Annotated in this window: 52 protein-coding genes, 1 tRNA gene and 2 pseudogenes (2 of these 55 only partly in view); 42 read left to right on the top strand and 13 right to left on the bottom strand. The window is 70.2% G+C overall.

Annotated elements, in window-relative coordinates; all coding sequences use genetic code 11:
- A protein-coding gene (gene rsmA, locus HNR28_RS08860; RefSeq protein ID WP_043684623.1) for a 16S rRNA (adenine(1518)-N(6)/adenine(1519)-N(6))-dimethyltransferase RsmA crosses the window boundary here: on the top strand, positions 1-613 show its 3' portion. 239 nt of this gene lie to the left of the window's left edge; the window shows 613 of its 852 coding nt (coding positions 240-852); its start codon lies off the left edge, out of view; its stop codon occupies positions 611-613.
- An 82-nt stretch (positions 614-695) separates the two neighbouring features.
- On the opposite strand, the gene gloA is transcribed toward rsmA, so the two are convergent.
- The 6 genes from gloA to glyQ all read right to left on the bottom strand — a co-directional run bounded on the left by gloA (position 696) and on the right by glyQ (position 6,435).
- The gene (gene gloA, locus HNR28_RS08865) at positions 696-1,091 is read right to left on the bottom strand and encodes a lactoylglutathione lyase (RefSeq protein WP_043684621.1); all 396 of its coding nucleotides are present in this window, start codon (positions 1,089-1,091) and stop codon (positions 696-698) included.
- Positions 1,092-1,205: 114 nt separating this feature from the next.
- The gene (locus tag HNR28_RS08870) at positions 1,206-2,129 is read right to left on the bottom strand and encodes a M48 family metallopeptidase (RefSeq protein WP_184142788.1); all 924 of its coding nucleotides are present in this window, start codon (positions 2,127-2,129) and stop codon (positions 1,206-1,208) included.
- Positions 2,116-2,847 carry a lysophospholipid acyltransferase family protein gene (locus tag HNR28_RS08875; RefSeq protein WP_043684617.1) on the bottom strand — a complete coding sequence of 244 codons (732 nt, stop codon included), beginning with the start codon at positions 2,845-2,847 and terminating at the stop codon, positions 2,116-2,118. Before HNR28_RS08875 ends, HNR28_RS08870 begins: the two co-directional genes overlap by 14 nt.
- The gene (gene gmhB / locus HNR28_RS08880; RefSeq protein WP_151025254.1) at positions 2,844-3,398 is read right to left on the bottom strand and encodes a D-glycero-beta-D-manno-heptose 1,7-bisphosphate 7-phosphatase; all 555 of its coding nucleotides are present in this window, start codon (positions 3,396-3,398) and stop codon (positions 2,844-2,846) included. Before gmhB ends, HNR28_RS08875 begins: the two co-directional genes overlap by 4 nt.
- The gene (gene glyS / locus HNR28_RS08885; RefSeq protein ID WP_151025255.1) at positions 3,395-5,539 is read right to left on the bottom strand and encodes a glycine--tRNA ligase subunit beta; all 2,145 of its coding nucleotides are present in this window, start codon (positions 5,537-5,539) and stop codon (positions 3,395-3,397) included. Before glyS ends, gmhB begins: the two co-directional genes overlap by 4 nt.
- Before the next feature lie 2 nt (positions 5,540-5,541).
- A complete protein-coding gene (gene glyQ / locus HNR28_RS08890; RefSeq protein WP_043684612.1) occupies positions 5,542-6,435 on the bottom strand; it encodes a glycine--tRNA ligase subunit alpha in 894 nt (297 codons plus the stop codon).
- 103 nt (positions 6,436-6,538) lie between these two features.
- Between glyQ and HNR28_RS08895 the strand changes: the two genes are divergently transcribed.
- The 3 genes from HNR28_RS08895 (at position 6,539) to HNR28_RS08905 (ending at position 9,182) form a co-directional block, all read left to right on the top strand.
- A complete protein-coding gene (locus HNR28_RS08895; protein ID WP_151025256.1) occupies positions 6,539-7,306 on the top strand; it encodes a crotonase/enoyl-CoA hydratase family protein in 768 nt (255 codons plus the stop codon).
- 89 nt (positions 7,307-7,395) lie between these two features.
- Positions 7,396-8,214, top strand: a complete 819-nt coding sequence (locus HNR28_RS08900) for an HpcH/HpaI aldolase/citrate lyase family protein (protein ID WP_151025257.1) — start codon at positions 7,396-7,398, stop codon at positions 8,212-8,214.
- Complete coding sequence (locus HNR28_RS08905; RefSeq protein ID WP_043684607.1) at positions 8,211-9,182, top strand: thymidylate synthase; 972 nt, start codon at positions 8,211-8,213, stop codon at positions 9,180-9,182. Before HNR28_RS08900 ends, HNR28_RS08905 begins: the two co-directional genes overlap by 4 nt.
- A 110-nt stretch (positions 9,183-9,292) precedes the next feature.
- On the opposite strand, the gene HNR28_RS08910 is transcribed toward HNR28_RS08905, so the two are convergent.
- Positions 9,293-9,715: an OsmC family protein gene (locus HNR28_RS08910; RefSeq protein WP_151025258.1), complete on the bottom strand. Its 423-nt coding sequence runs from the start codon at positions 9,713-9,715 to the stop codon at positions 9,293-9,295.
- A 216-nt stretch (positions 9,716-9,931) separates the two neighbouring features.
- On the opposite strand from HNR28_RS08910, the gene HNR28_RS08915 reads away from it, so the two are divergent.
- The 6 genes from HNR28_RS08915 to coq7 are packed head-to-tail and all read left to right on the top strand — an operon-like array spanning position 9,932 to position 14,938.
- A complete protein-coding gene (locus HNR28_RS08915) occupies positions 9,932-11,605 on the top strand; it encodes a cbb3-type cytochrome c oxidase subunit I (protein ID WP_043684602.1) in 1,674 nt (557 codons plus the stop codon).
- Between the two features lie 2 nt (positions 11,606-11,607).
- Positions 11,608-12,237, top strand: coding sequence for a cbb3-type cytochrome c oxidase subunit II (locus HNR28_RS08920; protein WP_043684599.1), 630 nt, complete (start codon positions 11,608-11,610; stop codon positions 12,235-12,237).
- The gene (locus HNR28_RS08925) at positions 12,234-12,815 is read left to right on the top strand and encodes a c-type cytochrome (RefSeq protein WP_043684597.1); all 582 of its coding nucleotides are present in this window, start codon (positions 12,234-12,236) and stop codon (positions 12,813-12,815) included. The genes HNR28_RS08920 and HNR28_RS08925 overlap by 4 nt, the downstream gene beginning before the upstream one ends.
- A gap of 18 nt (positions 12,816-12,833) precedes the next feature.
- On the top strand, positions 12,834-13,520 hold the full coding sequence (locus HNR28_RS08930; RefSeq protein WP_151025259.1) for an SCO family protein: 687 nt from the start codon (positions 12,834-12,836) through the stop codon (positions 13,518-13,520).
- A 12-nt stretch (positions 13,521-13,532) separates the two neighbouring features.
- Positions 13,533-14,201: a hypothetical protein gene (locus HNR28_RS08935; RefSeq protein ID WP_221291648.1), complete on the top strand. Its 669-nt coding sequence runs from the start codon at positions 13,533-13,535 to the stop codon at positions 14,199-14,201.
- A 44-nt stretch (positions 14,202-14,245) separates the two neighbouring features.
- Complete coding sequence (gene coq7, locus HNR28_RS08940; RefSeq protein ID WP_151025150.1) at positions 14,246-14,938, top strand: 2-polyprenyl-3-methyl-6-methoxy-1,4-benzoquinone monooxygenase; 693 nt, start codon at positions 14,246-14,248, stop codon at positions 14,936-14,938.
- Positions 14,939-15,257: 319 nt separating this feature from the next.
- Here coq7 and HNR28_RS08945 read toward each other — a convergent pair whose 3' ends face one another.
- Together HNR28_RS08945 and HNR28_RS08950 are read right to left on the bottom strand one after the other, a co-directional pair.
- On the bottom strand, positions 15,258-15,947 hold the full coding sequence (locus HNR28_RS08945) for a MarC family NAAT transporter (protein ID WP_151025145.1): 690 nt from the start codon (positions 15,945-15,947) through the stop codon (positions 15,258-15,260).
- A 193-nt stretch (positions 15,948-16,140) separates the two neighbouring features.
- Positions 16,141-16,941 (bottom strand): IclR family transcriptional regulator, encoded by an 801-nt coding sequence (locus tag HNR28_RS08950; RefSeq protein ID WP_043684591.1) that lies wholly within the window; start codon positions 16,939-16,941, stop codon positions 16,141-16,143.
- A 197-nt stretch (positions 16,942-17,138) separates the two neighbouring features.
- On the opposite strand from HNR28_RS08950, the gene gabD reads away from it, so the two are divergent.
- The 9 genes and pseudogenes from gabD to HNR28_RS18805 all read left to right on the top strand — a co-directional run bounded on the left by gabD (position 17,139) and on the right by HNR28_RS18805 (position 28,495).
- Positions 17,139-18,593 (top strand): NADP-dependent succinate-semialdehyde dehydrogenase, encoded by a 1,455-nt coding sequence (gene gabD / locus HNR28_RS08955; RefSeq protein ID WP_043684589.1) that lies wholly within the window; start codon positions 17,139-17,141, stop codon positions 18,591-18,593.
- Positions 18,594-18,792: 199 nt separating this feature from the next.
- Positions 18,793-19,875: an MraY family glycosyltransferase gene (locus HNR28_RS08960; protein ID WP_043687778.1), complete on the top strand. Its 1,083-nt coding sequence runs from the start codon at positions 18,793-18,795 to the stop codon at positions 19,873-19,875.
- A gap of 57 nt (positions 19,876-19,932) precedes the next feature.
- Entirely contained in the window at positions 19,933-21,207 is a 1,275-nt protein-coding gene (tviB, locus tag HNR28_RS08965) for a Vi polysaccharide biosynthesis UDP-N-acetylglucosamine C-6 dehydrogenase TviB (protein ID WP_043684586.1), read from the top strand.
- A 9-nt stretch (positions 21,208-21,216) separates the two neighbouring features.
- Complete coding sequence (locus HNR28_RS08970) at positions 21,217-22,242, top strand: SDR family oxidoreductase (protein WP_043684583.1); 1,026 nt, start codon at positions 21,217-21,219, stop codon at positions 22,240-22,242.
- A 43-nt stretch (positions 22,243-22,285) separates the two neighbouring features.
- Complete coding sequence (gene murJ / locus HNR28_RS08975; RefSeq protein WP_151025151.1) at positions 22,286-23,632, top strand: murein biosynthesis integral membrane protein MurJ; 1,347 nt, start codon at positions 22,286-22,288, stop codon at positions 23,630-23,632.
- A 77-nt stretch (positions 23,633-23,709) separates the two neighbouring features.
- Positions 23,710-24,810, top strand: coding sequence for a glycosyltransferase family 4 protein (locus HNR28_RS08980; RefSeq protein ID WP_043687775.1), 1,101 nt, complete (start codon positions 23,710-23,712; stop codon positions 24,808-24,810).
- A 101-nt stretch (positions 24,811-24,911) separates the two neighbouring features.
- On the top strand, positions 24,912-26,030 hold the full coding sequence (locus tag HNR28_RS08985; RefSeq protein WP_151025153.1) for a glycosyltransferase: 1,119 nt from the start codon (positions 24,912-24,914) through the stop codon (positions 26,028-26,030).
- A gap of 140 nt (positions 26,031-26,170) precedes the next feature.
- A pseudogene (locus HNR28_RS18800) lies at positions 26,171-27,148 on the top strand (glycosyltransferase); the annotation flags it as partial.
- Between the two features lie 231 nt (positions 27,149-27,379).
- Entirely contained in the window at positions 27,380-28,495 is a 1,116-nt protein-coding gene (locus tag HNR28_RS18805) for a glycosyltransferase family 4 protein (RefSeq protein ID WP_322789934.1), read from the top strand.
- An 81-nt stretch (positions 28,496-28,576) separates the two neighbouring features.
- On the opposite strand, the gene hpaR is transcribed toward HNR28_RS18805, so the two are convergent.
- A complete protein-coding gene (gene hpaR / locus HNR28_RS08995; RefSeq protein ID WP_043684576.1) occupies positions 28,577-29,050 on the bottom strand; it encodes a homoprotocatechuate degradation operon regulator HpaR in 474 nt (157 codons plus the stop codon).
- Positions 29,051-29,206: 156 nt separating this feature from the next.
- On the opposite strand from hpaR, the gene HNR28_RS09000 reads away from it, so the two are divergent.
- The 10 genes and pseudogenes from HNR28_RS09000 to HNR28_RS09045 all read left to right on the top strand — a co-directional run bounded on the left by HNR28_RS09000 (position 29,207) and on the right by HNR28_RS09045 (position 38,178).
- Positions 29,207-30,226 (top strand): TRAP transporter substrate-binding protein, encoded by a 1,020-nt coding sequence (locus HNR28_RS09000; protein ID WP_151024220.1) that lies wholly within the window; start codon positions 29,207-29,209, stop codon positions 30,224-30,226.
- 18 nt (positions 30,227-30,244) lie between these two features.
- On the top strand, positions 30,245-30,805 hold the full coding sequence (locus HNR28_RS09005; protein WP_151024219.1) for a TRAP transporter small permease: 561 nt from the start codon (positions 30,245-30,247) through the stop codon (positions 30,803-30,805).
- Positions 30,802-32,127, top strand: coding sequence for a TRAP transporter large permease (locus HNR28_RS09010; protein WP_043684570.1), 1,326 nt, complete (start codon positions 30,802-30,804; stop codon positions 32,125-32,127). Before HNR28_RS09005 ends, HNR28_RS09010 begins: the two co-directional genes overlap by 4 nt.
- A gap of 46 nt (positions 32,128-32,173) precedes the next feature.
- On the top strand, positions 32,174-32,839 hold the full coding sequence (locus HNR28_RS09015; protein ID WP_151024218.1) for a fumarylacetoacetate hydrolase family protein: 666 nt from the start codon (positions 32,174-32,176) through the stop codon (positions 32,837-32,839).
- Positions 32,836-33,606 (top strand): fumarylacetoacetate hydrolase family protein, encoded by a 771-nt coding sequence (locus HNR28_RS09020; protein WP_043684567.1) that lies wholly within the window; start codon positions 32,836-32,838, stop codon positions 33,604-33,606. The genes HNR28_RS09015 and HNR28_RS09020 overlap by 4 nt, the downstream gene beginning before the upstream one ends.
- Before the next feature lie 13 nt (positions 33,607-33,619).
- Positions 33,620-35,074, top strand: coding sequence for a 5-carboxymethyl-2-hydroxymuconate semialdehyde dehydrogenase (hpaE, locus tag HNR28_RS09025; RefSeq protein ID WP_151024217.1), 1,455 nt, complete (start codon positions 33,620-33,622; stop codon positions 35,072-35,074).
- Between the two features lie 45 nt (positions 35,075-35,119).
- Positions 35,120-36,102: pseudogene (hpaD, locus tag HNR28_RS09030) on the top strand (3,4-dihydroxyphenylacetate 2,3-dioxygenase).
- Positions 36,083-36,469, top strand: coding sequence for a 5-carboxymethyl-2-hydroxymuconate Delta-isomerase (locus HNR28_RS09035; RefSeq protein ID WP_043684558.1), 387 nt, complete (start codon positions 36,083-36,085; stop codon positions 36,467-36,469). The pseudogene hpaD and the gene HNR28_RS09035 overlap by 20 nt, the downstream one beginning before the upstream one ends.
- Complete coding sequence (gene hpaH, locus HNR28_RS09040) at positions 36,456-37,313, top strand: 2-oxo-hept-4-ene-1,7-dioate hydratase (RefSeq protein WP_151024215.1); 858 nt, start codon at positions 36,456-36,458, stop codon at positions 37,311-37,313. Before HNR28_RS09035 ends, hpaH begins: the two co-directional genes overlap by 14 nt.
- 64 nt (positions 37,314-37,377) lie before the next feature.
- Entirely contained in the window at positions 37,378-38,178 is an 801-nt protein-coding gene (locus HNR28_RS09045; RefSeq protein WP_151024214.1) for an HpcH/HpaI aldolase family protein, read from the top strand.
- 54 nt (positions 38,179-38,232) lie between these two features.
- Here HNR28_RS09045 and HNR28_RS09050 read toward each other — a convergent pair whose 3' ends face one another.
- Positions 38,233-39,618, bottom strand: coding sequence for a phosphomannomutase/phosphoglucomutase (locus HNR28_RS09050; RefSeq protein WP_151024213.1), 1,386 nt, complete (start codon positions 39,616-39,618; stop codon positions 38,233-38,235).
- A gap of 197 nt (positions 39,619-39,815) precedes the next feature.
- Between HNR28_RS09050 and HNR28_RS09055 the strand changes: the two genes are divergently transcribed.
- Positions 39,816-41,231, top strand: a complete 1,416-nt coding sequence (locus HNR28_RS09055) for an FAD-binding oxidoreductase (protein WP_151024212.1) — start codon at positions 39,816-39,818, stop codon at positions 41,229-41,231.
- 122 nt (positions 41,232-41,353) lie between these two features.
- On the top strand, positions 41,354-41,704 hold the full coding sequence (locus HNR28_RS09060; protein ID WP_151024211.1) for a RidA family protein: 351 nt from the start codon (positions 41,354-41,356) through the stop codon (positions 41,702-41,704).
- Between the two features lie 88 nt (positions 41,705-41,792).
- Here HNR28_RS09060 and mutM read toward each other — a convergent pair whose 3' ends face one another.
- Positions 41,793-42,620, bottom strand: coding sequence for a bifunctional DNA-formamidopyrimidine glycosylase/DNA-(apurinic or apyrimidinic site) lyase (mutM, locus tag HNR28_RS09065; protein ID WP_151024210.1), 828 nt, complete (start codon positions 42,618-42,620; stop codon positions 41,793-41,795).
- A gap of 85 nt (positions 42,621-42,705) precedes the next feature.
- On the opposite strand from mutM, the gene HNR28_RS09070 reads away from it, so the two are divergent.
- The 8 genes from HNR28_RS09070 (at position 42,706) to HNR28_RS09105 (ending at position 49,449) form a co-directional block, all read left to right on the top strand.
- A complete protein-coding gene (locus tag HNR28_RS09070; RefSeq protein WP_151024209.1) occupies positions 42,706-44,481 on the top strand; it encodes a tetratricopeptide repeat protein in 1,776 nt (591 codons plus the stop codon).
- 110 nt (positions 44,482-44,591) lie between these two features.
- On the top strand, positions 44,592-45,152 hold the full coding sequence (locus HNR28_RS09075) for an outer membrane lipoprotein LolB (RefSeq protein ID WP_043687757.1): 561 nt from the start codon (positions 44,592-44,594) through the stop codon (positions 45,150-45,152).
- An 18-nt stretch (positions 45,153-45,170) separates the two neighbouring features.
- A complete protein-coding gene (gene ispE, locus HNR28_RS09080; protein ID WP_170288433.1) occupies positions 45,171-46,088 on the top strand; it encodes a 4-(cytidine 5'-diphospho)-2-C-methyl-D-erythritol kinase in 918 nt (305 codons plus the stop codon).
- A 4-nt stretch (positions 46,089-46,092) separates the two neighbouring features.
- A tRNA-Gln gene (locus HNR28_RS09085) sits at positions 46,093-46,169 on the top strand.
- A gap of 102 nt (positions 46,170-46,271) precedes the next feature.
- Complete coding sequence (locus HNR28_RS09090; protein ID WP_043684541.1) at positions 46,272-47,222, top strand: ribose-phosphate pyrophosphokinase; 951 nt, start codon at positions 46,272-46,274, stop codon at positions 47,220-47,222.
- Between the two features lie 114 nt (positions 47,223-47,336).
- Positions 47,337-47,942, top strand: coding sequence for a 50S ribosomal protein L25/general stress protein Ctc (locus HNR28_RS09095; protein ID WP_151024208.1), 606 nt, complete (start codon positions 47,337-47,339; stop codon positions 47,940-47,942).
- A gap of 108 nt (positions 47,943-48,050) precedes the next feature.
- Complete coding sequence (gene pth, locus HNR28_RS09100; protein ID WP_043684536.1) at positions 48,051-48,650, top strand: aminoacyl-tRNA hydrolase; 600 nt, start codon at positions 48,051-48,053, stop codon at positions 48,648-48,650.
- A gap of 10 nt (positions 48,651-48,660) precedes the next feature.
- Complete coding sequence (locus HNR28_RS09105) at positions 48,661-49,449, top strand: CPBP family glutamic-type intramembrane protease (protein WP_151024207.1); 789 nt, start codon at positions 48,661-48,663, stop codon at positions 49,447-49,449.
- A gap of 24 nt (positions 49,450-49,473) precedes the next feature.
- On the opposite strand, the gene HNR28_RS09110 is transcribed toward HNR28_RS09105, so the two are convergent.
- Positions 49,474-50,826: an amidase gene (locus HNR28_RS09110; protein WP_151024206.1), complete on the bottom strand. Its 1,353-nt coding sequence runs from the start codon at positions 50,824-50,826 to the stop codon at positions 49,474-49,476.
- A 192-nt stretch (positions 50,827-51,018) separates the two neighbouring features.
- On the opposite strand from HNR28_RS09110, the gene ychF reads away from it, so the two are divergent.
- From ychF to HNR28_RS09125, 3 genes are all read left to right on the top strand, one after another.
- Entirely contained in the window at positions 51,019-52,110 is a 1,092-nt protein-coding gene (ychF, locus tag HNR28_RS09115; RefSeq protein ID WP_151024205.1) for a redox-regulated ATPase YchF, read from the top strand.
- Positions 52,111-52,207: 97 nt separating this feature from the next.
- Positions 52,208-53,251: a Fic family protein gene (locus HNR28_RS09120; RefSeq protein WP_151024204.1), complete on the top strand. Its 1,044-nt coding sequence runs from the start codon at positions 52,208-52,210 to the stop codon at positions 53,249-53,251.
- Between the two features lie 150 nt (positions 53,252-53,401).
- A protein-coding gene (locus HNR28_RS09125; RefSeq protein ID WP_151024202.1) for a BPTD_3080 family restriction endonuclease crosses the window boundary here: on the top strand, positions 53,402-55,390 show its 5' portion. The gene runs 1,125 nt beyond the window's last position; 1,989 of the gene's 3,114 nt are visible here — the first part of the coding sequence; its start codon is at positions 53,402-53,404; its stop codon lies beyond the right edge, outside the window.

The raw sequence follows: 55,390 nt of genomic DNA on the forward strand, positions 1-55,390 counted from the left end.
CGAGGACCGCCTGCGGGTGGTCGAGGCCGACGCCCTGACCGTGGATTTCGGCGAGCTGGCGCGCGCGCCCGCGCCGGGACCGGGCCCGGCCGCGGCGGATGCCGCCCGGCTGCGCGTGGTGGGCAACCTGCCCTACAACATCTCCAGTCCGCTGCTCTTTCACCTGCTGCGCTGGGCGGACCAGATCCGCGACCAGCATTTCATGCTGCAGCGCGAAGTCATCGACCGCATGGTGGCCCGTGCCGGCGACAGCCAGTACGGACGCCTGTCCGTCATGCTCCAGGCGCGCTACCGGATGACGCACCTGTTCGACGTGCCGCCCGAGGCCTTCGATCCGCCGCCCCGGGTGATGTCGGCCGTGGTGCGCATGCGCCCGCTGGCGCCCGAGGCGCTGCGCCAGCCGCGCGACGCGCGGGTGTTCGAGCGGCTGGTGGCGCGGGTGTTCGAGCAGCGCCGCAAGATGATCCGGGGCAGCCTGGGCGCCTGGGCCGAATGGCTGGACTGGGACGCCCTGGGGGTGGCGCCAACCGCGCGGCCCCAGGAACTGACCGTGGCGCAGTTCATGGACATGGCCGACGCCCTGGCCGCCGCCGGCGTGACGCCCACCGCCTGAAGGTCCCTTTTTGCCGCCGGGCCGTCCCAAGGGGCAGCACGCAGCCGCATGCTGCGCAGCGTGGGGGCTCCCTTACTTAGTCTTAGTCTTCGCGGCCCGCCCGCTGGATCAGCTCGATCCGGTAGCCGTCGGGGTCCTCGACGAAGGCGATCACGGTGGTGCCGTGCTTCATCGGGCCGGCCTCGCGCACGACCAGGCCGCCGCGCGACTTGATGGTGGCACAGGTGTCGTAGGCGTCCTCGACCTCGATGGCGATGTGGCCGTAGCCGGTGCCGAGCTCGTAGTGGTCGGTGTCCCAGTTGTGGGTGAGCTCGATGACGGCGCCGTCGGCCTCGTCCTGGTAGCCGACGAAGGCCAGGGTGAAGCGGCCTTCCGGATAGTCCTTGCGGCGCAGCAGCCGCATGCCCAGGGTCTCCGTGTAGAACATCAGGGAACGGTCCAGGTTGCCGACGCGCAGCATGGTGTGCAGCAGGCGCATGATGAGATTCTCCGGTGGTGCGATTCACTCCATCATACGCATTTTTCATCGCGGGGATCGTCCGCGCGTGCCAGGATCGTCAGCACGTGTCGGGATCGTCCACGCGTGCCGGGATCAGATCAGCGGCAGGGTGTCGGGAGGCTGGCGGCGCAGCGTGTCGCGCGCCGCCCGGAAATCCGGGCACAGGCGCTCGACCTCGCGCCAGAAGGCCGGCCCGTGGTTCATTTCCTTCAGGTGGGCGATTTCGTGGGCCACCACGTACTCGATCAGGGCCGGGGCGAAATGGATCAGGCGCCAGTTCAGGCGGATGCGCCTCTGGCTGGTGCACGAGCCCCAGCGGCCCTGGGCGGACGAAAGCCCCCAGCCGGCGATGGATTGCCCCGCGCGGTCCAGGCAGCGCCGCAGGCGCGCGTCGAAATCGATCCGCGCACGCGCCTGCAGCCAGGCCTGGGCGCGTTCCTGGATGCGGCCGGCGTCGGCCGCGTCGGGCAGGGGCAGATACAGGCGGTCGCCCTCGGCCGGGGCGTCCGGGTCGCCTTCGTAGCGGGCCGGACGGGCGCCGTCCAGCCGCAGCTCGATGGCGACGCCCAGGTAGGGGATGCGGCCGCCCGGCCGCCATTGGCCGGCCTGCAGGGCGAGCTGCTCCAGCCGCCGGTCGCGGTCATCGAGCTTGTCGCGGATCCAGGCCGCCTTGTGGCGGATGGCATCCTCGATCTGCGCGCGCGTGGCCCAGGCAGGGGCCTGGATCGCCAGGCCGGCGTCGCGCACGTGCAGGCCGATGGTCTTGCGGCGCGCCCGGCGCAGCGCGTAGCCCAGCGTCCAGCCGTCCAGTTGCAGGGTCAGCCAGCGGGCGCCCGGGGGCAGGGCGGGCGGCGGCGGCTCCGGCGCGGCGGGCGGGCGCAGGCCGGGGAGGACGGGGATGGCGGACGGCGGGATGGACGGACGGGGCGTCCGGCCGCCGGGCGCGGCCGCGGGAGCGCCGGCCGGCCCGTCGCCGGCGCCGAACAGGTCGAGCTGGCGGCTGTCAGCGGCCCGCATAGCGCTCGGGATTGAGACGCCGCATCTCGGCCTCGATCCATTCGCGCACGGCGTTGTTCAGGGAAGCCGGCGAATGTCCGGCCGGATCGATGGCCGGGCCGAAGGACACGGTCACCAGCCCCGGGGTCTTCAGGAAGGCGTTGCGCGGCCAGCATTCCCCGGCGTTGTGGGCGACCGGGATCACCGGCACCCCGGTGCGGCAGGCCAGCAGCGCGCCGCCTTGCTTGTAGCGGCCGGTCTGGCCGGGCGCCACGCGGGTGCCTTCGGGGAACAGCACCGGCCAGCGGCCTTCCTGGAGGCGCCGGGTGCCGATCTTCACCACCTGGTCGAAGGATTCCTTGCCCTTGGTGCGATCGATGGGAATCATGCTGAGCAGCGCCAGGCTCCAGCCGAAGAAGGGCACGTGGTGCAGTTCCTTCTTGTAGACGAAGACCACGTCGCGCGGCAGCTTGACCGCGAAATACAGGGTCTCCCAGGCGGACTGGTGCTTGGACAGGATGATGGCCGGACCCTTGGCGGGCAGGTGTTCCCAGCCCTGCGCCTGGTAGCGCATGCCGAGGATCCAGCGCGCGCCCCACAGCGCCATGCGCGGCCAGCCCAGGGTCAGGCGGTAGCGCCAGGACAGCGGCAGGGGCGCCCACAGCACGCAGCACAGGGCGTAGGGGATCACCGTCACGACCAGGAAGGCCATGTAGAGCGCGGAGCGCAGGTAGGTCATGGCGCGGCCTTCAATAAAGTATCCGCCACGGCGGCCAGGTCGTCGCGGACCTGGGTGCCGGCGGGGAGTTCGCCGCTGGTGCCGGAGGTCTCCCAGGTCTTGCGGCCCTTGCCGGTCAGGACCAGCCAGGGGGCGCAGCGCGCGGCGGCCGCGGCGCGCAGGTCGCGCAGGCTGTCGCCCACCAGCGGGACGCCGTCCAGGCGCACGTCCAGGCGCTGGGCGATGTCGTGCAGCATGCCGGGCAGGGGCTTGCGGCAGGCGCAGCCGTCTTCCGGGCCGTGCGGACAGCAGAAGATGGCGTCGATGCGTCCGCCCGCTTCGGCCACCACCTGGCGCATGCGGGCGTGGATCGCGCCCAGGGTCTCCATGGTGAACAGGCCGCGGGCGATGCCGGACTGGTTGGTGGCCACCACCACGCGCCAGCCGGCCTGGCTGAAGCGGCCGATGGCTTCCGGGCTGCCGGGGATCGGCAGCCATTCTTCCGGCGACTTGATGTACGCGTCGCTGTCATGGTTGATGACCCCGTCGCGGTCCAGGATGATGAGCTTCACCGGGCGAGCCTCGACAGGTCGGCCACCTGGTTCATCAGCCCGTGCAGCGAGCGCAGCAGGGCCAGGCGGTTGGCCCGCACGCGCGGGTCCTCGGCCATGACCATGACGTCGGTGAAGAACGCGTCCACGGCGGCGCGCGCCTGGGCCAGGGTGGCCAGGCTGGCGGCGAAGTCGCCCGCCCGCAGCTGGGCCGTGGCCTGGGGCTCCAGGCGGGCGATCGTGTCGGCCAGCTGGCGCTCGGCCGGTTCGGCCAGCAGCGCCGGATCGAAGCCGGGCTGCGTGTCGTCGGCCTTCTTCAGCAGATTGCTGACGCGCTTGTTGGCGGCGGCCAGGGATTCGGCCTCGGGCAGCGTGGCGAACCGTTCGCAGGCCTGGACGCGTGCCGCGACCTGGTGCAGCGGCGGGCGCAGGGCCAGCACCGCGTCGATGGCCGAGCGGTCGCAGGCGGCCGCCAGCTGGTTGCGGTAGCGCTCGTAGACGAAGTCCAGCACGGCCTCGGCCGTGCCCTCGGCGAGCTGCCCGGGGGCGAAGCCGGCCGCCGCCTGTTCCAGCAGGGCGGCGAGCCGCGCGGGGCTGTCCTGGCTGGCCTGCAGGCGGCCGCCGGCGGTGAGCTGCTCGTAGGCGCTGATCAGGCCCAGGGCTGCGCGGCGCAGGCCGTAGGGGTCGCGCTCGCCGGTGGGCGCCAGGCCGATGCCCCAGATGCCGACCAGGGTCTCGGCGCGTTCCGCCATGAACAGGACGGCGGCGGTGAGCGTGTCGTCGGTGACGGGCTCGTCCAGGCGGATGCGGTACTGGTCGCGCAGGGCGCGCACCACGTCGGCGGACTCGCCGTCGTGCGCCGCGTAGTAGGCCCCCATGATGCCTTGCAGCTCGGGGAATTCGCCCACCATCTGGGTGCCGAGGTCGGCGTGGGCCAGCAGGGCCGCGCGGTCGGCCGATTCCGCCCGCCCGCCCAGCAGCGGCGCCAGCCAGCGGGCCAGGGCCCGCACGCGCTCGGTGCGCTGCAGCTGGCTGCCGAGCTTGTTGTGGTAGACGCTGTCGGCCAGGCCGGCCACGCGCTCGGCCAGCGGGGTCTTCAGGTCGGTCTGGTAGAAGAACTGCGCGTCGGCCAGGCGCGGGCGCACCACGCGCTGGTTGCCCTGGATGATGTGGGCCGGATCGGCGGGCCGCATGTTGCTGACGATGAGGAAGCGGTGGGTCAGCGCGCCCGTGGCCGGATCGAACAGGGGGAAGTATTTCTGGTTCAGCCGCATCGTCAGGATCAGGCATTCCGGCGGCACGGCCAGGAAGGCTTCCTCGAAGGCGCCGACGTAGACCGTCGGGTATTCGACCAGGGCGGTGACTTCGTCGAGCAGGGCTTCGACCTCGGCGCCCTGGCCGATGGTCGCGCCCACCGCGGCGGAGGACTCGGCCAGCTGGCGGGCGATGAGCGCGCGCCGCTCGGCGAAGGACGGCACCACGCGGCCGTCGGCCGCCAGGCGATCGGCCCAGGCCTCGGCCGATTCGATGGTCAGCGGGCCGCTTTCCAGGAAGCGGTGGCCCAGGGTGGTCCGATCGGCTTCCAGGCCCAGCGTGCGCACGGGCACGATGTCCGCGCCCCACAGGGCCAGCAGGCGCTGGGCCGGGCGTACGAATTTCACGCTGGTGCGGCCGTCGGCCAGCTGGTATTGCATGACCTTGGGGATGGGCAGGTGGGTCACGGCGTGATCCAGGGCCTGCTGCAGGCCGTCGGCCAGCCGCGCGCCGGGGGCGGTGCCTTCGGCGTAGAGCACGTCCTGCTTGCCGTCGTGCCTGCGGACGAGGCCGTCCGCGCCCAGGTGCCCCAGGCCCTTGGCCTGGAGCTTTTTCAGCAGCGCGGGCGTGGGCGCGCCGGCGGCGTCCAGGCCGATGGCCGCGGGCATGAGTTTTTCGGCGTAGGCCTGGTCGGGCGCCTGGTCCAGGACGGCGTCCAGCCGCACGGCCAGGCGCCGGGGCGTGGCGTAGGCGGTGCAGGCGCGGGGCTCGGCCAGCAGGCCGAGCCCATCGAGCGTCTTGCGGATGCCTTCGGCGAAGGCCCGGCCCAGGGCGTCCAGCGCCTTGGGCGGGAGTTCTTCCGTGACCAGCTCGACGAGCAGCGCGCGCGCGTTCGGATTCGTGCTCATGATCACGCGACCTCCCGCAGCATGGGAAAGCCCAGGCGTTCGCGCGCGTCGTAGTAGGCCTGCGCCACCGAGCGGGACAGGGCGCGGATGCGGCCGATGTAGGTGGCGCGCTCGGTGACGCTGATGGCGCCGCGCGCGTCGAGCAGGTTGAAGGTGTGGGCGGCCTTGAGGGTGGCCTCGTAGGCGGGCAGGGCGAGCGGGACTTCGATCAGGCGCCTGGCCTCGGCCTCGTAGTCGTTGAAGTGGGCGAACAGCATGGCGGTGGAGGCGATCTCGAAGTTGTAGGTGGACTGCTCGACCTCGTTCTGGTGGAACACGTCGCGGTAGTACACGGGCGTGCCGTCCGGGCCCTGGGTCCAGACCAGGTCGTAGACCGATTCCACGCCCTGCAGGTACATGGCCAGGCGCTCCAGGCCGTAGGTGATTTCGCCCATGGTGGGGTTGCAGTCCAGGCCGCCGACCTGCTGGAAGTAGGTGAACTGGGTGACTTCCATGCCGTTGAGCCAGACTTCCCAGCCCAGGCCCCAGGCGCCCAGCGTGGGATTTTCCCAGTCGTCCTCGACGAAGCGGATGTCGTGCTGCTGCGGATCGATGCCCAGCGCGCGCAGGGAGCCGATGTACAGATCCAGGATGTCGAGCGGCGCGGGCTTGAGCACGACCTGGAACTGGTAATAATGCTGCAGGCGGTTGGGGTTTTCGCCGTAGCGCCCGTCCTTGGGGCGGCGCGAGGGCTGCACGTAGGCCGCGCGCCAGGGTTCCGGGCCGATGGCGCGCAGGAACGTGGCGGTGTGCGAGGTGCCGGCCCCGACTTCCATGTCGTAGGGCTGCAGCAGGGCGCACCCCTGGCGATCCCAATATTGCTGGAGCGATAAAATCAGTTGTTGGAATGTGAGCATGGCGTGGCGGGCCAGGCCCGCGATGGTTGTGTCGTCCGATGAACGCGGCCTGGGCCGCGTCCGGAACGGCCATTTTATCCACTTCTCTTTTTTCGGAGAAAACATGAGCGATTGCCTCGACGTGCAGCGCCTGGACGGCGTGCTGATCATGCAGCTCAACCGGCCCCAGGCGCGCAACGCGATCAACCTGGAGACCGCCCAGGCCCTGGCGGCGGCCCTGGACACCCTGGACAGCGATCCGGACCTGCGCCTGGGCGTGCTGACCGGCTCCGGGGGAAACTTCTGCTCCGGCATGGACCTGAAGGCCTTCGCCGCGACCGGCCAGCGCCCCTACGTGGGCAAGCGCGGCTTCGCCGGCCTGTGCGAACAGCCGCCCGCCAAGCCGCTGATCGCCGCCGTCGAAGGCTATGCGCTGGCCGGCGGCTGCGAGCTGGTGCTCGCCTGCGACCTGGTCGTGGCGGCGCGCGACGCGCGCTTCGGCCTGCCCGAGGTCCGGCGCGGCCTGGTGCCGGGGTCGGGCGGCATGCTGCGCCTGCCCTCGCGCATTCCCTACCACGTCGCCATGGAGGCCGTGCTCACGGGCGAGCCCTTCGGCGCCGAGCGCCTGCACCAGCTGGGCCTGGTCAACCGCCTGGCCGAGCCCGGCGCGGCGCTGGACGAGGCCCTGGCCCTGGCGCGCGCCATCGCCGCCAACGGTCCGCTGGCGGTGCGCACGGCCAAGTCCATCATCGCGCAGTCGCGCAACTGGCGCCCCGACGAAATGTTCGAGCGCCAGCGCCCGCTGATCGCCCACATCTTCACCTCCGAGGACGCCCGCGAGGGCGCGACCGCCTTCGCCGAGAAGCGCGCGCCGGCCTGGAAGGGACGCTGAGGGCCGGGACAGCCGGGCGCGCGGCGCCCGGGGCCGTTTGCCGATATGATGAAACGATGAACGACGGAGTTGCACGAAGGGGGTTTTCCATGCATGACACATCGATGCGTTCGGCGCTGTTCGTGCCGGCCAGCCGGCCGGAGCGCATACCCAAGGCGGTCGCCAGCAGCGCGGACGCCGTGATCGTCGACCTGGAGGATTCCGTCGCGCCCGAGGCCAAGGCCGGCGCGCGCGACGCGCTGGCGCGCCACGCCCAGGCGCATCCCGGCGACCGCCTGTGGGTGCGCATCAACGACGGCACCACGCCCTGGTTCGAGGACGACCTGGCCCTGTGCCGCTCGCTGCCCTCGGTCGCCGGCATCGTCCTGCCCAAGGCCGAGGCGCCCGAGCACGTCTACAGCGTGTCCGGCGCGGGCAAGCCGCTGATCCCGGTGATCGAATCCGCCGCCGGGCTGCAGGCGCTGGACCGCATCGCCGAGGCCCACGGCGTGGCGCGGCTGTCCTTCGGCATCCTGGACCTGATGGTGGAATTCGGCACCCGGCCGGGCACCGACGCGGCCCGCTTCGTGCTGGACCAGATCCGTTTCCGGATCCTCGCGGCCAGCCGCATGCACGGGCTGGGGGCGCCGCTGGACTGCGTGCACCCCGACTTCACCGACCTGGACGCCCTGGAGCGGTCGGCCGTGTTCGCACGCGACATGGGCTTCGGCGGGATGCTGTGCATCCATCCGGCGCAGGTGCCCGTGGCGCATCGCATCTATCGGCCGCTGCCCGAGGAGATCGACTGGGCGCGCCGGGTGGTGGACCATGCCGACTCGACCGGCGAATACGCCTTCCGCCTGGACGGCCGCATGGTGGACCTGCCGCTGATCGAACGCGCCCGGCGCATCCTGGAACGCTCCGCATGAAGGCCTACCTGGACCTGGTCCGCTCGATCTTCGAGCAGGGCGCCTGGCAGGAGAACCGCACCGGCGTGCGCACCCTGAGCCTGCCGGGCGCCTGCCTGCGCTTCGACCTGCGCCAGGGCTTTCCCGCCGTCACCACCAAGCGCCTGGCCTTCAAGTCGGCCATGGGCGAGCTGGTGGGTTTCCTGCGGGCGGCCGACAGCGCGGCGGACTTCCGCGCGCTGGGCTGCCGCGTCTGGGACCAGAACGCCAACGAGAACCGCGCCTGGCTGGACAGCCCCTGGCGCGACGGCCCCGACGACCTGGGGCCGGTCTACGGCGTGCAGTGGCGCCAGTGGCCGGCCTACAAGCTGCTGCCGGCCGACGCCGCCGCGCGCATCGAGGCCGCGCGGGCGCAGGGCTACCGCCTGATCGGCCCGGTGCAGGACCAGGGCCGGCCGCACGTGCTGCTCTACAAGGCCGTGGACCAGCTGCGCGCCTGCCTGGACGCGCTGATCCGCGACCCGGGCAGCCGGCGCATCCTGTTCCATGGCTGGAACTGGGCCCAGCTCGATGAAATGGCCCTGCCGCCCTGCCACCTGCTGTACCAGTTCCTGGCCAATCCGGCCACGCGCGAACTGTCGCTGTGCCTGTACATCCGCAGCAACGACGTGGGCCTGGGCACGCCGTTCAACCTGGCCGAGGGCGCGGCCCTGACGCACCTGGTGGCGCGCCTGACGGGCTACGAGCCGCGCTGGTTCACGTATTTCATCGGCGACGCGCACATCTACGAGACCCACGTGGAGATGCTGCGCGAGCAGCTGCGCCGCGACCCGCTGCCGGCGCCGCGGCTGCGCCTGTCGGACCGCATCCCGGCGTACGCCGACACCGGCCGCTACGAGCCCGAATGGCTGGAGCGCCTGGAGCCGGGGGATTTCGCGCTCGAAGACTACCGCCACCATCCGCCGCTGACAGCGCCGATGGCGGTATAGGAGGGGCTTGCCTGCGGCGATCCCGGCCAACGGGCCCCCCCGCCGGAACAGGCTGCGAACAGCCCAGCCGGGGGGTATCCACCGTCCTGACGAAAAGGGCCTGAACCGTCTCAGGCGGCGACGATCTCGATCGAGTGCGTGATCTCGGCCGTCTTTTCCAGCATGGCGATGGCCGAGCAGTATTTCGTGTGCGACAGCTCCACCGCCCGTTCCACCGCGGCGGCGGGCAGGTCGCGGCCCGTGATCCGGAAGGCGTAGTGGATCTTGGTGAAGACCTTGGGTTCGGTGTCGGCGCGCTCGGCCGTCAGGGCGACCTGGCAGCCCGTCACGGCATGGCGGCCGCGCTTCAGGATCAGCACCACGTCGTAGGCGGCGCAGCCGCCGGCGCCGGAGAGCACGGTTTCCATCGGCCGGGGGGCCAGGTTGCGGCCGCCGCCGTCAGGGGCGCCGTCCATGGCCAGGACGTGGCCGCTGCCGGTGCGGGAGATGAACAGCATGCCCTCGGGGCCCTGCCAGTCGATGGTGCATTCCATGATGAGTCTTTTTCCTGTGGATGGCCTGGCGGACCGGCACCGCGGGACGGCGCGCCGGCGCCGCGGCCGGGCGTGATGTCCGTACCACGATTAGGGTAATTCAGGCTTGATATTCTCGCGTAGATTTATCATAGATCAAATCTATGCCTACAATAGCGGGTTGCCGGGGCCGGTTTTCGGCCCTTGCGCGTCTTTTTGTCCTTCATCGGAAGCGCCGTGGATACCGTCACCGTTTTACTCCTGACCTTCATATTATCCGTCACCGGCCTGGGTGTCTTCATCTGGTCCCTCAGGCGGAACATGTTCGACAACAATCCCGAGGCCGCCGGGGTGATCTTTTCCACCGGCGAGATCGGCCACGTCGAGGATCCCTCCGCCACGCCGGAGCAGCGGGCCGGCCTGCAGAAGGTCGTCACCGACGGCGGCAAGGCCGTCGTCGATCCGTCCCTGGCCGACAAGCTGAAGAAAGAACTCGTCGACCGCCTGGAGGCCGACCAGTCGACCGCCTACGTCACCTTCACCTTCCTGTGCTGTGCCATCGTCTGGCTGGTGCTGGCCTCGACCTTCGGCCTGATCAGCTCGATCAAGCTGCACAATCCCGAATTCCTGACGCAATACGCCTGGCTCACCTTCGGCCGCACGCGCACGCTGCACCTGAACATGGTGGCCTACGGCTGGTGTCCGATGGCGGCCTTCGGCGTGGCGATCTGGATGCTGCCGCGCCTGCTGAAGACGCGCCTGTACGGCGGACGCTTCGCGCTGCTGGGCTGCATGCTCTGGAACGCCGGCCTGATCGCCGGCCTGGGCAGCATCGCCGTGGGCATCAACGACGGCCTGGAGTGGCTGGAAATCCCCTGGCAGATCAGCATCCTGCTGGTGCTGGGCGGCGCCCTGATCGCGCTGCCGCTGGTGTTCACCCTGCGCAACCGCAAGGTCGAGCACCTGTACGTGTCGATCTGGTACATGGGCGCGGCGCTGTTCTGGTTCCCGGTGCTGTACCTGGTGGGCAAGGTGCCCGGCGTGCACTTCGGCGTGGAGCAGGCCACCATGAACTGGTGGTTCGGCCACAACGTGCTGGGCCTGTACTACACGCCGATCGCCCTGGCCTCGGTGTACTACTTCCTGCCGAAGATCATCGGCCGTCCGATCCAGTCCTACAACCTGTCGCTGATCGGCTTCTGGGCGCTGGCCTTCTTCTACGGCCAGGTCGGCGGCCACCACCTGGTCGGCGGCCCGGTGCCGCACTGGCTGATCACGCTGTCGATCGTGCAGTCCATGATGATGATCATCCCGGTTCTGGCCTTCTCGGTGAACCAGCACCTGACGATGCGCGGCCACTTCAAGACCATGTACTACTCGCCCACGCTGCGCTTCATCGTGCTGGGCGCCATGATGTACACCCTCAGCTCCTTCGAGGGCTCCTTCGAGGCGCTGCGCAGCGTCAGCACGGTGGCGCACTTCACCCACTTCACCGTGGCGCACGCGCACCTGGGCCTGTACGCCTTCTTCTCCATCGTGATGTTCGGCGCCATCTACTTCGTGATGCCGCGCGTCATGTCCTGGGAATGGCCGCATCCCAAGCTCATCATCGTGCACTTCTGGCTGGTGGCCCTGGGCATCGGCATCTATTTCGTCAGCCTGTCCATCGGCGGCTGGCTGCAGGGCCTGGCGATGCTGGACGCGACCAAGCCATTCATGGACTCCGTGCGGGTCACGATGCCCTACCTCGAAGGCCGCACGGTGGGCGGCGCCATGATGACCCTGGGCCATCTGGTGTTCGCCGTCCACTTCGTGCAGATGGCCCTGCGCTACGGCACGCGCCGCGTGGGTCCCGCCCTGTTGCACAACCGCAAATCCTCGCCTGAGCCTCAGGCATTCGCAGGTGCCTGATCATGGAAAGCGAATACAAACTCCTCAGCGGCGCGATGGTGACCCTCGCGCTGGCCACCGCCACCCTGGTCGTGCTGCCCTACATGCAGCTGTCCGACGTGCCGCCCTCCGAAGGCCTGAAGCCCTATACGGAGCAGCAGCTGCGCGGGCGCCAGGTCTACATCGAGATGGGCTGCGTCTATTGCCACTCGCAGCAGCCGCGCAGCCAGTCCCAGGCGCCGGACTTCCAGCGCGGCTGGGGCCGCGCGCCGGTCGCGGGCGATTACTACTACGACCGTCCGCACCTGCTGGGCACCATGCGCACCGGGCCGGACCTGTTCAACATCGGCGCGCGCCAGCCCAGCGTGGACTGGAACCTGGGCCACCTGTACGAGCCGCGCGCCTACACGCCGGGCAGCAACATGCCGTCCTTCCCCTTCCTGTTCAAGCTCAAGGACAAGGCCGAGCCGGGCGACAAGGTCGTCAACCTGCCGCCCAGCTTCGCGCCGGTCGGCAAGGTCGTGGTGGCCACGCCCGAGGCCCTGGATCTGGTGGATTACCTGATCGGCCTGGATCACACCTATCCGGTCAACCCCGGCTCGCAGTTGCCGGAACTGCCCAAGCAGGCCGGCGGTGAAGGAGCGAAGCAATGAGCGAGTCCCGATTCAACCAGCAGCGCCGCGAGCAGCCCGAGCCGCACGAGGGCAGCCGCCCGGTTCCCAAGATCGTCCTGACGGTCATCGGCCTGCTGCTGCTGTGGGCGGTGGTTCACCTGTATACCAGCTTCAATCCGATGCCCGCGTCCGTGGGCGACGATCGCGTCGCGGCCGACTTCGCCGTGCCGGCGACGGCCGACGGCGGCCAGCTCTACACGGCCAACTGCGTGGCCTGTCACCAGGCCAGCGGCGCCGGCGTGCCGGGCGTGTTCCCGCCGCTGTCCAAGTCCGAATGGGTGGACGCGGGCGATCCGGGCATCATGATCCGCATCCTGCTGCACGGCATCCACGGCCCGCTGACGGTCGAGGGCGCCCAGTACAACGGGGAAATGCCGAACTTCGCCAAGTTCTCCGACGAGGAGATCGCCGCCCTCGTGACCCACGTGCGCTCCAGCTTCGGCAACGCCGCCTCGGCCGCCGACGCCAAGACGGTCGCCCAGGTGCGCGAGGAAACCAAGGGTCAGCAAGGCCCCTGGAAGGGCGACGAGGACCTGCGGCCCCTGCTGGGCAAGTAGCCCGGGCGGAGAGCCGGTGTGCGCTGGATCCTCGCGCTGGCGCTGGCCCTGGCGGCCGGCCTGGGGGCGCTGTACGGCCTGACCGGCGGCTTCACCGTCCTGACGGCCGAGGCCGCGCGCCGCCAGGACGTGGCCCGGCATCCCCGGGCGATTCCGGCCGCCGAGGTGCTGACCGGGGACGGCCGGGTCCTGGACCTGGACCGGGAGCTGCGCCGCGACGGGCGCGTCGCCCTCGTCAATTTCTTCTACACCCGCTGCCTGGCCCTGTGCCTGGCGCAGGGTTCCCTGACCGAGCGCCTGCAGCAGGCCATCGAGGCGCGCGGACTGCAGGACCGCATCCGGCTGATCAGCATCAGCTTCGATCCGCGCGACCGGGCGCCGGACCTGGCGCGCTACGCGGCGCGCATGGGCGCCGATCCGGCCGTCTGGCAATTCCTGTCCTTCGCCCGCCCCGCGCAGCGCGATGCCGTGCTGGCGCTGTTCGGCATCACGGTCGTGCCGGCGCCCCTGGGCGAGTTCGAGCACAATGCCGCCTTCCACGTCGTGACGCCCGACGGCCGCCTGGCGCGCATCCTGGACCTGGACGATCCCGGCCTGGCCCTGCGCGCGGCAGAGGATGAGGCCGGACGCAGGCCGGCCCCCGCGGACCGGCCTGCGCCCGGCGAACCGGGGCGGCCCGCGGGCCGCGACGCGGGCGGCGTGTAGCGAGGACGCATCATGAATACGCCTTCCCCGACGCCCATCGGCCCGGCCGGCCCGCCGGGCGCCGCCACGCCGCCCGGGGGCGGCCGGCGCCCGCCCGGGCCGCTGGCCTGGGGAATCGCCGCCCTGGCCTGCCTGGGCCTGGCCGTGGGGCTGCGCGCGCCGCTGACGGCGCTGATGAGCCTGCACATGCTGGTCCAGATCCCCCTGCTGGCGCTGGCGGGCCTGTTCGCCGAGCAGGCGTGGCGCGCCGGCCGTCCGCCGCCGGCCGGCGGCGCGGGCGCGCGTCCGGCCTGGTCCTATAATGAATACGGCATGCCCGGCCTGCTGCTGGTCAGCCTGGTCGGGGCGGGCTGGATGATCCCCAAGGCGCTGGACGACGCCCTGACGGACTGGCGCGTGGCGGCGTTCAAGTACCTGGGCCTGCCGCTCTGCGGCTGGGTGCTGCGGGCCTCGCTGCGGCGCGCCAACGTGGTCATCAAGCTCTTTTTCCTGGGCAATTTCTGCTGGATGAGCGCGATCGTGGGCATGGTCTACCTGGACCAGCCCATCCGCCTGTGCAACGCCTACCTCCAGGACGACCAGGACTGGTCGGGCCGGGGGCTGATCGCCCTGGCCATCGTCCTGCCGTCGTGCTGGCTGCTGGCCGAGCTCAAGCCGGTCTGGCGCTTCCTCAACCGTTGAAAAAAGGATTTCTCATGGAACAGGCGACATACGGGGCAGAGGGCATGGAGCCCGCCGCCGGCGCGGACGGCGGCCGTGGCGCGGCGCCGGGCTGGCGCCGCCGGATGGGCCGGCTGGACGCGGTCCTGGCCGAAGCCGGCCGCGCGCTGCGGGTGCTGGACGGTTCCGTCTCCCACGAGCGGGCCAATCCCGCGGGGCCGCCCGCGGCCGACGATCCCGCGCTGTCGGACGCGGAATCGCGCCACACCGCCGGCCTGATGCGGGTCAACCACGTGGGCGAGATCTGCGCCCAGGCCCTCTACCGCGGCCAGGCGCTGCTGTGCCGCGACGAAGGCATCCGCCGGGTGCTGCTGCGGGCGGCCGAAGAGGAAGTCGATCACCTGGCCTGGTGCCGGCAGCGGCTGGACGAACTCCACAGCCGCCCCAGCCTGCTCAATCCCCTGTGGTATGCCGGGTCCTTCGGCCTCGGGCTGCTGGCCAGCCGCGCCGGGATTCCCTACAACCTCGGCTTCATGGCCGAGACCGAGCGCCAGGTCGAGGAGCACCTGGACGGCCACCTGAGCGCCCTGCCGGACCGGGACCGGCGTTCGCGGCGGATCGTCACGCAGATGCGCGACGACGAGATCGGCCACCGCAACACCGCCGAGGACCACGGCGCGGTGCCCCTGCCCGCGCCGGTGCGGGGCGCCATGCGGCTGATGTCCAAGGTCATGACCACCACGGCCTACCGGATCTAGCCAGGAAACCGGCGGATCCGGCTAGGGACTTACCCTTGTTTGTGATCGAAAAACGACAAAACACTGGGTATTGTCTATTGACAACAAATTGATCTTGCAACGCAGCAAGTTTTTTCTATATAATTTGCTTATCGGATGTCGAAACGTGATTGCAGCGGGAAAACCCCTAATCACGGCGGCTCGGAACCCAGGTTCCTCGCAGCCCGACATGCCCCGGTTGTCTCCTCCACCCTCCTCCTTTGGTGGATTTAGCCCAGGATCTTCGGATCTTGGGCTTTTTTTTTACCCGGATGTCCGATCCCGCCGGCGCCTGGGGCGCCTAGGCCACGCCGTATTGCTGGATGATCTCCAGGACGCCGTTGATGACGAACTGGACCGCCATGCAGACCAGCAGGAAGCCCATGACGCGCGAGATGGCCTCGACGCCGCCCTGGCCGATCACGGCCACGATGCGTCCGGCCGAGCGCAGGCAGACCCAGAACAGCAGGCCCAGCAGGGCGAACACGAGGACCGGCGTGGCGGCCAGCACCCACGGCGCGAACCCCTGCCTCGCCGCCGCATCGACCGACGTCGCGCCGCTGATGATCATGGCGATGGTGCCCGGCCCGGCGGTGCCGGGCATGGCCAGCGGCACGAAGGCGATGTTGGGCACCTGCCGGCCGCCCTGCGCGCCGGCGGCGTCGGCGTCGGCCGCCGAGGGGCTGGTGCCGGTCGACGGGAGCACCATGCTGAAGCCGATGCTGGCCACGATCAGCCCGCCCGCGATGCGCAGCCCGGGAATCGAGATGCCGAAGGTATGCATGATCCAGGCGCCGGCGTAATAGGTCACCATCATGATGCCGACCACGTAGAACGCCGCCTGGGTGACCTGCCGCCTGCGTTCCTGATAGGGGATGTGCTGGCCCAGGGACAGCAGCAGCGTCATGGAGGTCAGCGGATTGGCCAGGGGGAGCATCAGGGCGAGACCCAGGCTCGTCAGCGTGGCCAGCTGGATCAGGTCGTCGATCATGGCGTGTCGTGTGGAACGGCGTGAGGCCCATTGTAGAAAAGAAACGGGCCGGCCATCGATGGCAGGGGTGGCCATCGACGGAAGGTGGCCATGGGAGGCGGCCATCCATGGGAGGCGGTTATCGACAGGCGGCCGCCGGAGGGCGCCCGCCAAGGCCTCGCGCAGGCATCGCGCGCGAGGCCCGCCTCACCGGTCACGGCCTGCGCCAGGCTCCCAGGCGCTCGGACAGGCGGTCGGCCAGCTTGCGGATGGCCTGCCCGGCGCGTTCTTCGAGCGCCGGGTTGGCCTCCAGCGAACGGATGCTGACGGCCACGCCCGCCACGGCTTCGGGGTGGTGCGAATCGAAGACGGGGGCGCCGTAGCAGTACATGCCCTCGCGCACCCATTCGCGGTCGGTCGAATACCGCCGCTGGCGGATCCGCCGCAGTTCGTCGATGACCGCTGCGGTGTCGCGCAGGCCGTGGTCGGTGAGGGGGACGGGCCAGCCCCCGGGCAGGCCGTCCAGCAGCTTGCGCACGCTGGCGTCCGGCAGGGTGCTGAGCATGGCCAGGCCGGTGGCGGTGTAGACCGCCGGCAGCCGCATGCCGGCGTGGAACCGCAGCCCCAGGGGGTGCTGGCCGTTGCGGCAGGCGATGTACACGACCTCGGCGCCGTCGCGCACCGACAGCGTGATGGTTTCTTCCGGCAGGACGCGCATGTCGTCCCAGGACGCGAAGAATTCCTGCGTGATGTCTAGCCGCGCCATGAAGGCGTTGGCCCACATCATCACGTGCGGCCCCAGCGTCATCTGGCCGCCGTCCAGCCGCGTGATCAGGTTCAGCTGTTCCAGCGTGGCGCACAGGCCGTGCAGGCTGCTCTTGGGCAGCTGCAGCGCCCGGGCCAGTTCGGCCAGGGTGGCGGGACGGCCGCTGCGGGCCAGCAGATCCAGCACGGCGGAGGCGCGGGCGACGGCCGGCGCGAGGATGCGTTCGGGGGATGCTGGGTCGGCGCTCATGGGATCGGGAAATCGGGAAATCGGGGGCTCGGGAGATCGGGCCATCGGCGCGGGAGGGGCGGTGGCCCCCCGCCGGGATGTGCCGGACACGGCCCGCCGGGGCGGATTGACGCCGGGCGACGTGGGCCGGTATGATCGAATTTGTTCATTCCAACAAACACCGTTCATTATATTGAACGATCAATCGGAGCACAAGCATGCTGACATTGAAAAAGCCGGGCCTGCTTCGCCAGCAGGCCTATGTCAACGGTCAATGGTGCGACGCGGATTCCGCCGGCACCATCGACGTCCGCAATCCGGCCACGGGCGAAGTCCTGGGCACCGTGCCCCGCATGGGCGCGGCCGAGACGCGCCGCGCCATCGAGGGCGCCCAGGCCGCCTGGGGCGCCTGGCGCGCGATGACCGCCAAGGAGCGCGCGGCCATCCTGCGGCGCTGGTTCGATCTGATGACCGAGCACGCCCAGGACCTGGCCGTGATCATGACGGCCGAGCAGGGCAAGCCGCTGAGCGAGTCCCGGGGCGAAATCGCCTACGGCGCCGCGTTCCTGGAATGGTTCGCCGAAGAAGGCAAGCGCGCCTACGGCGACGTGATCCCCACCTTCGCCCGGGACCGCCGGGTGGTCGTCACCAAGGAACCCATCGGGGTCTGCGCCGCCATCACGCCCTGGAATTTCCCCTCGTCCATGATCACCCGCAAGGCGGGCGCGGCCTTGGCGGCGGGCTGCCCGCTGGTCGTCAAGCCGGCCGAACAGACGCCCTTCTCGGCGTTGGCCCTGGCGGTGCTGGCGGAAGAGGCCGGGGTGCCGGCGGGCGTGTTCTCCGTCCTGACCGGGGATGCCGCCGCCATCGGCGGCGAGATGACCTCCAGCCCGCTCGTGCGCAAGGTCTCCTTCACCGGCTCCACCGAGGTCGGCCGCCTGCTGATGCGCCAGTGCGCCTCCTCGATCAAGAAGCTGTCCCTGGAACTGGGCGGCAACGCGCCCTTCATCGTGTTCGACGATGCCGACCTGGACGCCGCCGTGGAAGGGGCCATCGCCAGCAAGTACCGCAATGCCGGGCAGACCTGCGTGTGCACCAACCGCTTCTACGTGCAGGACTCGGTCTACGACGCCTTCAGTCGCAAGCTGGTGGAAGCCGTCGGCAAGCTGCGGGTCGGCAACGGCCTGGAGGACGGCGTCACCCAGGGCCCCCTGATCGACGAGGCCGCCGTGGCCAAGGTCCAGGAGCACATCGCGGATGCCGTCGCCCACGGCGGGCGTATCCTGGCCGGGGGGCGGCCCCATGCCCTGGGGCATACGTTCTTCGAGCCCACGGTGCTGGCCGATGCCCTGCCCACGATGAAGCTCGCCCGCGAGGAAACCTTCGGCCCGCTGGCGCCGCTGTTCCGCTTCGGCGACGACGCCGACGTCATCCGCATGGCCAACGACACCGAATACGGCCTGGCCGCCTATTTCTACAGCCGCGACATCGGCCGGGTGTGGCGCGTGGCCGAGGCGCTGGAATACGGCATGGTGGGCATCAACACCGGGCTGATCTCCAACGAGGCCGTGCCCTTCGGCGGGGTCAAGCAGTCCGGCCTGGGCCGCGAGGGCTCGCACTACGGGCTGGACGACTACCTGGTCGTCAAGTACCTGTGCATGGGCGGCCTCTGACCCCCTGACCGCCCGCTCCGCGCCCGCGCCGGATGGCGCCGGGCGGGCCGCCGGGCCCTTTTGTTGCATCTGTATCCGCTGCGCCGCGCCACAAGTTACAAAATTGGCCGATAATCTCGTTTTGCCCAACGGGATCGACTTGAACGCCGCCAATCTGTCCGCCACGCTCAGCTGGCCCCTCATCGGGATCGTGGCCTTCATGGTCGGCGGCCTGATCGTCGTGTCGGAGCGCTGGCACGGCCGCCTGACCGGCGATACGGACATGCACAAGCCCCAGGCCATGCATGCCCACGCGGCGCCCCGGGTCGGGGGGCTGGCGGTGGTGGCGGGCAGCCTGGCGGGCCTGCTGGTGCTGGGCCCCAGCAACATGACCCTCACCTGGCTGTGGCCGGCGCTGTTCGTGTCGGCGCTGCCGGTGTTCGTCGCCGGCCTGCTCGAAGACATCACCAAGGACATCGGCTCCGGCAAGCGCCTGCTGGCGGCCTTCGTGTCGGCCGCCATCGCCTGGTGGCTGCTGGGCGGCGTCTCGCGCGTGGGCCTGTCGTGGGCCGATGCGCTGCTGTCGGCCTGGCCGATCATCTCGCTGCTGTTCACCATGGTGGCGGTGGGCGGCTGCACGCACGCCCTGAACATCATCGACGGCATGAACGGCCTGGCGGGCATGATCGCCACCCTGATGGCGGTGTCGCTCGCCCTGGTCGCCTGGCAGGTCCAGGACATCCCCATCTTTCTCATCGCCACCTCGCTGGCGTCCGCGACCCTGGGCTTCCTGGTCTGGAACTTCCCCTTCGGCCGGGTGTTCCTGGGCGACGGCGGGGCGTATTTCGTCGGCTTCATGCTGGCCGAACTGGCCGTGCAGCTGGTGGTGCGCAATCCGGGGGTGTCGCCCTTCTACGCCCTGGCCGTGCTGTTCTATCCGGTCTTCGAGACCCTGTTTTCCATCTGGCGCCGCAAGTTCAAGCGCGGCGTGCCGGTCGACCAGCCCGACGCGCTGCACCTGCACCAGCTCGTGTTCCGCCGCCTGGTGCGCGTCACCTTCAGCCGGGACCGCCGCCACGCGCTGCCGGCGCTGTGCAACGCCATGACCTCGCCCTACCTGTGGGTGCTGGCCCTGATCGGGCTGGTGCCCGCCACGCTGTGGTGGGACAACGCCTGGCTCCTGTGCCTGAGCATGGGGGTCTTCGCCGCGGTCTACATCTGGCTGTACATCCGCCTGGTCACCTGGCGGCGGCCGCGCTGGCTGCTGCTGCCGTCCCTGGGCCGGGGCGTGCGGCGCGACTGAGCGCGGCGCGATTAAAATTCCATCCTGTCCAATCGGCATGATGCCGGGGAGAACCAAATGAACATTCAGGACGTCCGTCTGGCCGTCGTCGGTCTGGGATACGTGGGCCTGCCGCTGGCGGTCGAATTCGGCAAGCACCGCGACGTGCTGGGCTTCGACATCAACACGCGGCGCATCGAGGAACTGCGCGCCGGACGCGACCACACCCTGGAAGTCGACGGCCCCGAACTCGCCCAGGCCAGGCACCTGCGCTATTCGTCGGACCCCGCCGAGCTGGCCTCCGCCAACGTGTTCATCGTCACCGTCCCCACGCCCATCGACGAGTACAAGCAGCCGGACCTGACGCCCCTGGAGCGCGCCAGCGAGACCATCGGCCGCGTGCTCAAGCGCGGCGACATCGTCATCTACGAATCCACGGTCTACCCCGGCGCCACGGAAGAAGTCTGCGTGCCGGTGCTGGAGCGCATCTCCGGCCTTCGCTTCAACGTCGATTTCTACGCCGGCTACAGTCCCGAGCGCATCAACCCGGGCGACAAGCAGCACCGCGTCTCCACCATCCGCAAGGTCACCTCGGGCTCCACGCCCGAAGTCGCCGACCTGGTCGACGCGCTGTACCGCCAGATCATCACGGCGGGCACGCACAAGGCGCCCTCGATCAAGGTCGCCGAGGCCGCCAAGGTCATCGAAAATACCCAGCGCGACGTGAACATCGCCCTGATCAACGAACTGGCGCTGATCTTCAACCGCCTGGGCATCGACACGCTGGACGTGCTCGAAGCCGCCGGCACCAAATGGAATTTCCTGCCCTTCCGTCCGGGCCTGGTGGGCGGCCACTGCATCGGCGTCGATCCCTACTACCTGACCCACAAGGCGCAGTCCATCGGCTATCACCCGGAAATCATCCTGGCCGGCCGCCGCCTGAACGATTCCATGGGCAGCTACGTGGTGTCGCAGCTGGTCAAGGCCATGACCAAGCGCCGCATCCAGGTGCAGGGCTCGCGCGTGCTGGTGATGGGCCTGGCCTTCAAGGAAAACTGCCCCGACCTGCGCAACACCCGCGTGGTGGACATCGTGCGCGAGCTGGGCGAATACAGCATCGAGGTGGACGTCTACGATCCCTGGGTCGATCCGGCCGAGGCGCGGCACGAATACGGCATCACGCCGGTGGCCCAGCCGGCCGCGGGCGCCTACGACGGCATCATCCTGGCCGTGGCGCACCACCAGTTCGCCGCCATGGGGGCCGCCGCGCTGCGCGCGCTGGGCAAGCCCGAGCACGTGCTGTACGACCTGAAATACGTGCTCGCCGCCGGCGAGTCCGATCTGCGCCTCTGAGGTTCCGGCATGACATCCCGCTACGAATCCGTCCTCGCCGAACTGCGGGCGCAGCCCCGCACCTGGCTGGTGACGGGCTGCGCCGGCTTCATCGGCTCCAACCTGCTGGAAGCGCTGCTGGGCCTGGACCAGGCCGTCGTCGGCCTGGACGACTTCTCCACCGGCTACCAGCGCAACCTGGACGAGGTCGAGTCCCGCGTCGGCCCCGCGCGCTGGGCGCGCTTCCGCTTCATCGAGGGCGACATCCGCGACCTGGACACCTGCCGGCAGGCGGTCAAGGGCGTGCGCCACGTGCTGCACCAGGCGGCGCTGGGCTCGGTGCCGCGCTCGCTGCACGACCCGCTCACCACCAACGCGGTCAACGTCGGCGGCCAGCTCAACATGCTGGTGGCGGCGCGCGACGCCCAGGTCGAATCCTTCGTCTACGCGGCCTCCAGCTCCACCTACGGCGACCATCCCGGCCTGCCCAAGGTCGAGGACCAGATCGGCAAGCCGCTGTCGCCCTACGCCGTCACCAAGTACGTCAACGAGCTGTACGCCGACGTCTTCGCGCGCGCCTACGGCTTCAAGGCCGTCGGCCTGCGCTATTTCAACGTCTTCGGCCAGCGCCAGGACCCGGACGGCGCCTATGCGGCCGTGATCCCGAAATGGGTGTCGGCCATGATCCGCGACCAGGAAGTCGTGATCAACGGCGACGGCGAGACCAGCCGCGATTTCTGCTACATCGACAACGTCGTCCAGGCCAACGTGCTGGCGTCCCTGGCCGGCCCGGAAGGCGTCAACCAGGTCTACAACGTCGCCTTCAACGCCCGCACCTCGCTCAACCAGCTCTTCGAGCTGCTGCGCGACATCCTGGGGCGCAACGGCGTGGCCTACGCGCGCGCGCCGCGCCACGGCGATTTCCGCGCGGGCGACGTGCGCCATTCCCAGGCCGACATCGCCAAGGCGCGCGGCCTGCTGGGCTACGACCCCCAGTTCGACATCCTGCGGGGCCTGGAGGTCGCCATGCCCTGGTACGTCCGGTTCCTGCGTTGACCGGGGACGTGCGGACCGGATCCTCGTTTGCGAGGCTGACGTGATCGCGCCGCTCAAGCGCCGGCTGGCGGGCCTGCACGCCGACCACCGCCGCATCGCCCTGGGCGCGGCCCGCGTCGCCTTCTTCCTGCTGATGGGCAAGGCGGTGGGCGCGGTCAAGGAAATGGCGGTGGCCTACCGCTACGGCGTCAGCGACGCGGTGGACGCCTACCAGTTCACCCTGACGATCGCCAACTGGCTGCCGGTGACGCTGGTCGGGGCCTGTTCCGTGGTGCTGATCCCGGCCCTGGTGCGCAGCCGCCAGGGGGAACCGGCCCTGCACGGCCGCTTCCTGGGCGAGCTGCAGGCCTGGGCCTGGGCGCTGGGCGCCGCGGCGGCCGTCCTGCTGGGGCTCGCCTGGCCGATGGTCCTGGACGTGGCGGGGCAGGGCCTGTCGCCCGCGGTGCGCGACATGAGCCTGCTGCTGATCCTGGGCTTCGCGCCGGCCGCCTTCTTCACGATCTGGACCGGGCTGGGCGCGGCGCGCCTGCGGGCGCACGAGCGCCACATCAACACCCTGCTCGACAGCGTGCCGGCCCTGGCGATCCTGGTCTGCGTGCTGGCCGCGCCCGTGGGCGCGGGCATCCTGCCGCTGCTCTGGGGCACGCTGCTGGGCTACGCCATCCAGGCCGTCTGGCAGGACGCCCTGGCGCGGCGCGCGGACCGCGTCCCGATGCGGCCGCGCCTGAGCCGGCACGCGCCGCAATGGTCCAGCCTGGCCGCCGCCGCGGGCATCATGCTGGTCGGCCAGCTGGCCATGAGCTTCGTCGGCCCCATCGACCAGTACACGGCCGCCGGGCTGGGTGCCAACGCCAACGCCACCCTGGGCTACGCGGCGCGGCTGCTGTCGCTGATGATCGGGCTGGGGGCGGCCTCGGTCGGCCGCGCGGCCCTGCCGGTGCTGGCCGACATCCAGGCGCGCGGCGACGCGGCGCACGCCCGCGCCATGGCGCTGAAATGGTCGTTCGTCCTGCTGGCGCTCGGCGCCTGCGTGGTGCTGGCCGGCTGGTGGCTGGCGCCGTGGCTGGTGTCGCTGCTGTTCGAGCGCGGCGCCTTCACGGCGCAGGACACGATCGCCGTGGCGCACGTGCTGCGCTGGGGCATGCTCCAGCTGCCGTTCTATTTCGGCGTGCTGATCCTGGTGCAACTGCTGGCCAGCCAGAACCGCTACGGCTGGATGGCCGCGATCGCCGTCCTGAATTTCGGCCTCAAGGCCTGGATGAACACCGTGCTCGCGCCTTCCATGGGCGCGGCGGGCATCATGCTGGCGACCGCCCTGATGTACGCCCTGTCCTACGTCTGCTACCTGGGCCTGGCCTGGCGCGTGCGGCCGTCGGGGGAGGCGCCATGAACGCGCCGGAGCGCCCCCTGCGCGAATCCGGCGGCGCGCCGCCCGCAGCCGGGCCGGCCGCCGACCGGATCGATCTGATGATCGTCATCCATTCGCTGCGCGGCGGCGGCGCCGAGCGCGTGGCCGTGGACCTGGCCGCCGCCTGGCGGGCGCGCGGCTGCCGGGTGATGATCGTGACCCAGACGGACGACCGCCAGGACGCCTATCCGCTGCCCGACGGCGTGCGGCGCCACGCCCTGGGGCTGGCCGGCGAGAGCGCGGGCCCGCTGGGCGCCCTGTGGGGCAACCTGCTGCGGGTCGCGGCGCTGCGCCGGCTGGTGCGCCGCCACCGTCCGGCCGTGGTGCTGGGCATGATGACCCGGGGCTCGGTGCTGGCCGTGCTGGCCGCGCGCGGGCGCAGCCGCGTGATCGCCACCGAGCACGCCCATCCGCCCAGCCTGCCGCTGCCGGCGTTCTGGGAACGGCTGCGCCGCTGGACCTACCCGCGCGCCGACGCGGTCATCGCCCTGACCCGGGGGACGGCGCAGTGGCTCGACGCGCACCTGCCCGGGGTGCGCGCCCAGGTCATCCCCAATGCCGTGCGCTGGCCGCTGGCCGACGGCGAGCCCGTGCTGGAGCCGCCGCCCGCGCCTGGCCGGCGCCGGCTGCTGGCCGTGGGCCGGCTGCATCCGGTCAAGGGCTTCGACGGCCTGCTGCGGGCCTTCGCCCAGCTGGCGGGGCCGTTTCCCGACTGGGACCTGACCATCCTGGGCGAGGGCGAGCAGCGCGGGGAACTCGAAGCCCTGCGCGACGGACTCGGCCTGGCCGGGCGCGTCAGCCTGCCGGGGCGCGTGGGCAACATGGCGGCCTGGTACGGCGCCTCGGACCTGTACGTGCTCAGCTCCCAGGCCGAGGGCCTGTCCAACACCCTGATCGAGGCCATGGCCTGCGGCCTGCCGTGCGTGGCCACCGATTGCGACACCGGTCCGCGGGAAATCATCCGCGAGGGCCTGGACGGCCTGCTGGTCCGGCCGATCGACGATCCGGACGCCCTGGCGGCCGGCCTGGCGACGCTGATGGCCGATGCCGGCCTGCGGGCGCGGCTGGCCGGCCGCGCCGTCGATGCGCGCGACCGCTTCGGCACCGCGCGCATCATGGCCTTGTGGGAACAGGTGTTCCAGGGCCGGAGGGTGAACTAGTGTCCCGTCCCGATGCGCATGAATGCGTGTCCCGTTCCGGGGCCGATGCGCGCGCCGCCGGGCCGGGGCGCCCCCGGCGCATCCTGTTCCTCGTCAGCTCCATGCACGGTGGCGGCGCCGAGCGCGTGGCCGCCACCCTGGCCAACGCCTGGGCGCGGCGCGGCGACGAAGTCACCCTGGTGTGCTGCTATTCCGGACGCGGGCGCTGCGACCAGGTCCTGGACCCGGCCGTGCGCCTGCTGTGGCTGGCCGACCGGGTGCGCGGCCCGGCCTGGCTGCGGCCCGTCGCCAAGCTCGCCGCCCTGCGGCGCCTGGCGCGGGAATGCCGGCCGGACCGGGTGTTGTCCTTCCTGACCAACGTCAACGTGACGGCGCTGCTCGCCCTGCGCGGCCTGGGCCTGCCCATCGTCGTCGGCGAACGCACCGATCCGGCCCACAGCGTCAACCTGGAACCCGTCCTGCGCCGGCTGCGGCGCTGGACCTATCCCTGGGCGCGCCGCGTCGCCGTGCAGACCCGCCGCGGCGCGGTCCACCTGCTGCGGGTCGCGCCGGGCGTGCGCCGCCTGGCGGTGATCCCCAATCCGCTGCCCGACGGCCTGCCCGCGTGCCGCGCCCGGGAGCCGGCGGGGCCGCGCTACACGCTGGCCGCGCTGGGGCGCTTCAATCCCGTCAAGCAGTTCGACCGGCTGATCGAGTGCTTCGCCGCGCTCGCCCCGCAATGCCCGGACTGGGACCTGTGCATCTGGGGCGACGGCGCCCAGCGCGACGCCTGCCTGCGGCGCGTCCGCGAACTGGGGCTGGAATCCCGCATCCGGCTGCCCGGCTTCAGCCGGACCCCCTGGGAGGACCTGGCCGCGGCCCATGCCTTCGTGCTGAATTCCCGCGTCGAGGGTTTCCCCAACGCGTTGCTCGAAGCCATGGCCCTGGGCCTGCCCTGCGTGGCGACGGACTGCCCCTCGGGGCCGTCGGAGCTGACGCTGGGCGGCCGCCTGGCCGAGCTGGTGCCCCTGGACGACGAGGCGGCCCTGGGCGCGGCCCTGCTGCGGGTGATGCGTGCCGCCCCCGCCGAGCGCGAGGCCCGCGGCCGGGCGGCGGCCGGGTCGGTGCGGTCCCGCTACGGGCTGGACGCCGTCCTGCGGGCCTGGGATGATGCCTGGACGGAGGCGGACGGGACGATCGGCGCGGCGGACGGGGACGATGCGCCCCGCCCGGCGCCTTGATGCCGCCCGATGGCTCCGATGGTCGAGGAAACCTCATGAATGGAAACGAAGCGGGCCTGCCCGCCACTCCCTCGCCGGACGGCGAGTCCGCGCCCGCGGCGCAGCAGGCCTCTGCGGCGCAGCAGGCCCCCCTGCAAGTCATGCACGTGATTTCCGGCCTGCTGCACGGCGGCGCCGAGACCGTGCTGTTGCGTCTGGCCACGGCCCCGGGCGGCACGGTCCGGCACACGGTGGTGTCCATGCGCGGCGAAGGCGTCATGGGCGCGCGGCTGCGCGCGGCCGGCGTCGAGGTGGTCTGCCTGGACATGCAGGGCTGGGCCGGCGGCCTGCGGGGCCTGTGGCGGCTCTACCGGCTGCTGCGCGAGCGCCGTCCCGACGTGGTGCAGACCTGGATGTACCACGCCGACCTGATCGGCGGCCTCGCGGCGCGCCTGGCCGGCATCCGCGCCGTGGCCTGGGGCGTGCGCAATTCGGGCGTCAGCCTGGGCGAGAGCAGCCGCTCCTCCCGTATCGCGGCCTGGGCCTGCGCGCGGGTGTCGGCCTGGGTGCCGGGCGTCATCGTCGCCTGCGCGCGCAAGGCGGCCGAGGTCCACCGGGCCTGGGGCTACCGCGCCGACCGGGTGCTGGTGGTGCCCAACGGCTACGACCTGGACGTCTGGCATCCGGATGCGGCAGGCGCCGCCGAACTGCGCGCCCGCTGGGGCGTGCCCGAGGGCGCGCCGCTGCTGGGCAGCGTGGCGCGCTGGAATCCCCTGAAGGACCATGAAAACCTGCTGGCGGCGCTGGCCCTGTGCGTGCGCGCCCATCCGGACCTGCGCTGCGTGCTGATCGGGCTGGGCATGTCGCGCGACAACGCCGAACTGATCGCCCTGGCGCGGCATTACGGCCTGCTGGACCACCTGGTCTTCCTGGGGCGGCGCGACGACGTCCCGGAACTGATGCGGGCGCTGGACATCCACGTGCTGTCGAGCAAGGCCGAAGGCTTTCCCAACGTGGTCTCCGAGGCCATGGCCTCCGGCGTGGCCTGCGTGGTGACCGACGTGGGCGACGCGGCGGACATCGTGGGCGAACACGGCTGGGTGGTGCCGCCGGGCGACGCGGTGGCCCTGGCGGGCGCCATCGACCAGGCGGCGCGCGCCGTGCGCGAGCCGCAGTGGCCGGCGCGGCGCGACGCGGCGCGCGCCTCCGTCGAACGGCGCTACAGCCTGCAGGCCATGGTGGAGCGCTACGAGACCGTCTGGCGCCGGCTGGCCGCCGATTTCCCGGCGGGCGGGGCGGGGCGGGCGGCGGCCGGGGCCAGGACCCCGGCTCGCGCGGAGGTCGCGCCGGCGGGCGGCCCGCCCCCCCGGCTGCTCTTCTTCATCACCAATCCGGCGTTCCTGCTGTCGCACCGGCTGCCGGTCGCCCTGGCCGCCCGGGACGCGGGCTACGAAGTCCACGTCGCGTCCATGGGCGGGCCGGCGGTGGCGCAGATCGAGGCGCTGGGCCTCGCGCACCACGTCCTGCCCCTGTCGCGCACCAGCATGCGGCCCTGGACCGAGGCCCGCAGCCTGTGGGCGGTCTGGCGCCTGTTCCGCCGGCTGCGGCCCGGCCTGGTGCACGCCGTCACCCTCAAGTCCGTGCTCTACGGCGGCATCGCCGCGCGCCTGGCCGGCGTGCCCGCCTACGTCGCGGCGATTTCCGGCCTGGGCTACGTGTTCATCCAGGGATCGGGCGTGCGCGGCGTCCTCAAGCGCCTGGCCCTGGTCCTGTACCGCCTGGCCCTGGGGCACCCGAACAGCCGGGTGATCTTCCAGAACACCGCCGACCGCGACGTGCTGGAGCGGGCCGGCGCCGTGCGCCCCGGCCAGGCGGTGCTGGTGCGCGGCTCGGGCGTCGATCTGGACCGGTTCGCGCCGCGGCCCTGGCCCGCCGGGCCCGTGACCGTCGCGATGGCCAGCAGGCTGCTGCACGACAAGGGCGTGCGGGAATTCGTCGAGGCGGCCCGGATGTCCGCGGCGCGCGGCGACGGGCTGCGCTGGCGCCTGGCCGGCAGCCTGGATCCGGACAATCCCGCGTCGGTGACGGCCGGGGAGCTGGAAGCCTGGCGCGCGGAAGGCGCGATCGAGTACGTGGGCGAATGCGCGGACGTCGCCGGCTTCTACGCCCAGGCCCACATCGTGACGCTGCCGTCCTACCGCGAGGGCCTGCCCAAGTCCCTGATCGAGGCGGCCGCCTGCGGCCGGCCGGTGGTGACCACCGACGTGCCGGGCTGCCGGGACGCGATCGAGTCCGGCGTCAGCGGCGTGCTGGTGCCGCCCCGGGACGCGCGCGCCCTGGCCGACGCGGTCGCGGCCCTGGCGCGGGACGAGGCCTTGCGCGTCCGCATGGGCGCCGCGGGCCGGGCGCTGGCGGAGCGCGATTTCGGCCTGGACCGGATCGTCCGGGCGCACCTGGACGTGTACCGGGCACTGGCCGGACGGTGATCCGCGCCGCGCCGGCCCGCGTGCCGCCGCCCCGCGCTGCGTGGCCCGGCGCGCCGCCGGCGGGGCGTGCGGCGCGCGGCTTCAGTCTTCCGTATCCAGCGGCGGCAGCTCGACGGCCGGAACCCGGTCCAGCGGCGCGCTCAGCAGGCGGTCGATCTGGGCGTAGGTCTGGTCGATGAGGTCGCGCCCGATGGCGGCCTCGATCAGCTGGTACTGGGCCTCGACCAGCGGGGCGATCCGGTCGTAGACCGCCTCGCCCTGCGGCGTCAGGCTGATGATGATCCGGCGCTGGTCGTGCGGCGCGCGCTCGCGCACCACCAGTTCCTGCATCTGCATCCGGTTCAGCACGCCGACCATGCTCGGGCTGAGGATCTGGCAGGCGTCGCACAGCTGATTGGGTTCCAGGGGACCCTGCTCGCGCAGGCTGCGCACGATCCGCCATTGCTGCTCGGTCAGGCCGTAGTGCGTCAGGATTCCCCGGAAATGCCCCAGCAGCGCATCGCGTGCCTTCAGCAGCAGTTGCGGCAGGTTGCGGTGGATTTTCGGTGTGCTCATGTGTCTCCCGTTCCCAGGGTGGTTTCCATACTTGACTTGCTAATATGTTAGCTTTATAGTGGCTGAAAATAACAATAACATGTTAGTGAATCCTTGGCTGTATCCAGCCGATGCTCATAGAACGTCCATAGAACCCGTTCCCTTCGGAGAAGACACATGCAACGACGACTCGCCGCACTGGCCCTGGCCTTGGGCGCTTCCATCGGCAACCCCGCCGCCGCCCAGGAAGTCACCCTCAAGATCGCCCATTTCCTGCCGTCGGCCGCCGCGGCACAGCAAATGGTACTCGAACCCTGGTGCGCCACGCTGGCCCAGGAATCGTCCGGCCGCATCGGTTGCCAGATCTACCCCGCCATGCAGCTGGGCGGCACGCCGGGCCAGCTGGCCGACCAGGCCCTGCGCGGCGTGGCCGACATCGTCTGGACGGCGCCCGGCTATTCGGCGGGCCGCTTCCCGGCCATCGAAGCCATGGAGCTGCCCTTCGTCGTCAGGGATGCCGCCAGCGGCAGCCGCGCCGCCTGGAATTTCTACGAGCAGTACGCCCAGCAGGAATTCTCCAAGTACAAGGTGCTGGCCGTGCACGTGGACGGCGGCGTGGCCCTGCACACCTCCAAGCGGGCCATCGCCAGCCTCGGAGACTTCAAGGGCCTGAAGCTGCGCACGCCCACGCGCATGGCCTCCAAGACCCTGGCCGCCCTGGGCGGCGAGCCGGTCTCCATGCCGCCGGGCCAGGTCACCGAAGCCATTTCCAAGGGCGTGGTCGACGGCGCCATGGGCGCCTGGGAAGTCGTGCTGCCCACCAAGCTGGACGAGGTGACCAAATATCATGCGCAGCCGGCCGCCGGCCAGGCCTATCCCGCCGCCACGGTGCTGGTGCTGCTGATGAACCGGCAGAAGTACGATGGCCTGGCGCCCGACCTGAAGGCGGTCATCGACCGCAACAGCGGCCCGGCCCTGGTCGAGCGCTTCGGCAAGGTCTGGGATGACGTGGCCGCGCAGACGCAGGCCAAGGTGCGCGCCGCCGGCGGCCAGGTGGTCGACATCAGCGAAGCCGATCTCAGCGCCATGAAGAACGCCGCCCGCGCGGTCGATACCGAGTGGCGCGCGGAAATGGACAAGAAGGGCCTGGACGGCACGAAGCTGTCCGAAGCCGCGCACGCGCTGGCGCGCCAATAACCGAACCGGGTTCAGATCATGGACTACACCGGAACCGAACTGGCCCGCTGCAGCCGGGGCTGGCAGATCCTGAATCGGCTGGCCACGGGGCTGGCCCTGGGCGGCGGGATGCTGTTCATCCTGCTGGTGGGCATGTCGCTGGTTTCCATCGTCGGGCGCAAGCTGGGCTTCGGCTCGATCACCGGCGACGTGGAGATGATGCAGGTGGGCACGGCGGTGGCCGCCGCCGCCTTCCTGCCGTACTGCACGCTGGTGGGCGATCACCTGCGCGTCGATCTGTTCACCGAGCGGCTGCCGGCCACCACCAAGAGCCGCATCGACGCCGCCTGCGAGTGCCTGCTGGTGGCGGCCATGCTGGTGCTGGCCTGGCGCACCGCGCTGTCGGCCGCGCACCTGCGCGAGACGGGCGACTTCACCACCCTGCTGGGCCTGCCGATCTGGATTCCCGTGGCCGCCATCGTGCCCAGCCTGCTGCTGACGACGCTGTGCGCGCTGTGGCGCGTGCGCGCGGCGCTCGGACATGCGCGCTACCTGGGCCGGCGCGAGCAGATGGCCGTCGATCATGGGGTGTCGGCATGAGCGGGATGGCGGTGGGCCTGAGCGGTCTCGCAGGGCTGTTGGTATTGCTGGTGTTCCGGGTGCAGATCGCGGTGGCGATGCTGCTGGCCGGGGCGGTGATCTATGTGGCCTCCAGCGACTGGGCCTTGAACGGGCTGCTGTACACGCTCAGCGACCTGGTCTATGCGCGCCTGTCGAACTACGACCTGGCGGTGGTGCCGCTGTTCATCCTGATGGGGCAGTTCGCCACGCACGGCGGGCTGTCCAAGGCGCTGTTCGATGCGGCCGGCAAGCTGATCGGGCACTGGCGCGGGGGCATGGCGATGGCCTCGGTGGCGGCGTGCGCCTCGTTCGGGGCGATCTGCGGCTCCTCGCTGGCGACCGCCGCCACGATGGGGCAGGTGGCGCTGCCCGAGCTGCGCGCGCACGGCTACTCGGGGCGCCTGGCCACGGGCACGCTGGCGGCCAGCGGCACGCTGGGCATCCTGATCCCGCCCTCGGTGCCACTGATCATCTACGCGGTGCTGGTGCAGGATTCCATCGGCAAGCTGTTCATGGCGGCGGTGATCCCGGGCATCCTGGCCGCGCTGGGCTACCTGATCGTGATCCGCATCCTGGTCACGCGCGATCCGGCCTCCGGTCCCACGGGGACCAAGGCGCCGCGGGCCGAGGCGCTGGCCGCGCTGCTGCGCACGGTGCCGATCATGCTGGTGTTCGTGGTGGTGGTGGTGGGGATCTACGGCGGCTGGGCCAATCCGACCGAGGCGGCCTCGATCGGGGCGGGGGCCTGCGGGCTGATCGCGCTGGCCGGCGGCATGCGCTGGGAGGGCACGCGTCAGAGCCTGCTGGGCACGGCGCGGGTGACGGGCATGATCTTCATGGTGCTGATCGGCGCGGACCTGCTCAACTCCTCGCTGGCGCTGTCGCAGATGCCGCACGAGCTGGCGCAGTGGGTGATCGACAGCGGGCTGTCGCCGATGATGGTGCTGTTTGCGATCCTGCTGATCTACATTCTGCTGGGCTGCGTGATGGACTCGCTGGCGATGATCCTGCTGACGATCCCGATCTTCTATCCGATGATCATGGGGCTGGACTTCTTCGGCCTGTCGGCGGGCGACAAGTCGGTGTGGTTCGGCATCATGACGCTGATGGTGGTGGAGATCGGGCTGGTGCACCCGCCGGTGGGCATGAACCTGTACATCATCAACAAGCTGGCCAAGGACGTGCCCATGAAGGAGACGGCGCTGGGGGTGATGCCCTTCCTGGCGTCCGATTTCCTGCGGATCATCGTGCTGGCGCTGTTCCCGGGCATCACCCTGTGGCTGATCCACGCGCTGGGCTAGGGCGCATGCGCGCGGCTCCCGGCAAACCCGCATCCGTAGACGAGACATGATCGAAACCGAAACCCTCCTGCCTTCCGACGCCGCCGTGTACGGCGTCATCATGAACGACTCCGCCAGCGTGTCGCGGCTGGGCGAGGCCGCGCTGCAGCCGCCCTACAAGGGCCTGCCCGCCGCCCCGGTCCTGTACATCAAGCCGCGCAACACCTGGGCGGCGGACGGCAGCGTGGTGCGCCTGCCGCGCGGCGAGTCCGCGGTCGAGGTCGGCGCCGTCGTCGGCCTGCGCATGGGCCGCGACGCCGCCCGGCTGCGGCCGGAATCGGCCCTGGAGGCCGTCGACGCCTGCCTGCTGGCCGCCGACCTGAGCCTGCCGCACGCCGACTACTACCGCCCGGCCATCCGCCAGAAATGCTTCGACGGATCCCTGCCCATGCGGCTGCTGCCGGCGCAGGCCGGCGCGCTGCAGTCCCTGACGCTCCAGACCTGGATCGACGGCGTCCGGTGCGACGAGCGCCGCCTGGCCGACCTGCTGCGCGCGCCGGCCCGGCTGCTGGCCGACGTGACCGAATTCATGACCTTGCGCCAGGGCGACGTGCTGCTGACCGGGGTCGTCTATCAATCGCCCGTGGCCCGCACGGGCTCCACCGTACGCGTCGAAGCGCCGGGCCTGGCCCGGCTGGAATTCACCGTGCGGACCGAGGAGGAATCGGCATGAAACACGCACGCATCGCCTGGCAGGGGGCGGTCCGCCCGGCTACGGTCGAGGACGACGGCACGCTGCGCCTGGCCGACGGCCGCGCGGCGCCCGCGGAGGAAGTCATCTGGCTGCCGCCGGTGCGGATCTGCACGGCCTTCGCGCTCGGGCTGAACTACGCCGACCACGCCGCGGAGCTGGCCTTCAAGGCGCCCGAGGTCCCGCTGGTCTTCCTGAAGGGCCCCAATACCTTCATCGGCCACCGCGCCGCCACCCACCGGCCGGACGGGGTGAAAAGCATGCACTACGAGTGCGAGCTGGCCGTGGTCATCGGACGCGGCGGGCGCGGCATCCGCCGCGAGCACGCCTACGAGCACGTCGCCGGCTACACCGTGGCCAACGACTACGCCATCCGCGACTACCTGGAAAACTGGTACCGCCCCAACCTGCGGGTCAAGAACCGCGACGGCTGCACGCCCATCGGGCCCTGGATGGTCGACCGCGACGACGTGCCCGATCCCATGGCCCTGAAGCTGTGCACGCGCATCAACGGCCAGGTCGTGCAGCAGGGCACGACCGCCGACATGATCTTCGACGTGCCGTTCCTGATCGAATACCTGTCGGCCTTCATGACCCTGTCGCCGGGCGACGTGATCCTGACCGGCACCCCGCAGGGGCTGGCCGAGACCCGGCCCGGCGACGTGGTCGAGACCGAGATCGAATCCGTGGGCTGCCTGGTCAACACCATCGTGGGCGACGAGGCCGGCCATTCTCAAACCGCTGACTAGGGATGAATCTTTCATGATCAAGCATCTGATCGCCGGGCGCGAAGTCGAAAGCGCCGACGTTTTTGAAACCCTGAATCCCGCGACGGGCGAAGTCCTGGCCGAAGTCGCCAGCGGCGGCGCCGACGAGGTCGATCAGGCGGTGCGGGCCGCCCAGGAGGCGTTCCCGGCCTGGGCCGCGCGCCCGGCCGCCGACCGCGCGGCCATCATGCATCGCCTGGGCGAGCTGATCACGCGCGACGTGCCCGAGCTCTCCCGCCTGGAAACGCAGGACACCGGCCAGGTCATCGGCCAGACCGGCAAGGCGCTGGTGCCGCGCGCGGCCAACAACTTCCATTTCTTCGCCGAGCAGGTCAAGCGCCTGGACGGGGAAAGCTATCCCTCGGACACGGGCCACCTGAACGTCACGATGTGGCAGCCGGTGGGCGTCTGCGCCCTGATCTCGCCCTGGAACGTGCCGTTCATGACGGCGACCTGGAAGCTCGCCCCCTGCCTGGCGTTCGGCAACACGGCCGTCATGAAGATGAGCGAGCTCTCGCCCCTGACCGCCGACCGCCTGGGGCAGCTCGCCCTGGAAGCCGGCGTGCCGCCCGGGGTGTTCAACATCGTTCACGGCTACGGCGCCACGGCGGGCGAGGCGCTGGTGTCGCACGCCGGCGTGCGCGCCGTGTCCTTCACCGGCTCGACCGCCACCGGCCACCGCATCGTGCGCGCCGCCGGCCTGAAGAAGTTCTCCATGGAACTGGGCGGCAAGTCGCCGTTCGTCGTGTTCGACGACGCCGACTACGAGCGCGCGCTGGATGCCGCCCTGTTCATGATCTTCTCGAACAACGGCGAACGCTGCACGGCGGGCAGCCGCATCCTGGTCCAGCGCGGCATCTACGAGCGCTTCCAGGCCGACTTCGCCGCCCGGACGCAGCGCCTGACGGTGGGCGATCCGCTGGATCCCAAGACCATCGTCGGGCCGATGATCTCGGCCGGCCACCTGGCCAAGGTCACGGGCTACATCGAGGCCGGCCGGCGCGAAGGCGCCCGCCTGCTGTGCGGCGGCGGCACCCCGGACGTGGGCGCGGCCTTCCGCGGCGGCAACTGGGTCCAGCCCACCGTCTTCGCCGACGTGGACAACGCGATGAGCATCGCCCAGGACGAGATCTTCGGCCCGGTGGCCTGCCTGATCCCCTTCGACGACGAAGCCCAGGCCCTGGCCATCGCCAACGACACGGCCTACGGCCTGTCGTCCTACGTCTGGACCGAAAGCACCGGGCGGGCCCTGCGCATGGCGCGCGGCATCGAGGCCGGCATGGTGTTCGTCAACAGCCAGAACGTGCGCGACCTGCGCCAGCCCTTCGGCGGCGTCAAGGCCTCGGGCACCGGACGCGAGGGCGGGCATTACAGCTACGAGGTGTTCTGCGAAGCCAAGAACATCTGCATCTCATACGGGGATCATCCGATCCCTCGCTGGGGCGTCTGAACCCCGGCCAACGTTGCATCATGACCCCCTTACGGAGGAGACACCATGGGTAAGCTCGCTTTGACCGCGAAAATCACGCACGTGCCGTCGATGTATCTGTCCGAGCTGGACGGACCGCACAAAGGCTGCCGCCAGGCCGCCATCGACGGCCACAAGGAGATCGGCCGCCGCTGCCGCGAACTCGGCGTGGACACGATCGTCGTCTTCGACACGCACTGGCTGGTGAATTCCGGCTACCACATCAATTGCGCGCCGCATTTCAAGGGCATCTACACCAGCAACGAACTGCCGCACTTCATCAAGGACATGGCCTACGAGTACGACGGCAATCCGGAACTGGGCCGGCTGCTGGCCGATGCCAGCACGGCGGCCGGCGTGCGCACCCGCTCGCACGAGATCGCCAGCCTGGAACTGGAATACGGCACGCTGGTGCCGATGCGCTACATGAACGAGGACCGTGCGTTCAAGGTGGTGTCGGTGGCGGCGCTGTGCACCGTCCACAACATGGAGGACTCCGCCAAAATCGGCGCCGCCATGCGCCGCGCGGTCGAGGAGCAGTACGATGGGACGGTGGCCTTCCTCGCCAGCGGCTCGCTGTCGCACCGCTTCGCCCAGAACGGCGTGGCGGAAGACTACCTCTTCAAGGTCTGGAGCCCGTTCCTGGAAACCGTCGATCACGCCGTGATCGACATGTGGCAGCGCGGCGACTGGGCGACGTTCTGCGACATGCTGCCCGAGTACAACGCCAAGTGCCACGGCGAAGGCAACATGCACGACACCGCCATGCTGCTGGGCGCCCTGGGCTGGGACCAGTACCGCGGCAAGGCCGAAGTGGTCACGCCGTATTTCGGCAGCTCGGGCACCGGCCAGATCAACGTGGTCCTGCCGGTCCAGTAAATCCCGGCGCTTCCGGCCCCGCGCGGACGGCCCCGGCCGGCCGCCGCGCGGGCCACCCCTCCGCCCTGCGAAGGCGGGGGGCCGACATTTCCGCATCCTGGGTCTCATACCATGGCACATCTGATCTTTGAATATTCAGGCAATCTCGCCCAGGAAGGCGACATTCCCGGCCTGCTGCGCAAGGCCAACCACATCCTGATCGACACCGGCCTGTTCCCCCCGGGCGGCATCCGCTCGCGCGCCCTGCGCCTGGACGAATACTGCGTGGCCGAGGGCGACCACGACGACGCCTTCGTGCACGCCACCGTCAAGATCGGCGCGGGCCGCGCGCCCCAGGCCGTGCGCGACACCGCCCAGGCGCTGTTCGACATGATGAAGCAGCATTTCGATCCGCTGTTCCAGCGCCGCACCCTGGCCCTGTCTCTGGAATTGTCCGAATTTTCCGAGGCGGGCACGCTCAAGCACAACAACATCCATGCCCGCTATGCCAAACACTGATACCGCCACCGCCGACCGCCCGCGCGCGGCCGCCGCGGAGTCCCTGCCGCGCGACGCCATCGCCCGCATCGCCGCTTCCCTGCACGAGGCCGAGCGCGCCCGCGTCCAGGTGCGCGCGCCGTCCCTGGACCATCCCGGCATCACCATCGAGGACGCCTACGCCATCCAGAGCGAGGGCATCCGCCTGAAGCTGCAGGAAGGCCGGCGCATCATCGGCCGCAAGATCGGCCTGACCTCGCGCGCCATGCAGCGGTCCTCGCAGATCGAGGAGCCCGACTACGGCGTGCTGCTCGACGACATGCTGTTCGAGAACGGCCAGGACATTCCCTTCGACCGCTTCATCGTGCCCATGGTCGAGGTCGAGCTGGTGTTCCACCTGACCCGCGACCTGGCCGGGCCCGAGGTCACCCTGTTCGACGTGCTGGACGCCACCGACTACGTCATGCCCGCCATCGAGCTCATCGACGCGCGCTGCCACCGCGTCGATCCGGCGAGCGGGCGGCCGCGCCTGGTGATGGACACGATCTCGGACAATGCCGCCAACGCCGGGCTGGTGCTGGGCGGGCGCGCCATCCGCCCCATGGACCTGGACCTGCGCTGGGCCGGCGCGCTGCTGATGCGCAACGGCGTGATCGAGGAGACCGGCGTGGCCGCCGGGGTGCTGAACCATCCGGCCAACGGCATCGTCTGGCTGGCGCGCAAGCTGGCCCGGCACGGCGCCGGCCTGGAGGCGGGGCAGCTGATCCTGGCGGGTTCCTTCACGCGGCCGGTGGCCGCGCAGCCGGGGGACACCTTCCACATCGATTACGGCCCGCTGGGCAGCATTTCCAACCGTTTCGCCTGATTCGTCCGATTCATACGATTCGTCCGATTTCTCTCCGTCCGGCCCTTTCTTTCGGAGGATACGCATGGCCGCGCTCCACAATTCGTTCAAGGCCGCCCTGCGCGGCGACCCGGTGCCGCGCATCGGCCTGTTCATGGGGCTGTGCGATCCCGGCGTGGCCGAGCTGCTCGGCGACACCGGCCTGGACTGGCTGCTGATCGACGGCGAGCACGGCCCGAACGACCTGCGCACCGTCCTCGCGCAACTGCGGGCGCTCGAAGCCTGCCGGGCCGACGTCCTGGTGCGCATCGTCGATCACGATCCCGCGCTCATCAAGCAGATGCTCGACATCGGCGTCCAGTCCCTGCTGGTGCCGATGGTGGAGTCGGCCGAACAGGCGCGCGCCCTGGTGCGGGCCACCCGCTATCCGCCCGCCGGCATCCGCGGGGTGGGCTCGGCGCTGGCGCGCGCGGCGCGCTGGAACGGCGTGCCCGACTACCTGAAGCGGGCCGACGACGAGATCTGCCTGATCGTCCAGGCGGAATCCCGCGCCAGCCTGGACGCGCTGGACGACATCCTGACGGTGGAGGGTGTGGACGCCGTGTTCATCGGCCCTTCGGACCTGGCCGCCTCGATGGGGCACCTGGGCCAGCCGGAGCACCCCGAGGTGCGCGCCGCCGTGCTCGGCGCCCTGGAGAAGGTCGTCCGCAGCGGCAAGGCCGCCGGCGTGTTCGCCACCCGGCTGGACACCGCCCGCCTCTATTGCCAGGCGGGGGCCCGCTTCGTGGCCCTGGGTACGGACACTCTGCTGCTGCGCCAATCGGCCGCCGGCCTGGTGCAGGCCTTCCATGCCGGCGCCGCCCAGGCGGCCGGCGCCGGGTACTGAGCCGGCGCCGGGTACTGAGCTGGGGCCGGCGCCGCGGAGCCCGGCCGGCGGGGCCTAGAACGGCAGCGTCCGCCCGGGCAGGAGCTCGGCGAAGGCGGCGCGGAATTCGTCCTGGATGCGCGCCAGGGCTTCGGGCGTGTCGCCCTCGAAGCGCAGCACCACCACGGGCGTCGTGTTGGACGCCCGCGCCAGGCCGAAGCCGTCGGGGTATTCGGCGCGGACGCCGTCGATCGTGACGAGGTCCGTGGCGCCGGGGAAGCGGCCCTCGGACTGCAGGCGATGGATGAAGGCGTGCGGTTCGCCCTCGGCCATGGGCAGCTTCAGCTCCGGCGTGGAGAGGCCCTGGGGCAGGGATTCCAGCACCCGGCTCGGATCGTCGCTGCGCGACAGGATTTCCAGCAGGCGCGCGCCGGCGTAGAGGCCGTCGTCGAAGCCGTACCAGCGTTCCTTGAAGAAGATGTGGCCGCTCATCTCGCCGGCCAGCGGCGCGCCGGTCTCGGCCAGGCGCGCCTTGATCAGCGAATGCCCGGTCTGCGACATCAGCGGCGTCCCGCCGGCCTCGCGCACGGCCCGGCCCAGGTGGCGGCTGCACTTGACGTCGAAGATGATCGAGGCGCCCGGCTGGCGCTGCAGGATGTCGCGGGCGAACAGGATCATCTGGCGGTCGGGCCAGACGATCTGGCCGGAGCGGGTGACCACGCCCAGGCGGTCGGCGTCGCCGTCGAAGGCCAGGCCCAGTTCGCAGTCGGTGTCGCGCAGGTGCGCGATCAGGTCCTGGAGATTGGCCGGGTCCGCCGGATCGGGGTGGTGGTTGGGAAACAGGCCATCGACCTCGCAGTACAGTTCGTCGACCGTGCAGCCCAGCGCGCGGAACAGGCGGGCGGCGGCCACGCCGCCCACGCCGTTGCCGCAGTCGATGGCGATGCGCATGGGGCGCGCGAGGCGGACGTGGCCGGCGATCTCGCGGATGTAGGCGTCCATCAGGTCGGTGGCGACGCTCAGGCCGGGGATCGTGCCCACGGGCGCCTCGATTCCGTCCATGGCCTGGCGCAGGGCCTGGATCTCGTCGCCATGGAGCGTGCGCCCCGCCATCATCATCTTGAAGCCGTTGTAGTCGGGCGGATTGTGGCTGCCGGTGATGGCGACCCCCGAGCCGCTGCCGTCGCGGTGGGCGGCGTAGTACACCAGCGGCGTGTGCGCCAGGCCCAGGTCCACCGTGTCGATCCCGCCGGCGTGCAGGCCGGTCTTGACGGCGTGGGCCAGCCCGCGGCTGCTCAGGCGCCCGTCGTAGCCGACCGCCAGGCTGCGCACGCCCTCGCGCCGGGCCTGGGCGGCCAGGGCCAGCCCCAGGCGGTGGGCGAAGGGTTCGTTGATCTGTCCGGGCACGGTGCCGCGGATGTCGTAGGCTTTGAAGACGGCGGAAGGCAGGGGTGCGTTCATGGAAGATTCCGGCGTAAAGATCGGCTAGGGAAGGTTTGAGCCGGTCGAGCGGAAAGCGGGCGCAGCAGACCGCCCGAGACCGCAGATGCACGCGGCGTGAGGACCGGTTCAGACCTTTCCTCATTATCGCCGATTACAATCGGAGGTTCTTTTCACTTCTTATCCGCGCCGCGGCACGCGGCGCAACGACGAAGGCCATGGATCATCTGGATGCTTTGCGCGCGACGGTCGGCGCCGCGCAGGTGCTGACCGGCGCGGACGCGCTGCCCTGGGAAACGGACTGGCGCGAGCGCTACCGCGGCCGGGCGCTGGCCGTGGTGCGGCCGGGCACGACCGACGAGGTCGCGGCGGTGGTGCGCCTGTGCGCGCAGGCCGGGCTGCCCGTGATCCCGCAGGGCGGCAATACCGGGCTGTGCGGCGGGGCCACGCCCGACGATTCCGGCCGGGCGGTGATCCTGTCGCTGCAGCGCCTGAACCGCGTCCGCGGCATCGACACCGACAACGACACGATGGAGGTCGAGGCCGGCTGCGTGCTGCAGTCCGTGCAGCAGGCCGCGCGCGAGGCCGGCCGGCTGTTTCCGCTCAGCCTGGCGGCCGAGGGCAGCTGCACGATCGGCGGCAACCTGGCCACCAACGCGGGCGGCACGCAGGTCCTGCGCTACGGCAACATGCGCGAACTCACCCTGGGGCTGGAGGTCGTCACCGCCCAGGGGGACGTCTGGCACGGCCTGCGCGGCCTGCGCAAGGACAACACCGGCTACGACCTGCGCGACCTGTTCATCGGCAGCGAAGGCACGCTGGGCGTGATCACGGCGGCCACGCTGAAGCTGCATCCGCTGCCGGTGGCGCGCTGCACCGCGCTGCTGGCCCTGGATTCGATCGAGGCGGGCATCGCCATGCTGGGCCGCGCCCGCGCGGGGCTGGGTGCCTCGCTGACCGGCTTCGAGCTGATGGCCGGCAACTGCCTCCAGGACGTGGTGCGCTGCTTTCCGCAGCAGCGCCTGCCCTTCGAGGGCCCGTCGGCCGACAGGCCCTGGTACGCGCTGCTCGAACTGTCGGACAGCGAATCCGAGGCCCACGCCCGCGAGCGCTTCGAGGTCGTGGTGGGCGAGGCGATCGAGGCCGGCGTCGTCCTGGATGCCGTGATCGCCGAATCCATGGCGCAGAGCCACGCGCTGTGGCACCTGCGCGAAAGCATCCCCCTGGCGGAAAAGGAATCCGGCAAGAGCATCAAGCACGACGTCTCGATCCCGGTGTCGCGCATGGCCGAGTTCGTGCTGGGCACCAACGCCGCGCTGCAGGCCGCGTTCCCCGGCATCCGGCACGTGATCTTCGGCCACCTGGGCGACGGCAACCTGCACTACAACGTCGCGCGCGGGCCGGACTGGGCCGAAGGCCGGCTGCTGGCGTGCCAGGACGCGGTCTACGAGCTGGTGCATGACCGCGTGCACGCGGTGGGCGGCTCGATCAGCGCCGAGCACGGGGTGGGGCAGCTCAAGCGCGACGTGCTGCCGCGCTACAAGGACCCGGTGGAGATGGTGCTGATGCATCGCATCAAGGCGGCCCTGGATCCCCAGGGCATCATGAATCCGGGCAAGGTCCTGGTGGGGTAGGGCGCGCGGCCGGTCCGCCCATCCCCCGCGGCCTGCCGCCCGGCCGCCCGCCGGCGCGGGGATCCGGCCCTGGTTCCGGGCTATGATGGCGCCTTCCTCCACTCCCTTTGGAAGCTGTCGTCATGACCATCCAGCGCATCGAACCCGGCGCCCGCATGAGCGGCGCCGTCGTCCACGGCAACATCGTCTACCTGTCGGGCCAGGTGGGCCATGAGGGCGACGACGTCCAGACCCAGGCGCGCACGGCGCTGGCCGAGGTCGATCGCCTGCTGGAGAAGGCCGGCAGCCACAAGTCCCGCATCCTGCAGGCCACCCTCTGGCTGGCCGACATGGCCGATTTCCCGGCCATGAACCCGGTCTGGGAGGCCTGGATCGACCCGGCCAACCCGCCGGCCCGCGCCACGGGCGAGGCGCGCCTGGCCGCGCCCGGCCTGAAGTTCGAGGTGATCGTCGTCGCCGCCCTCAACGATTGAGATCCCGCGCCCGGGCTCGCCGGGCCGCGTTCCGGATTCTGGACGGCACGCCTCGCAGGCCGCGCCGGGCCGCAGGCCCGGCCCCGCGCTAGCGCTTCTGGCATCCCGGGCAGAAATAGGTCGCCCGCTGGCCCTGGACGATGCGCCGGATCGGCGTGGCGCAGCGCGGGCAGGGCTGGCCCTCGCGTTCGTAGACGGCCGCGTGCAGCGTGAAATACGCGCCCGGGGCGCCCTGAGCGTTGACGTAGTCGCGCAGCGTGCTGCCGCCCGATTCCAGCGCCTGGCTCAGGGTCTGCAGGATGGCCGCGTGCAGCCGGGCGCTGCGCGGGCGCGACAGGCGCGCGCCCGGCAGGCGCGGGTCGATGCCGGCCAGAAAGAGCGATTCGGATGCATAGATGTTGCCCACGCCCACGACGATCCGCCCGCCCAGCAGCAGCTGCTTGACCGTCTGGCGGCTGCCCCGCAGCCCCGCGTGCAGGAGCTCCGGGGTGAAGGCCGGGTCGAAGGGCTCGATGCCCAGCCCGGCAAGCAGCGGATGGGCCTCGATCGGGCCGGCGCCGGCCGGATGCCACAGGACGGCGCCGAAGCGGCGCGGGTCGTGCAGCAGGAAGCGCGCCTCGTCGAACAGCCATTCCACGTGGTCGTGCTTGCGCGGCGGCTCGTCCATCGGCACCCGCCGCAGCGAGCCCGACATGCCCAGGTGCACGATCTGCGTGCCCCGCGGAAAGCGGATCAGCAGGTACTTACCCCGCCGCTCGCAGGCCAGCACCTCGGCGTCGCGCACCAGGGCGGGCAGGTCGGCCGGCACCGGCCAGCGCAGCCGGGATTCGTGCACGATCAGGCGGCGCAGGACGCGTCCGGGCATGACCGTGGCAATTCCACGACGGGTTGTTTCGACTTCTGGCAGTTCCGGCATGGCAGGGTGATAACATCCACTTTCGATGACGCAATTTTGCCACCAGACGCGGTTTCTTCCTGCGTTCCGGCCATGGTTACCGCAAATGAGATTTCCCGCTTCCGTGATTCCCGTGGTGCTGGCGCTGGCCGCCGCACACGAGACGGCGTGGGCTGCGCCCCCCGCAGCCGCGCCGGCCGATCCGGTCGAAACCATCCATTTGCGTAGCGGCGAGCCGCCGGCCGTCACGCTCACTCCCGAACTGCTGTACCGCCTGCTGGTGGCCGAGCTGTCCGCCCAGCGCGGGCAGTACGACGATGCCGCCCAGGAGCTCCTGTCCCTGGCGCACGACACCCTGGATCCCCGGCTGGCGCGGCGCGCCTTCCAGATGTCCATGACCGGGCGCAACCTGGCGCTGGCGCTGCGCTCGGCCCGCGAATGGGCCGCCCTGGACCCGTCCAACCCCGAGGCGGTGGCCGCTTCCCTGGCGCTGTCGGCCTCCAGCGGCCAGACCGACGGCCTGGCCCAGACGCTGGCGCGCCGCATCGCCTCGGCCGACGATCCCGACCAGGCCATCGTCCAGGCGGCCGGCATCGTGTCCAAGATGACCGACAAGCGCCTCGCCCTGGACGTGCTGGACAAGGCGCTGGCGGGCGTGTCGGGCACCTCGGCGCTGGCCCGGCTGGCCCTGGCCGACGCCGCCTGGGCGGCGGGCGAGCCCGTGCGCGCCGTGGACGAGGCGCGCCGCGCCCAGGCGCTGGACCCGGATTCCCAGGACGCCGCCCAGCGGGTGCTCGAATACGGCCTGCGGGTCGAGCCCTCGCAGGCCATCAAGGACACCTACGCCTACCTGGAGCGCCACCCGGACCGGCGCGGCCTGCAGCTGCTGCTGGTCAGCCGCCTGACGGGCCGGGGCGCGTTCGACGAGGCCCTGGGCCTGCTCGACCGCATGCGCCGCCGTGCCCCCGAGGACTTCGACCTGCTCTACACCGAGGCCGAGGTCAACGCCCGCGCCGGCCGCTACGATGCCGCCAAGGCGCTGCTGGGCCAGTACATCACGATCCAGCAGCAGCGGCGCCAGGCCGTGCGCGACGACGCCACCAACGCCCAGGCCGACGTGTCCGACGCGCGGCTGCTGCTGGTGCAGATCGCCGAACGCCAGAACGACCTGCGCGAAGCCATCCGCCAGCTGCGCAGCATCGACGAGCCGTCCCTGCAGTTCCAGGCGCGCACGCACGAGGCCGTGCTCTACGGCAAGCTGGGCGAGCTGAACCAGGCGCGGGCGATCCTGGACGCCATCAAGCCGGCCGACCGCCGCGAGCGCGTCGTCGTGCGCCTGACCCTGGCCTCCATCTACCGGGACGCGGGGCGCACCGACCAGGCGGTCGAGCTGCTCAAGGCGACCGACCTGGAAATGCCCGACACCCCGGAAATCAAGTACGACCTGGGCATGCTGCTGCACCAGCAGGGCAAGACGGCCGAATTCGAGGCCCTGATGCGCCGCGTGATCGAGCTCGATCCCGACAACGCCAATGCCTACAACTCGCTGGGCTACACCTTCGTCGAGCAGAACCGCAACCTGACCGAGGCGCGCGACCTGCTGGAGCGCGCGCTCGACCTCGATCCCGACAACGCCTACATCCTGGACAGCGTGGGCTGGTACCTGTTCCGCATCCGCGACTACCAGGGGGCGCTGGAATACCTGCGCCGTTCCTACGACCAGATGCCCGCCGCCGACGTGGCCGCGCACCTGGGCGAGACCCTGTGGGCACTGGACCGCCGCGACGAGGCCCGGCGCATCTGGGCCGAAGGGCGCAAGGCCGATCCCGACAACGCGACCCTGCGGGAAACGCTGAACCGCCTGGGGGTCAGGCTGCCATGAGGCCGTCCGGTCCTGCCCGGCGATCCGGGCGGATGCCCGCGGCGGCGTCCCCGGCGGCATCCTTCCGCGCGCGCGGCACCGCGGCGTCGCGCGGCCTCGCGGCGTACCTCGTGCGCCTGCGGCACGTCTGGCTGACGCTGGTCCTGGCGGGCCTGCTGGCCGCCTGCGCCGCGCCCCAGCGCATTGGCGGCGCCGGCCCCGCCTTCGAGCGGCAGGGCCGCTTCGCCGTCAACCTGCAGCCGGCGGGCGCCGCGCCCACCGCGGCCCAGGGCGGCTTCTCCTGGCGCGACGACGGCCGCGTCCTGCGCCTGGATCTCGTCTCCCCGCTGGGCAGCGTGCTGGCGCGGATCCGGGTGGAGCCCGGCCGCTCCGAGCTGGAGCGCGCCGACGGTAGCCGCGAATCGGCGCCCACGCCCGACGACCTGCTGGCCCTGGTCTGGGGCCATCCCATGCCGGTGTCCGGGCTGCGCCGCTGGATCCGTGGCGAGGCCGCGCCCGGCCTCGTCGTCGATGCGCAGCGGGACGCGCAGGACCGGCTGACGGCGCTGCGCCAGGACGGCTGGGAAGTCAGCCTGTCGGCCTACGACGCCCAGGGTCCCGGGCGCGTGCGCCTCTCGCGCCTGGACAGCCAGGGGCAGTGGCGCCTGCAGCTGATCGTGGACCGGCCCTAGGCCCATGCACCGGCCCTGATGCGCATGGCGGCCCTGTACGACGTGCCGGCCCCGGCCAAGCTCAACCTGTTCCTGCACGTGGTGGGGCGGCGTGCGGACGGCTACCACCTGCTGCAGACGGTCTTCCGCTTCGTGGACCTGTGCGACACCCTCGATTTCGACGCCACGGCCGACGGCTCGCTGGCGCGCGAAGGCGAGGGCCTGGCGGGGCTGGCGCCGGACCAGGACCTGGTGCTGCGCGCCGCGCGCGCGCTGCAGCGCGCCACGGGCGCGCGCCAGGGCGCGCGCATCCGTTACCGCAAGCGCATCCCGGCCGGCGGCGGCCTGGGCGGCGGCTCCAGCGACGCGGCCACCACCCTGATCGCCCTGAACCGCCTGTGGGGCACCGGCCTGACGCGCGCCGAGCTGATGCGCCTGGCCCTGCCGCTGGGGGCCGACGTGCCGGTCTTCGTCTTCGGCCGCGCCGCCTTCGCCCAGGGCGTCGGCGAGGATCTCACGGCCGTGGACCTGCCCGAGCGGGCCTACTGGATCGTGCGCCCGCCCGCGCACGTGGCCACGGCGGACGTTTTCCGCGATCCCGATTTGACAAGAAATTCCGAATCGGTAAAAATTGCGGTCTTTACTGATTGGCAGACAGGGCAGCGCGCCGGGCTGTTATTTGGCCGCAACGACCTGGAAGCCGTGGTCTTTCGGCAGCATCCGGATATCGCCGCGCTTGCGCGGGCGATACGAGGCACAGAGGGCGCGGGGGTTGAAGTCCGCATGACGGGTTCGGGTTCGTGCCTGTTCGCGGAATTCCCCGACCTGGCCCAGGCCGGGATGCATCGGGACCGAATAATCGGTAAAATGGAAAACCCGCCCGATGGGGCGATCGAAGGGTCCTGGATCTGCCGGGGCCTGGCGGATCACCCCTTGCTTGGCTGGGTCGCAGATTGAATATTGGGGAATCGCCAAGCTGGTTAAGGCACCGGATTTTGATTCCGGCATGCGAAGGTTCGAATCCTTCTTCCCCAGCCATCCTTTCCGCGCCGGCGCGCATGCTACCAGGCTGTTGAACCGCCCCGCTTCCCGCGGGAAGGCTGTCAACAGCCTTGTCATTTGACACATTGGTTCGACACCATGGCACAAGACAGATTCATGATCTTCACCGGCACGGCCAATCCTCGTCTGGCCGTCGATGTCGTGAATCACCTGGACATGTCGCTGGGCAAGATGACCGTCGGCCGCTTCTCCGACGGCGAGGTCATGGTCGAGATCAACGAAAACGTCCGCGGCAAGGACGTCTTCGTGCTGCAGCCCACCTGTGCGCCGACCAACGACAACCTGATGGAAATCATGGTGATGGTCGATGCCCTGCGCCGCGCTTCCGCGCGCAACATCACCGCCGCCATCCCGTATTTCGGCTATGCCCGCCAGGACCGCCGGCCGCGCTCGGCCCGCGTGGCGATCTCGGCCAAGGTCGTGGCCAACATGCTGCAGGTCGTGGGCGTGGACCGCGTCCTGACCATGGACCTGCACGCCGACCAGATCCAGGGCTTCTTCGACATCCCCGTGGACAACATCTACGCCGGGCCGATCCTGCTGGGCGACATCTGGAGCCGCAACTTCCAGAACCTGGTGGTCGTGTCGCCCGACATCGGCGGCGTGGTGCGCGCCCGGGCCCTGGCCAAGCAGCTCGAATCCGACCTGGCCATCATCGACAAGCGCCGCCCGCGCGCCAACGTCTCCGAGGTCATGAACATCATCGGCGACGTCAACGGCCGCACCTGCCTGATCATGGACGACATGGTCGACACCGCCGGCACGCTGTGCAAGGCCGCGCAGGCCCTGAAGGACCGGGGCGCGGGTTCCGTCTACGCCTATTGCACGCACCCCGTGCTGTCGGGCGAGGCCATCAAGCGCATCCAGGACTCCGCCCTGGACGAGCTCGTCGTCACCGACACCATTCCGCTGAACGAAGCCGCGCGCGCCTGCGCGAAGATCCGCCAGCTCTCCTGCGCCTCGCTGCTGGGGGAGACCATCCTGCGCATTTCCACGGCGGAATCGGTCAGCTCGCTGTTCGCCGACTGACGGCGGCCGCGACGTTTTTTTGTGGCCCCGCGCTGGTCGCGGCGCGGGGCCGTTTCGCAGCTTCGGCTGCTGTGCTGTCAGGGGCCGTCCGTAGGCCCCGTTTTGGAGTTTTCCATGAAATTCACCGCCACTTCGCGTAGCGTCCAGGGTTCGAGTGCGAGCCGCCGCCTGCGCCGCGCCGGTCGGGTGCCCGCCATCGTCTACGGCGGCAAGTCCGCCCCGGCCAATATCGAGCTCGACCACAACGAGATCTACCACGCCCTGAACAAGGAAGAGTTCCACGCCTCCATCCTGGACATGGTCCTGGACGGCAAGACCGAGCCGGTCCTGGTGCGTGCCGCCCAATGGCACCCCTACAAGCCCCTGGTCCTGCACGTCGACTTCCAGCGCGTGGACGCCTCCCAGGCCGTCACCACCAAGGTCCCGGTGCACTACCTGAACGCCGACATCAGCCCGGCCGTCAAGCTGGCCGGCCAGATCGTCACCCACGGCCCGACCGAACTCGACATCACCTGCCTGCCGGCCAACCTGCCGAAGTTCATCGAAGTCGACCTGGGCGGCCTGGTGGGCAATGCCCGCCTGCACCTGTCGGACGTCACCCTGCCGATGGGCGTGAAGTACGTCCCCCACGGCGAGGACACCAACCCGCTGCTGGCCCAGGCGTCCGCGCCCAAGGGCACGGCTGCCGAAGGCGCCGCCGACGCGCCGGCCGCCGAATAAGCCGCCGTCCGCAAGCCCCGGCAAGACCCTACGGAACCCCCGCGCGGCCGCAAGGCCGGCGGGGGTTTTGTCGTATGATGGGTGCTTTTCTTCGGACCACCCCTCCCGATGACGACAGCGCCCATCCGCCTCATCGTGGGGCTGGGCAACCCCGGCCCCGAATACGAAGCCACGCGCCACAACGCCGGATTCTGGCTGGCGGACCATTTCGCCGACGACCTGCGGGCCTCCTTCACCCTGGAAAAGCCGTTCTTCGCCTGGGTCGCGCGCGCGCGCCACGCGGGCCAGGCGGTGATCCTGGCCAAGCCGGTCACCTTCATGAACAAGTCCGGCCAGGCGGTCGGCGCGCTGGCGCGCTTCTACAAACTGCGGCCCGAGGAAATCCTCGTCCTGCACGACGAGCTCGACCTGCCGCCGGGCGCGGTCAAGCTCAAGCTGGGCGGCGGCCATGCCGGCCACAACGGCCTGCGCGACATCCAGTCCGCGCTGGGCAGCCCGGACTTCTGGCGCCTGCGCATCGGCATCGGCCACCCGCGCAGCCTGGGCCTGGCCCAGCAGGTGGTCAACTTCGTGCTGCATCCGCCGCGCAAGGACGACATGCCCGGCATCGAGGACGTCATCAACCGCTGCCGCGTGATCCTGCCGCAGCTGCTGGATGGCGCCTTCGACCGCGCCACCGAACGCCTGCACCAGGCCAACCACTCCTGACGCGGCGGCCATGCCCCTTTTCCAGCGTCCCGCCGGCCTGCCCACCATGGGCCAGGAAATCGTCGATTTCCTGCGCTTCGTCGTGCGTCCGCGCCCCGGTCCGCGCCTGGGCGGGCGGCGCGCCGGCTCCGGCATGCGGGTGGACCTCAGCCTGAACGCGCCCTGGTGGCGCCTGGCCCACTGGGCCGTGCTGCTGTGGACGGTGAACGTCTTCGTGTTCGCTCCGCTGGCCCTGTCGGCAGCGGACGCGGGCGGGGCGCAGCACCGGCTGGACATCCACAACCTGCCCTGGATGACGGCCCTGATCTGGGCGCCCATCGTCGAGGAACTGACCTTCCGCCACGCGCTGCGCCGCCCGGCCATGCTGTGGTGGTTCGTTCCCCTGATGGCCGCCATCCTGGTCCAGGGCGCCGGCATCGCCTCGGGCCTGATGGCCGCCGCCGCGGCGCTGCTGGCGCTGGCGCCGGCCTGGTACCCGGCCGACCACCGCTGGCGGGCCGGCTGGCGCACGTCCTGGCGCGGCCGGCGCCTGGCGCGGCGCGCCTACCCCTGGCTCTTCCACGGCGCCGCGCTGGCCTTCGCCGCCGTGCACCTGTTCAATTTCCGCCTCAACGCCATAGCGCTGGTGCTGCTGCCGCTGCTGGTGCTGCCGCAGTGGGTCACCGGCCTGGTGCTGGGCTGGATGCGCGTGCGCCGGGGCCTGGGCGCCTCGATCGCCCTGCACGCCATCTTCAACGGCGGGCCGCTGCTGCTGATCGGCCTGGTGCTGCACTGGGCGCCGGAGCTGGCGGTGGGCTGAGCCCGCCGCCGCGCCGCGCCCGGCTCAGCGCGCGCCCAGGATGCGCTCGATTGCCAGGCCGGCGTCCAGGATGCGCGCGTCGGCGTGGGCGGGGCCCGCGACCATCAGGCCGACCGGCGCCTCGCCCGGGGCGTGGCAGGGCAGGCTCAGGGCGCAGCCGTCCAGGAAATTGATCAGGGTGGGATTGCGCAGGATCAGCCCGTTCGCGGCGAAATAGGCCTCGTCCGAGGCCTGCAGCGATTCGATGGTGGGGGCGATCACCGGCACGGTGGGCAGCAGCAGTGCGTCGTAGCCCTGCAGCCGGGCCTCGACGGCGGCGATCCAGCGCGCGCGCCGGGCGTGCAGTTCGATGTAGTCGGCGGCGTCGATGTCGCGGCCCCGCAGGATGCGCGAGGACACCCGGGGATCGTAGCGCTCGATCTGCCCGTCCAGCAGGTCGCGGTGGACGGCGTAGGCTTCCGCGCAGACCAGGCCGCCCTTGCGGTTGATGTGCGCCAGTTCCTGGAATTCCGGGATCTCCAGCGTGTCGATGGCGATGCCGGCCGCGCGCAGCCGCGCCACCGCGGCGCCGAAGGTGCCGCGCACGGTGTCGTCGGCGCCGTCCAGGACCAGGGTGTCCGTCACGGCCAGCCGCAGCCGGGCGGGCGGCGGGGCGGCCGGCAGCCGGCGCGCCTCGTCGCCCGCAAGAATGCCGTCCAGGATCGCGCAGCACGTCACCGAGGCCGCCAGCGGCCCCACCGAGTCCAGGCTGGTCGCCAGCGGGAAGGCGCCGGCGGCGGGCACCCGCGCGGCGGTGGGCTTGAAGCCCGTCAGCCCGCAGAACGCCGAAGGGATGCGGATCGAGCCGCCCGTGTCCGTGCCCAGGGCGGCCACCGCCATGCCGTCGGCGACCGAGACCCCCGCGCCCGAGGACGAGCCGCCCGGAATCCGGCGGCGGGCGCGGTCCCAGGGACTGCTGGGCGTGCCGTAGTGCGGGTTGAGGCCCAGGCCGGAGAAGGCGAATTCCGTCATGTTGGTGTGCCCGACCAGCACGGCGCCGGCCCGCGCCAGGCGCCGCACCGGCTCGGCATGGCGCGCGGCGGGGGCGGCGTGTTCGCGGATCCGGGAACCCGCGCGCGTGACGTGTCCGGCGACGTCGAACAGGTCCTTGATCGAGACGGGCAGGCCCTCCAGCGGCGAGCGGGCCTGTCCGGCCGCACGCAGGGTGTCGGAAGCCCGGGCGGCGGCCAGGGCCTGCTCCGCCCAGACCGCGGTGAAGGTGCGCGCGCCTTCGCCGTCCGGGTCGGCGATGCGCGCCAGGGCGGCCCGCGTCAGGTCGACGGACGTGGTCTCGCCCCGGTCCAGGGCGGCTTGCAGTGCGGTGAGGGTGGGCAGCATGGGATGTCCGGGCATGGCGATGGGTGGAAGGAGGGTGGAAGGATCGGGGAAGGGTCAGGCGATTTCGGGCAGCACTTCGACGCGGCCGGAACCCCCTGCCTTCAGAGGGGGGGCCGATGGGCGGGGTACAATCGCAGTTTCCTCCGGGCCGGACCCCGATCCCGCCTTCCGAACACAAGGATAATCGAATTCATGGCACTGCAATGCGGCATCGTTGGCCTGCCCAACGTCGGCAAATCCACCCTGTTCAACGCCCTGACCAAGGCCGGCATCGCGGCGGAGAACTATCCGTTCTGCACCATCGAGCCCAACGTCGGCGTGGTCGAGGTCCCGGATCCGCGCCTGGCGCAGCTGGCCACCATCGTCAAGCCTGAGCGCATCGTGCCTGCCGTGGTCGAATTCGTCGACATCGCCGGCCTGGTGGCGGGCGCGTCCAAGGGCGAAGGCCTGGGCAACCAGTTCCTGGCCAACATCCGCGAGACCGACGCCATCGTCCACGTCGTGCGCTGCTTCGAGGACGAGAACGTCGTCCACGTCGCCGGCCGCATCGACCCGATCTCCGACATCGAAGTCATCAACACCGAGCTCGCCCTGGCCGATCTGGCCACCGCCGACAAGGCCCTGCAGAAGAACCGCAAGCTCGCCAATTCCGGCGACAAGGAAGCCATCCGCCTGGTCGCCCTGCTGGAGCGCATCGTGGCCGCCCTGGACCAGGGCAAGTCCGTGCGCGGCCTGGGCCTGGACGAGGACGAGCAGGCCCTGATCAAGGGCTACTGCTTCATCACCGCCAAGCGCGCCATGTATGTCGCCAACGTGCGCGAAGACGGCTTCACGGGCAATCCGCACCTGAAGGCGGTGCAGGACTACGCCGCGGCGGAGAACGCCCCCGTGGTCGCCGTCTGCGCCGCCATCGAGGCCGAGATCGCCGACCTGGACGACGAGGACAAGGCCGTCTTCCTGGAAGACATGGGCATGACCGAGCCCGGCCTGGACCGCGTCATCCGTGCCGGCTACCAGCTGCTGGGCCTGCAGACCTACTTCACCGCCGGCGTCAAGGAAGTCCGCGCCTGGACCATCCCCGTCGGCGCCACCTCCCCCCAGGCGGCCGGCGTCATCCACACCGACTTCGAGCGCGGCTTCATCCGCGCCCAGACCATCGCCTTCGACGACTTCATCGCCTGCAAGGGCGAGCAGGGCGCGAAGGAAGCCGGCAAGATGCGGGCGGAAGGAAAGGAGTACGTGGTGAAGGATGGGGATGTGATGAATTTTTTGTTTAACGTGTGAAGGGGGTAATCGGGTGGGTTTAATGGGGAATTTTCAGAGACAATGCCCCATTTGAGGCTATGATTACCCCATTTGGGTGGCTTGGGGTTACAGGTAGATGCACTCGCTTACCGTCGAGCATCTTGCTGCGCCTCGCTTTGACAGCACTCAGGTAGCCACATTGCGCTCACTGGGTGAGTGCCGGGGTAAGCAGTTGCTCTATGCCGCGCAGTCTCCTGAAGTCCTCAAAGGTTTGCGCCAGGCTGCTGCGGTCGAATCCACCGAGTCATCCAACCGGCTGGAAGGCGTTGTGGTTGCGCCTTCGCGGTTGAAGTCTCTGGTCATCCGCAACGCAACGCCAAAGGGCCGTTCCGAACAAGAGATCGCCGGCTACCGTGATGCCCTGGCGCTGATCCAGGAGTCCGCCACACACATGCCCTTCAACGAAGGCGTGGTGCTGCAACTGCACACCCTGCTGTACCGCTACATGCCGCAGACGGGCGGGCGCTGGAAGGCGACCAACAACGACATCATCGAACGCCATTCCGACGGCACGTCGCGGTTGCGCTTCCGGCTGGTCGCTGCGCACCTCACGTCCATGGCCATGACCGATCTGGCCGGGCGCTACGCCACCGCATTGGACCAGCACCTGGCTGACCCGTTGGTGCTGGTGCCACTGGCGATGCTCGACTTCCTGTGCATCCATCCGTTCCCCGACGGTAACGGTCGCATGTCTCGCCTGTTGACCTTGCTGCTCTACCAGTTCGACTATGCCGTGGGCCGCTACATCAGCTTGGAACGCATCTTCGAGGATACCAAGGAAGGCTACTACGAGACGCTGGAAGCCAGTTCGCAGGGAGGGCACCAGAGGCAGCACGACGTCAAACCCTGTCTCGACTACTTCTGGGGTGCCTTGCTACGGGCGTACCGCGAGTTCGAGGGGCGTGTCGGCACCATCGAGCGGAGACGCGGCAGCAAAGGCGACCGGGTGCGCGCGGAAGTCCTGGGACGCACTCTGCCGTTTTCGATTTCGGAAATTGAACAGGCCTACCCAGGCGTGAGCCGGGATATGGTGCGACTAGTGTTGCGGACGATGAAATCAGAGGGGTTGATCGAGTCGACAGGCAAAGGACGGGGAGCGAAATGGATCAAGCAGGCGTAAGGGGATCATGATGAAATTGGTCGGCAACATCAGTCGCTTGCCGGGGGCCAACCTCCAACAAGCCATCTGCCTAGGAGTGCGGCCAGAGGTCGGAGTCTTGTGCTTTGAATCGCCCCGAAACAGCAGCCCAAAAAATCAGGGGGCAAAGAAGTGAGTGACCAGTTTTTCAACCAGCCAATCCTCAATTCGCCATACGACTACCCGTCTCGGCACTGGGAGCTGGACGACAGTGGACAACCTACGCAGCAAATCGTCGAGTCACGTCGAGCTTCCAGTTTCATCAGTCCGATTCCAAAGCCCCGCCGGCATCGCGGCGAGCAGGCTACTCTGGCGTTGGATGAAGTTGAGAACCTGGCTGATGACGGGCAGCGTTACCGCCACTCTGAACTGATCAATTCGGTGCGGCGCGAGGTCGATGCCTGGCGACGCTTGCCGCCGTCGCAATGGCGTGTCACCCCCGAAACGGCCCGTCTGCTGGAGCACTGGCGCAACCACAAGTTCGCTGGGGTGCGCCCGTTCTTCTGCCAGGTCGAAGCGGCCGAAACCGCGATCTGGTTGACCGAGGTCGTCCCGCAGCTCGGCAAAAGTGGGGAACGCTTCCTCGATCACCTGAAGAAGGTCAGCAACGACGCCAACCCCGGCCTGATGCGCCTGGCGCTGAAGCTGGCCACCGGTGCTGGCAAGACCACGGTCATGGCCATGCTCATCGCTTGGCAGACGGTCAATGCCGTGCGCCATCCGCAGAGCAAGAAATTCACTCGTGGTTTCCTGCTGGTCGCCCCTGGCCTGACCATCAAGGATCGTTTGCGCGTGCTGCTGCCCAATGACGCCGACAGCTACTACGCCAGCCGCGAGATCGTGCCACGCGACATGCTGGCGGATCTGGACAAGGCCAAGATCGTCATCACCAACTACCACGCTTTCAAGCTGCGCGAGCGCCTGGAGTTGTCCAAGGGCGGCCGTCGCTTGCTGCAAGGCCGCACCGGCAGTGAGCCGGACACGCTCGAAACCGAGGGTCAGATGCTCCAGCGGGTCATGCCGGAATTGATGGGGCTGAAGAACATCCTTGCCATCAACGACGAGGCTCACCATTGCTATCGCGAAAAACCCGCTTCCGACGACGACTTCGTTGACGGCAAGGGCAATCCGCTGACCGGCGATGAACTCAAGGCTGCCAAGGAACACGTCAAGGACGAGAACGAAGCCGCACGGCTGTGGATTTCCGGCCTGGAAGCAGTCAACCGCAAGCTGGGCCTGCAGCAGGTGATCGATCTGTCGGCCACGCCATTCTTCCTGGCCGGCTCCGGCTACGTGGAAGGCACGCTTTTTCCCTGGACGATGAGCGACTTCTCGCTGATGGACGCCATCGAATGCGGCATCGTCAAATTGCCGCGCGTGCCGGTGGCCGACAACATCCCCGGCGCGGAAATGCCCATCTACCGCGAGCTATGGAAGCACATCGGCAAGAAGATGCCGAAGAAGGGGCGTGGCAAGAACGCCCAACTTGATCCGTTGGCCATTCCGGTGGAGTTGCAGACCGCGCTGGAAGCCCTGTACGGCCACTACCTCAAAACCTACGAAGCCTGGAAGCAGGCAGGCATCAATGTGCCACCGTGCTTCATCGTGGTATGCAACAACACCGCCACTTCCAAACTGGTGTTCGATTACATCTCCGGTTTCGAGCGCACGAATGAAGATGGCTCTGTTACGCCCGTGGAGGGGCGTCTGCAACTGTTCCGCAACTTCGACGAGCACGGCAACCCGTTGGCGCGCCCGAAAACCTTGCTGATCGACAGCGAGCAGCTCGAATCCGGCGAGGCGCTGGACGATAACTTCCGGGGCATGGCCGCCGACGAGATCGAACGCTTCAAGCGCGAAATCATCGAGCGCACCGGCGACCGCCGCCAGGCTGAAAACCTGAGTGACAGCGAACTGCTGCGCGAGGTGATGAACACCGTTGGCAAGCAGGGCCGCCTGGGTGAGCAAATCCGCTGCGTGGTGTCGGTGTCCATGCTCACAGAAGGCTGGGATGCCAACACCGTGACCCACATCCTCGGTGTGCGTGCGTTCGGCACCCAATTGCTGTGCGAACAGGTGATTGGCCGAGCCCTGCGCCGCCAATCCTATGAGTTGAACGAG

Origin of the sequence: Castellaniella defragrans (assembly GCF_014203015.1) — a bacterium.
Classification (GTDB): Bacteria; Pseudomonadota; Gammaproteobacteria; order Burkholderiales; family Burkholderiaceae_B; genus Castellaniella; species Castellaniella defragrans.

What these genes read in the sequence shown, in the direction of transcription:
- HNR28_RS08950 (WP_043684591.1), bottom strand. Translation starts at nt 16,941, where the DNA reads ATGAGCGCCGACCCAGCATCCCCCGAACGCATCCTCGCGCCGGCCGTC.
- HNR28_RS08960 (WP_043687778.1), top strand. Translation starts at nt 18,793, where the DNA reads ATGGTCGGCGGCCTGATCGTCGTGTCGGAGCGCTGGCACGGCCGCCTG.
- HNR28_RS08970 (WP_043684583.1), top strand. Translation starts at nt 21,217, where the DNA reads ATGACATCCCGCTACGAATCCGTCCTCGCCGAACTGCGGGCGCAGCCC.
- HNR28_RS09015 (WP_151024218.1), top strand. Translation starts at nt 32,174, where the DNA reads ATGATCGAAACCGAAACCCTCCTGCCTTCCGACGCCGCCGTGTACGGC.
- HNR28_RS08900 (WP_151025257.1), top strand. Translation starts at nt 7,396, where the DNA reads ATGCATGACACATCGATGCGTTCGGCGCTGTTCGTGCCGGCCAGCCGG.
- HNR28_RS09095 (WP_151024208.1), top strand. Translation starts at nt 47,337, where the DNA reads ATGAAATTCACCGCCACTTCGCGTAGCGTCCAGGGTTCGAGTGCGAGC.
- hpaE (WP_151024217.1), top strand. Translation starts at nt 33,620, where the DNA reads ATGATCAAGCATCTGATCGCCGGGCGCGAAGTCGAAAGCGCCGACGTT.
- HNR28_RS08920 (WP_043684599.1), top strand. Translation starts at nt 11,608, where the DNA reads ATGGAAAGCGAATACAAACTCCTCAGCGGCGCGATGGTGACCCTCGCG.
- HNR28_RS09010 (WP_043684570.1), top strand. Translation starts at nt 30,802, where the DNA reads ATGAGCGGGATGGCGGTGGGCCTGAGCGGTCTCGCAGGGCTGTTGGTA.
- gloA (WP_043684621.1), bottom strand. Translation starts at nt 1,091, where the DNA reads ATGCGCCTGCTGCACACCATGCTGCGCGTCGGCAACCTGGACCGTTCC.
- mutM (WP_151024210.1), bottom strand. Translation starts at nt 42,620, where the DNA reads ATGCCGGAACTGCCAGAAGTCGAAACAACCCGTCGTGGAATTGCCACG.
- HNR28_RS08895 (WP_151025256.1), top strand. Translation starts at nt 6,539, where the DNA reads ATGAGCGATTGCCTCGACGTGCAGCGCCTGGACGGCGTGCTGATCATG.
- HNR28_RS09045 (WP_151024214.1), top strand. Translation starts at nt 37,378, where the DNA reads ATGGCCGCGCTCCACAATTCGTTCAAGGCCGCCCTGCGCGGCGACCCG.
- HNR28_RS08985 (WP_151025153.1), top strand. Translation starts at nt 24,912, where the DNA reads ATGCACGGTGGCGGCGCCGAGCGCGTGGCCGCCACCCTGGCCAACGCC.
- HNR28_RS08870 (WP_184142788.1), bottom strand. Translation starts at nt 2,129, where the DNA reads ATGCGGGCCGCTGACAGCCGCCAGCTCGACCTGTTCGGCGCCGGCGAC.
- hpaR (WP_043684576.1), bottom strand. Translation starts at nt 29,050, where the DNA reads ATGAGCACACCGAAAATCCACCGCAACCTGCCGCAACTGCTGCTGAAG.
- HNR28_RS09000 (WP_151024220.1), top strand. Translation starts at nt 29,207, where the DNA reads ATGCAACGACGACTCGCCGCACTGGCCCTGGCCTTGGGCGCTTCCATC.
- HNR28_RS08875 (WP_043684617.1), bottom strand. Translation starts at nt 2,847, where the DNA reads ATGACCTACCTGCGCTCCGCGCTCTACATGGCCTTCCTGGTCGTGACG.
- ispE (WP_170288433.1), top strand. Translation starts at nt 45,171, where the DNA reads ATGCGCATGGCGGCCCTGTACGACGTGCCGGCCCCGGCCAAGCTCAAC.
- HNR28_RS09020 (WP_043684567.1), top strand. Translation starts at nt 32,836, where the DNA reads ATGAAACACGCACGCATCGCCTGGCAGGGGGCGGTCCGCCCGGCTACG.
- HNR28_RS09070 (WP_151024209.1), top strand. Translation starts at nt 42,706, where the DNA reads ATGAGATTTCCCGCTTCCGTGATTCCCGTGGTGCTGGCGCTGGCCGCC.
- coq7 (WP_151025150.1), top strand. Translation starts at nt 14,246, where the DNA reads ATGGAGCCCGCCGCCGGCGCGGACGGCGGCCGTGGCGCGGCGCCGGGC.
- HNR28_RS09120 (WP_151024204.1), top strand. Translation starts at nt 52,208, where the DNA reads ATGCACTCGCTTACCGTCGAGCATCTTGCTGCGCCTCGCTTTGACAGC.
- HNR28_RS08945 (WP_151025145.1), bottom strand. Translation starts at nt 15,947, where the DNA reads ATGATCGACGACCTGATCCAGCTGGCCACGCTGACGAGCCTGGGTCTC.
- tviB (WP_043684586.1), top strand. Translation starts at nt 19,933, where the DNA reads ATGAACATTCAGGACGTCCGTCTGGCCGTCGTCGGTCTGGGATACGTG.
- HNR28_RS09110 (WP_151024206.1), bottom strand. Translation starts at nt 50,826, where the DNA reads ATGCTGCCCACCCTCACCGCACTGCAAGCCGCCCTGGACCGGGGCGAG.
- hpaH (WP_151024215.1), top strand. Translation starts at nt 36,456, where the DNA reads ATGCCAAACACTGATACCGCCACCGCCGACCGCCCGCGCGCGGCCGCC.
- ychF (WP_151024205.1), top strand. Translation starts at nt 51,019, where the DNA reads ATGGCACTGCAATGCGGCATCGTTGGCCTGCCCAACGTCGGCAAATCC.
- HNR28_RS09050 (WP_151024213.1), bottom strand. Translation starts at nt 39,618, where the DNA reads ATGAACGCACCCCTGCCTTCCGCCGTCTTCAAAGCCTACGACATCCGC.
- HNR28_RS08935 (WP_221291648.1), top strand. Translation starts at nt 13,533, where the DNA reads ATGAATACGCCTTCCCCGACGCCCATCGGCCCGGCCGGCCCGCCGGGC.
- HNR28_RS08905 (WP_043684607.1), top strand. Translation starts at nt 8,211, where the DNA reads ATGAAGGCCTACCTGGACCTGGTCCGCTCGATCTTCGAGCAGGGCGCC.
- HNR28_RS09035 (WP_043684558.1), top strand. Translation starts at nt 36,083, where the DNA reads ATGGCACATCTGATCTTTGAATATTCAGGCAATCTCGCCCAGGAAGGC.
- HNR28_RS09005 (WP_151024219.1), top strand. Translation starts at nt 30,245, where the DNA reads ATGGACTACACCGGAACCGAACTGGCCCGCTGCAGCCGGGGCTGGCAG.
- glyQ (WP_043684612.1), bottom strand. Translation starts at nt 6,435, where the DNA reads ATGCTCACATTCCAACAACTGATTTTATCGCTCCAGCAATATTGGGAT.
- HNR28_RS09060 (WP_151024211.1), top strand. Translation starts at nt 41,354, where the DNA reads ATGACCATCCAGCGCATCGAACCCGGCGCCCGCATGAGCGGCGCCGTC.
- HNR28_RS08925 (WP_043684597.1), top strand. Translation starts at nt 12,234, where the DNA reads ATGAGCGAGTCCCGATTCAACCAGCAGCGCCGCGAGCAGCCCGAGCCG.
- HNR28_RS09105 (WP_151024207.1), top strand. Translation starts at nt 48,661, where the DNA reads ATGCCCCTTTTCCAGCGTCCCGCCGGCCTGCCCACCATGGGCCAGGAA.
- pth (WP_043684536.1), top strand. Translation starts at nt 48,051, where the DNA reads ATGACGACAGCGCCCATCCGCCTCATCGTGGGGCTGGGCAACCCCGGC.
- HNR28_RS08980 (WP_043687775.1), top strand. Translation starts at nt 23,710, where the DNA reads ATGATCGTCATCCATTCGCTGCGCGGCGGCGGCGCCGAGCGCGTGGCC.
- HNR28_RS08910 (WP_151025258.1), bottom strand. Translation starts at nt 9,715, where the DNA reads ATGGAATGCACCATCGACTGGCAGGGCCCCGAGGGCATGCTGTTCATC.
- HNR28_RS09055 (WP_151024212.1), top strand. Translation starts at nt 39,816, where the DNA reads ATGGATCATCTGGATGCTTTGCGCGCGACGGTCGGCGCCGCGCAGGTG.
- gabD (WP_043684589.1), top strand. Translation starts at nt 17,139, where the DNA reads ATGCTGACATTGAAAAAGCCGGGCCTGCTTCGCCAGCAGGCCTATGTC.
- glyS (WP_151025255.1), bottom strand. Translation starts at nt 5,539, where the DNA reads ATGAGCACGAATCCGAACGCGCGCGCGCTGCTCGTCGAGCTGGTCACG.
- HNR28_RS09090 (WP_043684541.1), top strand. Translation starts at nt 46,272, where the DNA reads ATGGCACAAGACAGATTCATGATCTTCACCGGCACGGCCAATCCTCGT.